Origin of the sequence: Modestobacter altitudinis, from assembly GCF_005930475.1 — a bacterium.
Classification (GTDB): domain Bacteria; phylum Actinomycetota; class Actinomycetes; order Mycobacteriales; family Geodermatophilaceae; genus Modestobacter; species Modestobacter altitudinis.
The window spans coordinates 1-43,941 of the sequence record NZ_SJEW01000040.1; the positions used below are offsets into that span (position 1 = coordinate 1).

Annotated in this window: 40 protein-coding genes, 1 tRNA gene and 1 pseudogene; 25 read left to right on the forward strand and 17 right to left on the reverse strand. The window is 73.8% G+C overall.

Annotation, left to right across the window (positions count from 1 at the left end; genetic code table 11):
- Nucleotides 1-77 precede the first annotated feature (77 nt).
- On the reverse strand, nucleotides 78-623 hold the full coding sequence (locus FHL79_RS15145) for a YbaK/EbsC family protein (protein ID WP_138759419.1): 546 nt from the start codon (nucleotides 621-623) through the stop codon (nucleotides 78-80).
- Nucleotides 624-741: 118 nt separating this feature from the next.
- Here FHL79_RS15145 and FHL79_RS15150 point away from each other — a divergent pair, with 118 nt between their 5' ends.
- The 3 genes from FHL79_RS15150 to FHL79_RS15160 are packed head-to-tail and all read left to right on the forward strand — an operon-like array spanning nucleotide 742 to nucleotide 2,461.
- Nucleotides 742-1,101 carry a VOC family protein gene (locus FHL79_RS15150; protein WP_138759420.1) on the forward strand — a complete coding sequence of 120 codons (360 nt, stop codon included), beginning with the start codon at nucleotides 742-744 and terminating at the stop codon, nucleotides 1,099-1,101.
- Nucleotides 1,098-1,499, forward strand: coding sequence for a PaaI family thioesterase (locus tag FHL79_RS15155; protein ID WP_138759421.1), 402 nt, complete (start codon nucleotides 1,098-1,100; stop codon nucleotides 1,497-1,499). Before FHL79_RS15150 ends, FHL79_RS15155 begins: the two co-directional genes overlap by 4 nt.
- A complete protein-coding gene (locus tag FHL79_RS15160; RefSeq protein ID WP_138759422.1) occupies nucleotides 1,496-2,461 on the forward strand; it encodes an aminoglycoside phosphotransferase family protein in 966 nt (321 codons plus the stop codon). The genes FHL79_RS15155 and FHL79_RS15160 overlap by 4 nt, the downstream gene beginning before the upstream one ends.
- On the opposite strand, the gene FHL79_RS15165 is transcribed toward FHL79_RS15160, so the two are convergent.
- The 4 genes from FHL79_RS15165 to FHL79_RS15180 all read right to left on the reverse strand — a co-directional run bounded on the left by FHL79_RS15165 (nucleotide 2,349) and on the right by FHL79_RS15180 (nucleotide 5,006).
- The gene (locus FHL79_RS15165) at nucleotides 2,349-3,263 is read right to left on the reverse strand and encodes an MSMEG_6728 family protein (protein ID WP_138759423.1); all 915 of its coding nucleotides are present in this window, start codon (nucleotides 3,261-3,263) and stop codon (nucleotides 2,349-2,351) included. The genes FHL79_RS15160 and FHL79_RS15165 overlap by 113 nt on opposite strands.
- A 101-nt stretch (nucleotides 3,264-3,364) precedes the next feature.
- Nucleotides 3,365-3,667 (reverse strand): biopolymer transporter Tol, encoded by a 303-nt coding sequence (locus FHL79_RS15170; protein WP_138759424.1) that lies wholly within the window; start codon nucleotides 3,665-3,667, stop codon nucleotides 3,365-3,367.
- Nucleotides 3,668-3,669: 2 nt separating this feature from the next.
- Nucleotides 3,670-4,515, reverse strand: a complete 846-nt coding sequence (locus tag FHL79_RS15175; RefSeq protein WP_138759425.1) for an NAD-dependent protein deacetylase — start codon at nucleotides 4,513-4,515, stop codon at nucleotides 3,670-3,672.
- A gap of 44 nt (nucleotides 4,516-4,559) precedes the next feature.
- Nucleotides 4,560-5,006: an SRPBCC family protein gene (locus tag FHL79_RS15180; RefSeq protein WP_138759426.1), complete on the reverse strand. Its 447-nt coding sequence runs from the start codon at nucleotides 5,004-5,006 to the stop codon at nucleotides 4,560-4,562.
- 196 nt (nucleotides 5,007-5,202) lie between these two features.
- Here FHL79_RS15180 and FHL79_RS15185 point away from each other — a divergent pair, with 196 nt between their 5' ends.
- From FHL79_RS15185 to FHL79_RS15210, 6 genes are all read left to right on the forward strand, one after another.
- Nucleotides 5,203-5,991, forward strand: coding sequence for a DeoR/GlpR family DNA-binding transcription regulator (locus FHL79_RS15185; RefSeq protein ID WP_138759427.1), 789 nt, complete (start codon nucleotides 5,203-5,205; stop codon nucleotides 5,989-5,991).
- Nucleotides 5,992-6,147: 156 nt separating this feature from the next.
- Complete coding sequence (locus FHL79_RS15190) at nucleotides 6,148-7,257, forward strand: ABC transporter substrate-binding protein (protein WP_138759428.1); 1,110 nt, start codon at nucleotides 6,148-6,150, stop codon at nucleotides 7,255-7,257.
- A gap of 84 nt (nucleotides 7,258-7,341) precedes the next feature.
- Nucleotides 7,342-8,979: a sugar ABC transporter ATP-binding protein gene (locus tag FHL79_RS15195; RefSeq protein WP_246080827.1), complete on the forward strand. Its 1,638-nt coding sequence runs from the start codon at nucleotides 7,342-7,344 to the stop codon at nucleotides 8,977-8,979.
- A complete protein-coding gene (locus FHL79_RS15200) occupies nucleotides 8,972-9,985 on the forward strand; it encodes an ABC transporter permease (protein ID WP_218938481.1) in 1,014 nt (337 codons plus the stop codon). Before FHL79_RS15195 ends, FHL79_RS15200 begins: the two co-directional genes overlap by 8 nt.
- Complete coding sequence (locus FHL79_RS15205; RefSeq protein WP_138759429.1) at nucleotides 9,982-10,983, forward strand: ABC transporter permease; 1,002 nt, start codon at nucleotides 9,982-9,984, stop codon at nucleotides 10,981-10,983. Before FHL79_RS15200 ends, FHL79_RS15205 begins: the two co-directional genes overlap by 4 nt.
- A complete protein-coding gene (locus FHL79_RS15210) occupies nucleotides 10,980-11,876 on the forward strand; it encodes an aldose 1-epimerase family protein (RefSeq protein ID WP_171058176.1) in 897 nt (298 codons plus the stop codon). The genes FHL79_RS15205 and FHL79_RS15210 overlap by 4 nt, the downstream gene beginning before the upstream one ends.
- 4 nt (nucleotides 11,877-11,880) lie before the next feature.
- On the opposite strand, the gene FHL79_RS15215 is transcribed toward FHL79_RS15210, so the two are convergent.
- On the reverse strand, nucleotides 11,881-12,867 hold the full coding sequence (locus FHL79_RS15215) for a LacI family DNA-binding transcriptional regulator (protein WP_138759430.1): 987 nt from the start codon (nucleotides 12,865-12,867) through the stop codon (nucleotides 11,881-11,883).
- A 102-nt stretch (nucleotides 12,868-12,969) separates the two neighbouring features.
- Here FHL79_RS15215 and FHL79_RS15220 point away from each other — a divergent pair, with 102 nt between their 5' ends.
- The gene (locus FHL79_RS15220) at nucleotides 12,970-13,806 is read left to right on the forward strand and encodes a phytanoyl-CoA dioxygenase family protein (RefSeq protein ID WP_138759431.1); all 837 of its coding nucleotides are present in this window, start codon (nucleotides 12,970-12,972) and stop codon (nucleotides 13,804-13,806) included.
- Nucleotides 13,807-13,881: 75 nt separating this feature from the next.
- Here the strand turns inward: FHL79_RS15220 and FHL79_RS15225 are convergent, their stop codons facing one another.
- The 3 genes from FHL79_RS15225 to FHL79_RS15235 form a co-directional block, all read right to left on the reverse strand.
- Nucleotides 13,882-14,616, reverse strand: a complete 735-nt coding sequence (locus tag FHL79_RS15225; protein ID WP_138759432.1) for a response regulator transcription factor — start codon at nucleotides 14,614-14,616, stop codon at nucleotides 13,882-13,884.
- Between the two features lie 140 nt (nucleotides 14,617-14,756).
- Nucleotides 14,757-15,194: a hypothetical protein gene (locus tag FHL79_RS15230; protein ID WP_138759433.1), complete on the reverse strand. Its 438-nt coding sequence runs from the start codon at nucleotides 15,192-15,194 to the stop codon at nucleotides 14,757-14,759.
- 57 nt (nucleotides 15,195-15,251) lie between these two features.
- Nucleotides 15,252-16,634 carry an aminotransferase-like domain-containing protein gene (locus FHL79_RS15235; RefSeq protein WP_171058177.1) on the reverse strand — a complete coding sequence of 461 codons (1,383 nt, stop codon included), beginning with the start codon at nucleotides 16,632-16,634 and terminating at the stop codon, nucleotides 15,252-15,254.
- A gap of 95 nt (nucleotides 16,635-16,729) precedes the next feature.
- Between FHL79_RS15235 and yczE the strand changes: the two genes are divergently transcribed.
- Nucleotides 16,730-17,380: a membrane protein YczE gene (gene yczE / locus FHL79_RS15240; RefSeq protein ID WP_138759435.1), complete on the forward strand. Its 651-nt coding sequence runs from the start codon at nucleotides 16,730-16,732 to the stop codon at nucleotides 17,378-17,380.
- 157 nt (nucleotides 17,381-17,537) lie between these two features.
- On the opposite strand, the gene FHL79_RS15245 is transcribed toward yczE, so the two are convergent.
- Nucleotides 17,538-17,613: transfer RNA gene (locus FHL79_RS15245), tRNA-Arg, on the reverse strand.
- 648 nt (nucleotides 17,614-18,261) lie between these two features.
- Between FHL79_RS15245 and FHL79_RS15250 the strand changes: the two genes are divergently transcribed.
- The 4 genes from FHL79_RS15250 (at nucleotide 18,262) to FHL79_RS15265 (ending at nucleotide 23,836) form a co-directional block, all read left to right on the forward strand.
- Nucleotides 18,262-20,940, forward strand: coding sequence for a hypothetical protein (locus FHL79_RS15250; RefSeq protein WP_138759436.1), 2,679 nt, complete (start codon nucleotides 18,262-18,264; stop codon nucleotides 20,938-20,940).
- 281 nt (nucleotides 20,941-21,221) lie between these two features.
- The gene (locus tag FHL79_RS15255) at nucleotides 21,222-21,542 is read left to right on the forward strand and encodes a GNAT family N-acetyltransferase (RefSeq protein WP_138759437.1); all 321 of its coding nucleotides are present in this window, start codon (nucleotides 21,222-21,224) and stop codon (nucleotides 21,540-21,542) included.
- A gap of 41 nt (nucleotides 21,543-21,583) precedes the next feature.
- Nucleotides 21,584-22,954, forward strand: coding sequence for a cryptochrome/photolyase family protein (locus tag FHL79_RS15260; RefSeq protein ID WP_138759438.1), 1,371 nt, complete (start codon nucleotides 21,584-21,586; stop codon nucleotides 22,952-22,954).
- A 72-nt stretch (nucleotides 22,955-23,026) separates the two neighbouring features.
- The gene (locus FHL79_RS15265) at nucleotides 23,027-23,836 is read left to right on the forward strand and encodes an Fpg/Nei family DNA glycosylase (protein ID WP_138759439.1); all 810 of its coding nucleotides are present in this window, start codon (nucleotides 23,027-23,029) and stop codon (nucleotides 23,834-23,836) included.
- A gap of 45 nt (nucleotides 23,837-23,881) precedes the next feature.
- On the opposite strand, the gene FHL79_RS15270 is transcribed toward FHL79_RS15265, so the two are convergent.
- Entirely contained in the window at nucleotides 23,882-24,190 is a 309-nt protein-coding gene (locus FHL79_RS15270) for a putative quinol monooxygenase (protein ID WP_138759440.1), read from the reverse strand.
- A gap of 82 nt (nucleotides 24,191-24,272) precedes the next feature.
- On the opposite strand from FHL79_RS15270, the gene FHL79_RS15275 reads away from it, so the two are divergent.
- Both FHL79_RS15275 and FHL79_RS15280 read left to right on the forward strand, forming a co-directional pair.
- A complete protein-coding gene (locus tag FHL79_RS15275) occupies nucleotides 24,273-25,658 on the forward strand; it encodes an FAD-dependent oxidoreductase (RefSeq protein WP_246080828.1) in 1,386 nt (461 codons plus the stop codon).
- Nucleotides 25,659-25,731: 73 nt separating this feature from the next.
- Nucleotides 25,732-26,865 (forward strand): aminotransferase-like domain-containing protein, encoded by a 1,134-nt coding sequence (locus FHL79_RS15280; RefSeq protein WP_246080830.1) that lies wholly within the window; start codon nucleotides 25,732-25,734, stop codon nucleotides 26,863-26,865.
- A gap of 175 nt (nucleotides 26,866-27,040) precedes the next feature.
- Here FHL79_RS15280 and ppc read toward each other — a convergent pair whose 3' ends face one another.
- A complete protein-coding gene (ppc, locus tag FHL79_RS15285) occupies nucleotides 27,041-29,812 on the reverse strand; it encodes a phosphoenolpyruvate carboxylase (RefSeq protein ID WP_218938482.1) in 2,772 nt (923 codons plus the stop codon).
- 68 nt (nucleotides 29,813-29,880) lie between these two features.
- On the opposite strand from ppc, the gene FHL79_RS15290 reads away from it, so the two are divergent.
- Entirely contained in the window at nucleotides 29,881-30,801 is a 921-nt protein-coding gene (locus FHL79_RS15290; protein ID WP_138759441.1) for an SMP-30/gluconolactonase/LRE family protein, read from the forward strand.
- 40 nt (nucleotides 30,802-30,841) lie between these two features.
- Here FHL79_RS15290 and FHL79_RS15295 read toward each other — a convergent pair whose 3' ends face one another.
- Together FHL79_RS15295 and FHL79_RS15300 are read right to left on the reverse strand one after the other, a co-directional pair.
- Entirely contained in the window at nucleotides 30,842-32,035 is a 1,194-nt protein-coding gene (locus tag FHL79_RS15295) for an ABC transporter permease (RefSeq protein WP_138759442.1), read from the reverse strand.
- Nucleotides 32,032-32,940 (reverse strand): ABC transporter ATP-binding protein, encoded by a 909-nt coding sequence (locus FHL79_RS15300; RefSeq protein ID WP_138759443.1) that lies wholly within the window; start codon nucleotides 32,938-32,940, stop codon nucleotides 32,032-32,034. The genes FHL79_RS15295 and FHL79_RS15300 overlap by 4 nt, the downstream gene beginning before the upstream one ends.
- Nucleotides 32,941-33,083: 143 nt before the next feature.
- Between FHL79_RS15300 and FHL79_RS15305 the strand changes: the two are divergent.
- A pseudogene (locus FHL79_RS15305) lies at nucleotides 33,084-33,803 on the forward strand (UdgX family uracil-DNA binding protein); the annotation flags it as partial.
- Nucleotides 33,804-33,836: 33 nt separating this feature from the next.
- Here the strand turns inward: FHL79_RS15305 and FHL79_RS15310 are convergent.
- From FHL79_RS15310 to pdxH, 3 genes are read right to left on the reverse strand one after another with little or no spacing between them, the layout of a single operon-like run.
- A complete protein-coding gene (locus tag FHL79_RS15310; RefSeq protein ID WP_138759445.1) occupies nucleotides 33,837-35,018 on the reverse strand; it encodes a glucose-1-phosphate adenylyltransferase family protein in 1,182 nt (393 codons plus the stop codon).
- 42 nt (nucleotides 35,019-35,060) lie between these two features.
- Nucleotides 35,061-36,464 carry an MFS transporter gene (locus FHL79_RS15315; RefSeq protein WP_246080832.1) on the reverse strand — a complete coding sequence of 468 codons (1,404 nt, stop codon included), beginning with the start codon at nucleotides 36,462-36,464 and terminating at the stop codon, nucleotides 35,061-35,063.
- On the reverse strand, nucleotides 36,461-37,108 hold the full coding sequence (gene pdxH / locus FHL79_RS15320) for a pyridoxamine 5'-phosphate oxidase (RefSeq protein ID WP_138759446.1): 648 nt from the start codon (nucleotides 37,106-37,108) through the stop codon (nucleotides 36,461-36,463). Before pdxH ends, FHL79_RS15315 begins: the two co-directional genes overlap by 4 nt.
- Before the next feature lie 154 nt (nucleotides 37,109-37,262).
- Here pdxH and FHL79_RS15325 point away from each other — a divergent pair, with 154 nt between their 5' ends.
- From FHL79_RS15325 to FHL79_RS15350, 6 genes are all read left to right on the forward strand, one after another.
- Complete coding sequence (locus tag FHL79_RS15325; protein ID WP_138759447.1) at nucleotides 37,263-38,393, forward strand: citrate synthase 2; 1,131 nt, start codon at nucleotides 37,263-37,265, stop codon at nucleotides 38,391-38,393.
- Nucleotides 38,394-38,477: 84 nt separating this feature from the next.
- Entirely contained in the window at nucleotides 38,478-39,593 is a 1,116-nt protein-coding gene (gene serC, locus FHL79_RS15330) for a phosphoserine transaminase (RefSeq protein ID WP_138759448.1), read from the forward strand.
- Between the two features lie 175 nt (nucleotides 39,594-39,768).
- Nucleotides 39,769-40,965: an inositol-3-phosphate synthase gene (locus FHL79_RS15335; protein ID WP_246080833.1), complete on the forward strand. Its 1,197-nt coding sequence runs from the start codon at nucleotides 39,769-39,771 to the stop codon at nucleotides 40,963-40,965.
- Nucleotides 40,962-41,867 carry a hypothetical protein gene (locus tag FHL79_RS15340; protein ID WP_138759450.1) on the forward strand — a complete coding sequence of 302 codons (906 nt, stop codon included), beginning with the start codon at nucleotides 40,962-40,964 and terminating at the stop codon, nucleotides 41,865-41,867. Before FHL79_RS15335 ends, FHL79_RS15340 begins: the two co-directional genes overlap by 4 nt.
- Nucleotides 41,868-41,869: 2 nt before the next feature.
- Nucleotides 41,870-42,910 (forward strand): class I SAM-dependent methyltransferase, encoded by a 1,041-nt coding sequence (locus tag FHL79_RS15345; RefSeq protein WP_138759451.1) that lies wholly within the window; start codon nucleotides 41,870-41,872, stop codon nucleotides 42,908-42,910.
- Nucleotides 42,907-43,911: a Gfo/Idh/MocA family protein gene (locus tag FHL79_RS15350; RefSeq protein WP_138759452.1), complete on the forward strand. Its 1,005-nt coding sequence runs from the start codon at nucleotides 42,907-42,909 to the stop codon at nucleotides 43,909-43,911. The genes FHL79_RS15345 and FHL79_RS15350 overlap by 4 nt, the downstream gene beginning before the upstream one ends.
- The last annotated feature ends 30 nt before the right edge of the window (nucleotides 43,912-43,941 follow it).

Consider the following 43,941-nt stretch of genomic DNA (forward strand, 5'->3'; position numbering starts at 1 on the left):
GGCGGGCCTCGTCCGCCGACCCTGGGGACGCGGGCTGCTCGGGACCGGACACGCGACCGAGCGTAGGTGCCGCTCCCTCAGTCGACCGGCTGACCCAGCCCCTCGAGGACCTCGGCACCCGGCAGGGCCGCGAGCACCGCCCCGGACACCGCGAGCTTGCTGCCACGGGTGCCCGAGCCGACCACCAGGAGGTCGGCGGCCGCGACCGCCGGGTCGACGAGCACCGGCCACGAGGCCGGCAGCCCGATCGGGGTGATCCCGCCGTAGGCCATCCCGGTCTCGGCGACCGCGACGTCCTGGGGCGCGAAGGACGCCTTGCGCGCGCCCAGGTGCCGGCGCACCAGCCCGTTGACGTCCGCGCGGGTGGTGGCCAGCACCAGGCAGGCGGCGAGGGTGGTCTCCCCCGCCCGGCGGGCGGCGACCACGACGCAGTTGGCCGAGGCGGTCGCCGGCACGCCGTAGGAGTCGGTGAACGCCGCGGTGTCGGCCGACTCCTCGTCGATCGCGGCGACCCAGGCCGGGCCGGACAGCCCGGGCAGCGCGGCAGCGACCGGCGCGCCGAGGAGGTCCGGGTGGTCGGTGGCGGGCAGCCAGGTCAGCGAGCCGAGCTGTACAGCGGTCATGGGCTGATCCTGCGGCACCGGGCAGCCGGTCCGCTCGGCCGGGCCGGCCGGACTCCCGCGCCCCGGCGGCCGGGTTCTCGCTGGTCGGGGGCCTCCTGGCCGGGAGAGGATGGCGGCCATGATCGGTCAGCTGCACTCCGTGGTCATCGACACCCCCGACCCGCACGCCCTGGCGACCTTCTACGCCGAGCTGCTCGGCATGGACGTCGCGGGCGAGCCCGGCGACGACTGGGTCGTGGCCACCGGCGCCGGCTACCGGATCGCCTTCCAGCAGGCCCCGGACCTGCAGCCCCCGGACTGGCCGGACCCCGACCGCCCGCAGCAGTTCCACCTCGACATCCGGGTCGCCGACGTCGACGTCGCCGAGCCGCAGGTGCTCGAGCTGGGCGCCCGCCGGCTGCCCGGGGGCGGCGGCGACTTCCGGGTCTACGCCGACCCGGTCGGGCACCCGTTCTGCCTCGTCTGGGACGCAGTGTGACCCCGGACCTGACGACCGCCAGCGCGTTCGTCGCGGCGACCGGCCTCGAGCTGACCGAGGTCACCGGCACCCGGGTGGCCGGGTCCATCGACCTCGGGCCGACCCACCACACCCCGTGGGGCGTGGTGCACGGCGGCGTCTACTGCACCGTCGTGGAGTCCGCGGCCAGCATCGGTGCCAGCACCGCGGTGGCCGAGCGCGGCCAGTTCTCGGTCGGGGTGTCCAACCAGACGGACTTCCTCCGGCCGATGACCGCCGGCCGGCTCGACGTGGTCGCCGAGCCGGTCCAGCAGGGGAAGACGCTGCAGCTGTGGCTGGTCACGCTCACCCGCGAGGACGGCAAGCTGGTCGCCCGGGGGCAGGTCCGGCTGCAGAACGTGCCGCTGCCCGGCGCGTGACCGACCGCGTCGCGCGGGCCGTCGCCGCCGCAGCGGCGGTCGCCCGGGCCCAGGGGCTCCCCCGTCCGGACCCGGTCGTGCTGCACGACGGGGTCAACGTGGTGGTGCACCTGCGCCCGGCCCCGGTCGTGGCCCGGGTCGCGACGCTGACCCCGCTGCTGCGGCCGGCGATCGGCGGACCGTTCGGGCGGGAGGTGGCGCTGGCGACGGCGCTCACCGGGGTCGGCGCCGCCGTCGTCCCACCCTCGGACCTGCTGCCGCCCGGCCCGCACGAGCAGGACGGGCTGACCCTCTCGTTCTGGCGCCACCTCGAGGTGCTGCCCGAGCGACCGACCCCGGCGCAGGCTGGTGCGGCGTTCGGGGAGCTGCACGCCGCGCTGGCCGACCTGCCACCGCTGTGGACGGGCTCACCGCTGGACACCCCGCTGGAGGACCTGGCGGAGTTCGCCGTGCAGGGTCGCGAGCTCGGCGCGGACCCGGCACTGGTCGACCGGACGGCCGAGCTGGTCGCCCGGCTGCGGCCGCTGCTGACCGGGCCGGAGACGACGCTGCACGGCGACACCCACCCGGGGAACCTGCTCCGCACGCCGGCGGGCTGGGTGTGGGCCGACCTGGAGGACACCAGCCGGGGTCCGCTGGGCTGGGACCTGGCCTGCCTGCGCCGGACCAGCAGGCTGGACGGGCGGGCCGCCCTCGACGCGCTGCCGGGCGCACCGACCGATGCCGACCTCGCGCCGTTCGGCTGGCTCCGCGCGCTGCACGCCGCGGCCTGGTGGCACGTGCACGCCGTCCGGGTGCCGGCCGACCTCGCTGCCGCCCGGGACCAGCTGAGGACGGCGGTCGAGGAGGTCAGCGCAGGGCTGCGGGCACCGCCGCCGGGTCGAGGACGACCCGGAACAGCGCGCGGGGGTCCTGCAGCGTCGCCGGTGGCCGGGCCGCCGACCGGGGCACCACGTGGCTGAACCGGGCCGGTCGACGGTGCGGCAGCAGCTCCCGGCCGGCGAAGGAGTAGTCCCCCACCACCTCGCCGAGCAGCAGGCCGGCGCCGCGCTCGACCGGCAGTCCGACCAGGTCACCGGGCGCCATCTCGTCCAGGAAGGCCGACAGCTGCCGCAGGTCCTTGCTGGGACGTTTGTCGGCGAGCTCCTTGGCCAGCGCCCGCAGCTGCGCCGGTGACAACCCGGTGGCGTCGACGTCGATGCCGGCCTGGGTGCCCAGCCCGACGATGCCGGTGGCCAGGGCGGCGCCCAGCTCGGTGTGCGCCCGGGGGCGCACCACCCACACCGGCACGCCGGAGGGCAGGGAGGCCGGCGGGACGTCGTCGGCGCCCGGCCACTTGTAGGGCAGGTCGTCGGGGTCGCCGGGGAAGTGCGACCGGTAGGCGTCCGGGTCCTTGGCCAGCAGGTTGGAGCGGTGCGAGAGGTGCAGCTCCTCGTCCCCGACCCAGCTCGGCAGCAGGCCGGCGGCCGCCGCCTCGGCCTGGGTCATCGTCGCCGCATCCGGCGCGAACTCGGCGATGAGCGTCTCGGTGCTGTCGGCGAAGCCGCGCTCCCGCCAGACCCGCACCATCGCCAGCGAGTAGACGACGAGGCCCGCGGTGTGCCCGCGCCACATCGTCACCACGGGGTGGTTGGCCCAGCCGTAGTCGGGCAGCTCGAGCGCGCGCAGCACCTGCAGGCACTCCACGCGCTGCTTGCCGAGCCGGGGGTTGTCCAGGAGCCGGGCGGACTCGGTGAAGTCGGCGACCGGGAGGAACGTCTGCATCGCGGTCCATCTTGGTCGAACGTCGACGAAGTCGCCCGATCAGCGGCCTTCCTGCAGGGGCCCACCACGAGCTTGCGAGGGGTGGGGGGCAGGGAGGTCCTTCACCACTGGTCCAGCTCGCGCAGTGCCGCCTCCCACTGGGTCCGCCGCTCGTCGTCGTCCTGGTCCCACCAGGCCGGGCCGCGCTCGCCGAGGCCGGTCTTGGCCAGCTGCACCCGCGCCCGGGCGGCGGCCACCGCGTCGTCGTCCCCGCGGGAGGTCCGCACCGCGGAGCGGGCCACCCCGAGGTGGTGCAGCAGCCGGCTGCGGACGTCCGCGGGCAGGGCAGGGTCCGCCGTCCGCCAGCGCCGTCCGTCGACGACGATCCAGCGGCCGTCGTCGGTGTGCTCGACCTCGCGGGCCACGGTCAGGCGACCCGGCGGGCCAGCTCCGGGAGCACCGCGCCCAGCGGTGCGTCCACCTTGAGGTCGGCCTTGGCGTCACCGCGGGTGGGGCCGGAGTTGACGATGGCCACCGGGATGCCGCGCTTGGCGGCGTGGATGACGAACCGGTAGCCGCTCATCACGGTCAACGACGAGCCCAGCACCAGCAGCGACCGGGCGGAGTCGACCAGCCCGAAGCAGTGGTCGACGCGGTCCCGCGGGACGGTCTCGCCGAAGAAGACGACGTCGGGCTTGAGCGGCCCGCCGCCGCAGGCCAGGCAGTCGACCATCACGAACCCGTCGAGGGCCTCCTCCGGCAGTTCCACGTCCCCGTCCGGGTTCACCTCCTCGGTGACCTCCGGCCGGAACCCCGGGTTCGCCGCCCGCAGCCGGACGTCGAGCGCGGCCCGGTCGGCGACGTCCCCGCAGCCCAGGCAGACCGTGCGGTCCAGCCCGCCGTGCAGCTCGACGACGTCCCGCGCGCCCGCGGCCTGGTGCAGCCCGTCGACGTTCTGGGTGATCACCTCGCCCACCGCCCCGGCCGCCTGCAGCGCCGCGACCGCCCGGTGGCCGGCGTTCGGGCGGGCGTCGCCGATCTGCCGCCAGCCGACGAAGCTGCGCGCCCAGTACCGGTGCCGGCCGCGCGGGTCGCGGGTGAAGGTCTGCCAGGTCATCGGGGTGTGCCGGCGCAGCGACCCGGTCGCGCCCCGGTAGTCGGGGATGCCGGAGTCGGTGGACAGGCCGGCGCCGGAGAGGACCAGTGCACCGCCGTCGGCGAGCAGGTCAGCGAGCGCGGGGACGCCCTCCAGGGCCACGGGTGCTGCGGTCACCGGCCCATCGTCCTTGCCCGGCGACCGATGCGCCCGTGCCCGGCTCAGCCGGTGGTGACCGCCTGCTCGAGCCGCTCCAGGAACGCCTCGTGGATGCGGGCCAGGCCCTTGGGCGCGAAGGTGCGCTCGAAGAACCCGCCGATGCCCCCGGCCCCGTTCCACGTCGTTCGCGCCCGCACCGTGCTGACCCCGGCGTCGGCCGGGGAGACGGTCCAGGTGGTGACCATGCTGGAGTTCGCGTCGCTCTCCACCAGCGCACCGTCGGGGCCGGCGGTGACGACGACGTCCTGCTCGCGGACCCGCTTGGCGGTGGCCTGCAGCCGCCAGTGCACCCGGGTGCCGGCGCCCCGCCCGCCGGCGTCGACCCGGTACTCGCTGTACTGCTCGGGCAGCGCGGCGGGGCGGGTGGTGACGTAGTCGGCGAGCGCGGCGCGGACCACGTCCGCGGGTGCTCGTACGACGCGTTCGGCGGTGGCGACGACCTGGCCCATGCCCGTCATCCTGCCCGGCCCCGCGCGCGTCTCACCAGCAGCTGCACACCCCGCTCAGGTGATCACCGCCACCGGGGGGGCGTCAGCCACTACTGTCGCCGCGGGACGCCGCCGGCAGGAGGCCGGATGCCTGCGGCGAGCGCGGTGCCCGACCACGTTCCGGCGAGACGCCACATCCAACGACGGAGGCGGCCGGTTGCTCGCGCGACAACGACAGGAACGGATCCTCGAGGCGGTCCGGGCGCACGGCGGTGCCCGGGTCTCCGACCTCGTGAGCCTGCTCAACGTCTCGGAGATGACGGTGCGGCGGGACATCGCCACCCTCGCCGGCCGGGGGCTGGTCGCCCGGGTGCACGGTGGCGCCACCGCCCTGGACGGCCGGAGCGCCGACGAGCCCGGCTTCCTGGCCAAGTCGGCCATGGCGCTGCGCGAGAAGGCGGCCATCGCCCAGGTCGCTGCAGGCCTGGTCGAACCCGGCGACTCGGTGGCGCTCTCCGCCGGGACCACCACCTACGCCGTCGCCGAGGCCCTGCTCGGGGTGGCCGACCTGACCGTGGTCACGAACTCGCTGCCGGTGGCACGGCTGCTGCACGAGAGCGCCCGCCGCGACCTCACCGTGGTGCTCACCGGCGGGGTGCCGACGCCCTCGGACGCCCTCGTCGGGCCGGTCGCCGTCGGCGCCCTGCGCGGCCTGCACGTGGACTGGCTCTTCCTCGGCGTCCACGGCATCGACGAGCACGCCGGCCTGACCACCCCCAACCTCGTGGAGAGCGACACCGACCGGGCGCTGGTGGCCGCCGCGCGCCAGGTGGTGGTCGTCGCCGACTCCTCCAAGTGGCGGATCGTCGGGCTGAGCAGCATCGCCACGCTCAGCGAGGTGGACGTGCTGGTGATGGACTCCGGCCTGCCCGAGGCAGCACGCCGGGAACTGGCCGCCCGGGTGGGCCGGCTGGCGATCGCGGAGGTGCCGGGCGCGCCCGGGTGACCAGCACGACCGGCGGCGTGTGGAGTGGGGACCCCGGCACCGTCACCAGACCGTGATGTGACCCTTGCTTGCGCGACTGTGTCCGTTCCTGTTCGATCTGGTCCGGCGGGAGGTCCGGCCCGCACCAGGCAACGAGGCCTCACAGGGAGCGCACACATGACACGCACGATCGCCCACCGACGGACCGCACTGCGGCCGTCCCGCATCCTCGTCGCCGGCGCCACCGCGGCCCTCGTGCTCAGCGGCTGCGCCAACAGCGGCGACAGCGACGACAGCTCGGCCGGGTCGGCGTCCACCGGCTCCGGGGCCGCGCAGCAGACCGTCGAGAACACCACGGCCTCCGGCGAGGGCTGCACCCTGGAGAGCTACGGCATGCAGAAGGTGGACCTCAAGGGCGCCATCGTCGGGTTCTCCCAGTCCGAGCCGGACACCGCGGCCTTCCGCGCCGCCGAGACCCAGTCGATCAAGGACGAGGCGGCGAAGGTGGGCGTCAAGCAGCTGCTGGTCACCAACGCCAACGCCCAGCTGACCAAGCAGATCTCCGACATCCAGGACATGCTCAACCAGGGTGCTCAGGTGCTCATCGTCGCGCCGGTCAACTCCGACGGGCTCGACCCGGCCCTGGCCGCGGCCAAGGCCAAGGGCGTCCCGGTGCTGACCATCGACCGCAAGGTCACCAACGCCTCCTGCTCGGACTACCTGGCCTTCATCGGCTCGGACTTCGAGGACCAGGGCAAGCGCGCTGCCGACGCCATGAACGAGGCCACCGACGGCAAGGCCAACGTCGCGGTGCTGCTGGGCTCCTCCGGCAACAACGTCACCGACCTGCGGACCTCCGGGTTCGAGGACCAGGTGAAGGCGGAGTACCCGGACATCAAGATCGTCGCCTCGCAGACCGGTGACTTCGACCGGTCCAAGGGCCAGTCGGTGGCCGAGCAGCTGCTCCAGTCCAACCCCGAGATCGACGCCATCTACGCCGAGAACGACGAGATGGGGCTCGGCGCCATGCAGGCCGTCCTGAGCGCCGGCAAGCAGCCCGGCACCGACGTCAAGATCGTGTCGATCGACGGCACGCGCAACGCCGTGCAGGCCATCGTGGACGGGCAGTACAACGCGGTCATCGAGTCCAACCCGCGGTTCGGTCCGCTGGCCTTCTCGACGCTGACCGACTTCATGAACGGGGAGGCCATCCCCGAGGACATCATCATCGCCGACGACGAGTACACCCCCGAGAACGCCGAGTCCGAGCTGGCCAACGCGTTCTGAGTCGTCGCTGACTGCTCATCCCACCGGCGCCCCCGGCCCCTCCCGGGCCGGGGGCGCCTCCGCACAACTCGACGAGGAGTCGTGGTGGCCGAGCCGACCGCTGCCCACAGCCGTGCACCCGGCCTGACCGAGGACGACGCCGGGCCGCTGCTCACCGTCCGGGGCGTGGAGAAGTCCTTCAGCGGCGTCCACGCCCTGCGTGGGGTCGACCTCACCCTCGCGCGTGGGTCGATCCACGCCCTGGTGGGCGAGAACGGGGCCGGGAAGTCGACCCTGATCAAGGTCCTCACCGGCGTGCACGCCGCCGACGCCGGCGAGGTGCGCTTCCGCGGGCAGCCGGTGGCCTTCACCCGCCCTGCCGACGCGCAGGACGCCGGGATCTCCACGGTCTACCAGGAGATCAACCTGGTCCCACTGCTGACCGTGGCGCAGAACATCTACCTGGGCCGGGAGCCGCGTCGGCGCGGCCTGGTGGACACCCGCGGGCTGAACAGGCAGGCCGCCGAGCTGGTCCAGCGCCTGGGCATCGAGGTGGACGTCCGGGCGAAGCTCGGCTCGCTGGGCCTCGGCGTCCAGCAGATGGTCGCCCTGGCCCGCGCCGTCTCGATCGACGCGCGCGTGGTGATCATGGACGAGCCGACGTCCTCGCTGGAGGTCCGCGAGGTCGAGACGCTGTTCGGCGTCGCCCGCACGCTGGCCGCCTCCGGTGTCGGCCTGCTCTTCGTCTCGCACCGCATGGAAGAGCTCTGGACGCTCTGCGACACGGTCACCGTCCTGCGTGACGGCCGCGTCGTGCACACCGGCCCGATGGCGGCGCTGGACCGGGTTGGCCTGGTCTCGCTGATGCTCGGCCGGGAGGCCAGCGACGTCCGCGCCGGTGGCACCACCGACTTCGGCGACTCGCACGCGCACGGCACCGCCCCGCTCCTCTCCGTCTCGGGGGTCCAGGTGCCCAACCGGCTGCGCGGCGTCGCCCTGACCGCCCGGCCGGGTGAGGTGGTCGGCCTCGGCGGCCTGCTGGGCTCCGGGCGCAGCGAGACGCTGAAGGCGATCTACGGCGACCTGCACACCACCGCGGCCGACGTCGAGATCGACGGCCGGCGGGTGAGGACGGGGTCGGTCAGCCGCTCGCTGGAGGCCGGCATCGCGCTGCTCTCGGAGGACCGCAAGGCAGAGGGGATCATCCCGGACCTGTCGGTGCGGGACAACATCGCGCTCGCGGTCATGCCCCGGCTGTCCCGGCTCGGGATCATCTCCGACTCGAAGGTCGACGCCCTGGTCGAGGTGTTCATGCGACGCCTGCAGATCAAGGCCTCCAGCCCCCGGCAGAAGGTCCGCGAGCTGTCCGGCGGCAACCAGCAGAAGGTGCTCATCGCCCGCTGGCTGGCCACCGAGCCCAAGGTCTTCCTCCTCGACGAGCCCACCCGCGGCATCGACGTGGGTGCCAAGCGCGAGGTGCAGGGCCTCATCGACGAGCTCGCCGAGCAGGGGCTGGCCGTCGTGCTGGTGTCCAGCGAGATGGACGAGCTGGTCGAGGGGAGCGACCGGATCGTCGTCCTGCACGACGGCGAGGTCTCCGGGGAGCTGACCGGCGACCAGCTGACCTCCGCGCACCTGCTCACCGCCCTCGCCGGGGGCACCCCCTCGGACACCAGCACCTCGCACCCCAGCACCTCGGACACCGGCACCGCCGCCGGCGCAGGAAGGAGCGACCGTGGCTGAGCACACGGCGACCGCGATCGAGTCGGCGGCCCCGCCGCCGGCGGAGGAGACCCCGGACCGCAGGCGCGGTCCGGACGGCGCGTGGTTCCGGCGCAACGGCGTCTACGTGGGCCTGGTCGTGCTGGTCCTGGTCAACCTGGTCATCACCCCGCACTTCGCCAGCACCGGGTCGCTGCGGCTGCAGCTGGTGCAGGTCGCCCCGATCATCGTGGTGAGCCTGGGCATGGCGATGGTCATCGGCACCGGCGGCATCGACCTCTCGGTCGGCGCCGTGATGGCGCTGACCGCCGCGGTCATCCCGCTCTACATCGGCTACGGCACCCTGGGCGCCATCGGGGCCGGCCTGCTCGCCGGCGTGCTCGCCGGCGCGCTGTCCGGCTCGGTGATCGCCCGGGTGGGCGTCCAGCCGATCATCGCCACGCTGGCGGTCATGGTCGGCGGCCGCGGCCTGGCCAACATCATGGGCGGCCAGATCAAGAGCATCCGCGACCCCGGGTTCCGCGAGCTGGGCAGCGGCAAGCTGCTCGGCATCCCCTGGGTCGTCCTGATAGCGATCGTCGTCATCGTCGCGGTGGCGCTGCTGATGACCCGCACCACGTACGGCCGCCAGCTGGTCGCGATCGGCGGCAACGCACGCGCCGCGGCGCTGGCCGGTCTCCCGGTCAAGCGGGTGCTCACCACCGTCTACGTGGTCTCCGCGCTGCTGGCCGCCCTCGCCGGCGTGCTGCTGGTGGCCCGCAACCAGGCCAGCGACCCGACGCGGCTGGGCCAGCTGGTCGAGCTCACCGCGATCACCGCGGTCGTCGTCGGCGGCACCCCGCTGACCGGCGGCCAGGTGCGCGTGTTCGGCACGGTCGCCGGCGCCCTGCTGATGCAGCTGATCACCTTCACCCTGGTCGCCCACAACATCACCGACTCCGTGGCCCAGATGGTCCAGGCGGTCATCGTCGTCCTGGCCGTCTACGCCACCGTCGGCACCCGGATGCGGCGGAGGTCGCGCGCATGAGCACCGTCGAGACGACGCCCCAGGCCGTCGGGACGTCGGCCGCCACCCGCCGGCTGCAGGTCGTGCAGCGCATCCAGCAGCAGGGCGCGCTGGTGGTCCTGGTGCTGCTGAGCGTCATCGCCAGCGTCCAGTTCGACTCCTTCGCCACCGGGCCGAACATCCGGTCGATCGCGCTGCAGGCCTCGTTCCTGGCGGTCATCGCACTGGGGATGACCTTCGTCATCTTCACCGGGGGCATCGACCTGTCGGTCGGGTCGGTGTTCGCCCTCGGCGGGGTGCTGGCGGCGTGGGCCTCGCAGTACGGCACGCTCCCCGCGCTGCTGGTGCCGCTGGCCGTCTGCGGGGCGATCGGCCTGGTCCAGGGTCTGATCATCGCGCACGCCAAGCTGGCGCCGTTCATCGTGACGCTGGCCGGCCTGCTCTTCGCCCGCGGGCTGCTGCTGTTCATCAGCGACGAGGGCGCGACGGTCTACAAGGTCCCGGCGGACAGCGGCTTCCGCGAGTTCGCCCAGGGCAGCTTCCTGGGCATCGGGTTCCCGATCTGGCTCGTGGTGGTCTTCTACGCGCTGGGCGCCCTGATCCTGCACCGCACGTCCTACGGGCCCACGGTGCTGGCCATCGGTGGCCAGGAGGACGCCGCCGAGCTGATGGGCCTGCCGGTGGCCCGTACCAAGGTGATCACCTACACCGCGAGCGGGCTGCTGGCCGGGTTCGCCGGCGTGCTCATCGCCTCCTACACCTCCTCCGGGGTGCCGATCATCGGCGTGGGCACCGAGCTGCAGGCGATCTCCGCAGTCGTGCTGGGCGGCACCCTGCTCGCCGGTGGCGCCGGCACCGTGCTGGGCACCCTGATCGGGGTCCTGCTGCTGCAGGTCATCGCCAACGTGATCAACCAGGTGGGGTCGCTGAACTCCAACTGGCAGGACCTGGTCAGCGGCGCGATCCTGCTCGCCGTCGTCGTCCTGCAGCGGTACCTGGCCGGCCGGGCCAGACGGTGACGGCGGACAGCTCGACCCGCTGGACCATCCGCTCGGGCGGCCACGAGGCCGTGATCGGCCGCCGGGGCGCCGGCCTGTGCGCCTACACCGTCGACGGTGTGGACGTCGCCGACCCGCTCGGTGAGCAGGAGGTGCCGGAGGCCTACCAGGGGCTGGTGCTCGCGCCCTGGCCCAACCGCGTGCCCGACGGGCGCTGGAGATGGGCGGGCCAGGAGCTGCAGCTGCCGGTCAACGAGGTCCCCACCGGCTGCGCGCTGCACGGCCTGGTGGCCTGGACGGCGTGGAGCCCGCGCAGCGTCACCGAGGACGCCGTCGAGCTGGGGGTCACGGTCGAGCCCCAGCCCGGCTACCCCTTCGCCCTCGACCTGACCGTCCGCTGGTCGGTGGCCGCCGACGGGCTGCACTGCCGGATCGGCGTCGAGAACACCGGCTGGACGGCGGCACCGTTCGGGGTGGCCGTGCACCCCTACGTCGTCCTGCCCGGCTGCACCGTCGACGACCTGGACCTGACCCTGCCCGCGGCCTCCTGGCTGGAGACCGACGAGCGGTTGCGGCCGGTCGCCCTGCGGCCGGTGACCGAGGGCGGGCACGACCTCCGGAACGGCGCACCCCTGCGCGGGCGCCGGCTGGACACCGCGTTCACCGACGTCTCGGGCACCTCGGTGCAGGTCGCCGGCGGTGGGCGCGCGCTGGAGGTCTGGGCGGACGAGGCCTTCGGCTGGTGGCAGGTCTACACCTCGGACTACTTCCCGGCCGACTCCCCGCGGCACCGCCGCGGGCTGGCCGTGGAGGCGATGACCTGCGGGCCCGACGCCTTCAACACCGGCCAGGACCTGCTCGTCCTGGAGCCGGGCGAGCGGTGGGGCGCCGAGTGGGGGGTCCGCCCGGCCTGAGCGGTCAGCTGCTCTCGCGCACCACGAGCCGGTGCTGAGCGGTGATCACCTGGGCCGGGCTCTCGTCGCCGGCCAGCCGGTCCCGCAGCGACCCCAGCGCCAGCCGGGCGATGCCGTCCTTGTCCGGGGCCACCGTGGTCAACCGCGGGACGGCGAACCGGCCGTCCTCGACGTCGTCGAAGCCGACCAGGGCGACGTCCTCGGGCACCCGCAGGCCGGCGTCCACGACGGCGCGCAGCGCGCCGAGGGCCAGCTCGTCGCTGAAGCAGAACGCCGCGTCCGGTGCCGGGTCGGCGCGCAGCAGCTCGGTCATCGCCCGGTGGCCCTCGGCCCGGTGCAGCGAGGAGACCGGCGCCTCCAGCCCCGGCAGCCCGGCAGCCGCGATCGCCTGCCGGTAGCCGAGCTCCCGCTGGCGGGCCGTCTCGCTGGCCGGCGCGGACGACGCCCCGACCGCGGCGATCCGGCGCCGGCCGCGCTGCACCAGGTGGGTGACGGCCGCGGCGGCCGCGGCGACGTTGTCGATGACGACGTGGTCCACCGGCGGCGTCCCGGCGTGCTCCCCGAGCAGCACGATCGGGGTGGCGTCGGGGCGCTCGGCGAGCTCCTCGGCGGTCACCGACCAGGGGCTGAAGATGACCCCGTCGACCAGCTGGCTGCGCTCGCCGCGCAGCAACCGGCGCTCCCGCTCGCCGTCGCCGTCGGTCTGGTCGATCAGCACGGTCCAGCCGTCGGCCTCGGCGATCCGGACGGTGCGCGCGGCCAGCTCGGAGAAGTAGGGCGAGTCGATCTCCGGCACGACCAGCGACAGCAGCCCGGTCCGGCCGCTGCGCAGGGTGCGGGCGGCCACGTTGGGCCGGTAGCCCAGCGCGGCGATGCTCGCCTGCACGCGGGCCCGGGTGTCGGGAGCCACGTAGCGGAAGTCGTTCACCACGTTGGAGACGGTCCGGACCGAGACGCCCGCGTGGGCGGCGACGTCGCGCAGACGCACCATGCCGGGGCTCCTCCCCTGGGTTCCGAACTCACCTCAGGGTATCTCTTGCAACGTGGCATGCCACGTTGCAAGATGACGGTAGCCACTGAGAGGGAGAACACGATGACGACCACGTCCCCGGCCGCCACGGACACCGACGTCCAGGCCAAGCGCGACACGATCTACACCGACGGCATCGTCGGCGTCCCCGGCGCCTTCCCGACCGAGTGGGCCGACCGGCTGCGCGAGGACATCGAGGTCGCCTTCGCCGAGGCGCGCTCCCGTGAGGGCGGCGCCGTCGGCCGTGGCCCCAACCGCTGGTACGTCGAGGTGCACCCCGAGCAGATCCGCGGCTTCTTGGAGCTGGTCACCCACCCGACCGTCACCGGCGTCTGCGCGGCCGTCCTCGGCCCGGACTACGAGATCGTCGAGATCGGCTTCGACATCCCCTTCCCCGGCGCGATGAACCAGCCCTGGCACCGCGACTTCCCGTCCCCGGAGATCACCCGCGAGCAGAAGGTCATCAACTCGCTGGCCATCAACGCCACCGCGGTCGACACCGAGCCGGACATGGGCCCCTTCGAGATCGCCCCCGGCACGCAGTTCGACGACGACCCGTCGTTCAAGCACGGCATGTTCCCGGAGAAGGACTGGTACCCCCGGTTCGAGGAGCGCTCGGTGCGCAAGTTCCCGAAGCGTGGCGACATCTCGATCCGTTCGGCGCTGACCATCCACCGCGGCACGAAGAGCGAGTCGGACAAGGCCCGCCCGGTGCTGGTGCTCGGTGTCGACGCCCCCGGCGCCGGCAACGGCGACAAGCACGACATGGCCGTGACCAAGGCGTTCTGGGAGACGCTGCCCGAGTCGGTGCGCGCCCACCTGAAGTGCCCGGTGGTCGACGAGCTCACCCCGATCACCCAGAAGCACAACATCGAGGGTCTGGTGATGGGTGAGGCCTGATCCACCGGCCCCGCACGCGCGACAGGCGCCGTCCCCCTCGTCGGGGGGCGGCGCCTGTCGCGTGCAGAGGAGCGGTCAGACCTCGGCGGGGGCGTCGGTGACGACCGGGGTCGCGGTGGTCAGGGCGTGGGCGCCGCAGGTGCAGGTGCCACCGTTGCGGGCGGACAGGACCAGGGAGACCGCGTGGGCGCGGTCGCGGGCACCCAGCTTGCGCAGGATCGCCTTGACGTGGGACTTCACGGTGTCCTCGGAGATGAACAGCGCCTTGCCGATCGCCCGGTTGGACTGGCCCTGGAGCAGCTCGTCGAGCACGTCGGACTCCCGGCGGGTCAGCGGCACCTCCGGGGTCAGCTCGCGGGACACCGGCACCTCCCCGGCCTCACCGCGGCGGATCTGCGGGTCGACCACGGTCCGCCCGGCCCGGGCGGCCAGCACCGCCCAGCCCAGCAGCGTCGGGGAGGTGTTCATCAGCAGGTAGCCGCGCACCCCGGCGGCCAGCGCCTCGTTGACCACGGCCGGGTCCTCGGCGGTGCCGATCGCCACGATCGCGATCTGGGGATAGCGGCGGCGCAGGTCCCGGCAGGCGTTCAGCGTCGCCGCCCGGCCGGTGCCCAGCTCCACGATCACCGCGTCGGGGCGGGCGGTCTCGGCCAGGGTCAGCGCCCGCCGCGGCTCACCGGGGGTGCCCACCGCCTGCAGACCGGCGGTCTCGTTGACCATGCCGATCAGGCCACGGCGCAGGACCGGGGCGTCGGCGAGGATGAGGACGCGGGTCACGCCGCGGGTGGTGCCGGCCATCGGGGTGGACACGTTGCTTGCTCCGCTCACAGTGGGTGATCGACTGACAACCAGTAGATCGACCGGGTGAACGGGTTGCTTGAACACTTTCCTGGTCCAACCTCGACGAGCTCGGCCGGCGTCCTCACGCACCGTGGCCGGCGGGACCTCGGTCAGCGCATCTGGTCGCGGCGGAACCGGGCCGGCCGCCGCACCGTGTCCTGGCCGGCCCAGGCCGTGCGGCCCCAGGTCACCTGCTCCGGCGAGGGCAGCGGCAGCGGGTCGCCGGAGGAGGTGACGTCCAGCCTGCTCAGCGCGCCGCCCTCGACGAAGAGCAGCACGTTGCCGACGGGCCGCCCGTCCGGGCCGACGACGGTCCCCTCGACCGGTGCGGCGCCACCGGAGGACGTGGTCGGCACGTCGCTGGGCACCTGCAGGTCGAGGGTGCCGCACCCGCAGCTGCAGCCCGGGGTCGCCGTCGCCCGGTCGACCTGGGCCCGCAGCTCGGCCGCGCCGGGGAAGTCGTGGGCGAGCAGGGCGTGCAGCAGCGCCCGCGCGTCCGCGGACAGCGGGGCGGGGTCCTCGCGCGGCCGGGTGTTCGAGGCGGTCATGCGACCAGTGTCGCCTGCGTCCCGGCAGGGGACGACGGGCCCCCGGGGCTGGCCGGCTCAGGCCGTCCAGCGGGCCGGGATGCGGCGGGTGTCGGCGCCGGCCACCGTGCGCTCCTGCGCCGCGGCCAGCAGCAGAGCCACCTCGTCGGCCCGGTCCGGTGGCACCGAGAGCGGCAGCCGCAACCTCCGGTCGGCGGTGCCGTCGACGGTGAACCGGGGTCCCGGTGTCACCCGCAGGCCCAGGTCGAGGGCGTGCGCGGCCAGCCGGGTGGAGCTGTACCCGGGCAGCCGCGCCCAGAGCACGGCGCCCGCCTGCGGCCGGACCACGCGCCAGTCGGGGAGCCGCTCCGCCAACGCGGTCAGCAGCGCGTCCCGGCTGGCCCGCAGCCAGGCGACCCGGTCGGCGAGCACCTCGTCGGCGACCGCCAGCAGCCGGGCCGCCACCAGCTGCTCGAGCACCGGGCTGCTGAGGTCGATGGTGCCGCGCACCTGCGCGAGCCGGGCCAGCAGCGGGGGGTCGGCGCGGACCCAGCCCACCCGCAGCCCGGACCAGTAGGCCTTGCTCATCGAGCCCAGGGTCACCACCCGGCGGTCGAGCGCGGCCATCGGGGTCCGCGGCCCGCCGTCGAGCACCAGCTCGGTGAAGGTCTCGTCGGCGACGACCACCGGGGCGTCGAGCGCGGCCAGCAGCGCGCGGCGCTGGGCGTCGTCGGCGAGCAGGCCCGTGGGGTTCTGCCCGTCGGGGGTGAGCAGTGCGATCTCGGCCGCGGCGACCGGCAGCTCCCAGCCGTCGGCGCTCACCGGCAGCGCCACCGGCCGCAGGTGGTTGGCCGCGACGGCGTCCAGCGCCGCCGGGTAGGTGGGCTGCTCCACGAGCGCCCGCTGCCCCGGCCGGGTGACGGTGCGCAGCAGCAGGTCCCAGCCGGCGAGCGCGCCGTTGGTGACCAGCACCTGCTCGGGCGCGGTACCCAGCCCGCGGCGGGTCAGGTGTACGGCGACCGCGGTGCGCAGCGCGGGCAGTCCGAAGGGGTGCAGCCCGTACCCGGCCAGCAGCGGGCGCAGGTCGGCGGTGGCCCCGGCGACGGCGTCCAGCAGCTGGGCCGGCGCGGGCGCCGCGGCGACGGTCAGGTCCTCGACGACGGCCGGCTCCCCCGGGTCGGCGTCCGGGCGCACCGGCGCGGACGACGGCAGGAGGACCCGGCTGCCGGCACCGGCGGCGCTGTGCAGGTACCCCTCGGCGCGGAGCACGTCGTACGCCGCGGTGACCGTGGTGCGGCTGCGCCCCAGCGCGGCGGCGAGCTGCCGTTCGGACGGGAGGCGGGAGCCGACCACCAGCCGGCCGTCCAGGGCGAGGCCGCGCACGCCCGCGGCCACGCCCGCGTATGCCGGGCCTCCGACCAGCCAGGGCGACAGCAGCTCGGCGAGACGGTCGGTGCGCACTGGGTCATCCTGCGCGACTTGGCCTGGTCGCGACAGGGCCAAGACGTCGGACTTGGCCCTGTCGCCGGGACGGCGGTCACTGCCAGCGTGGGCGCATGCGCCTGATCGAACCCGTGCCCGCCGACCGCCGTCCCGCCCGGTTCGGGCTGCTGCTCGCCGGGCTGGTCGCGTACGGGATCAGCGTCGGGCTGATGCTGCGGGCCGAGCTCGGGCTGATGCCGTGGAGCGTGCTGGGCCAGGGCTTGTCGGAGAGCTTCGGCCTGGGGGTCGGCACGTGGTCGATCATCACGGGGGTCGTCGTCCTGCTGCTGTGGATCCCACTGCGCCGCCGCCCCGGCTTCGGCACGCTGGGCAACGTCGTGCTGGTCGGGCTGACCATCAACGCCACGCTGGCCGTGCTGCCCGAGGTGCGCACCGTCGGCGTCCAGGTGCCGCTGCTGCTGGCCGGCATCGTGCTCAACGGGGTGGCCACCGGCGCCTACATCGGTGCCGGGCTGGGCGCGGGCCCGCGGGACGGGCTCACCACCGGCATCGCCGCGCGGGGGCACTCGCTTCGGGTGGTCCGCACGTCCATCGAGGTGGCCGTGCTCGGGATCGGCTGGCTGCTCGGGGGCACGGTCGGCGTCGGCACCGTGCTCTACGCCGTGACCATCGGGCCGATCATGCACCGCACCGTCCCCGCGCTGCGGTTGCGGACGCGGCCCGCCACCCGCGACGTCGGGCAGGCGACACCCGCGCGGCCATGAGCCGCCCTGGCTTGAGATTCGAATCGGCGAGTCGGTGGATCGACCGGCACTCGGTCCGCCTGCCGCCGCTCGGCGAGTGCGACGCCTCGTGCCCGGGGCAGGCAACACGGCGGGACCGCAGGTCCACGCCGGCTCGACCGAGCCGTCAGCCGTTTGCTGGTGCCCCCGGCAGGATTCGAACCTGCGGCACACGGTTTAGGAAACCGATGCTCTATCCCCTGAGCTACGGGGGCTGACGGTGCCGATGTCCCCCACGCACCGCCGCCTGGGCGGCACCCATCCTGGCACGAGGAACCGGCTCGACGACCGCCCAGGTCCGATCGCCCCTCTCGCTGCGGACGGGGACGCGTCATCGGTCGGTCACCGCCGCTGCGCACCTTCTAGTCCAGGTCGATGAGTCGACAAGGCGATCAACGAAAGGGCAACCGCCGAAGCAGCCGGCTCGGCCGACGCCCGCTCGCCGGCGCACCGCCGTTCGCACGTCGTTCGACGCCTGGTCGGCGCCGCAGGCCTTTGGAGCGCTGCACCGGCTCCGGCGGAATGCAGACGGCCCCGTTCAGCAGCGGGCGGCGGCAACCGGCCAGCAGCTCGCCACCAGCCCTACGAGAAGCACGGACGTCCCTGAAGCCTGTCGGACGCAGACCTGGGCATCGCCCAATCAATCGAATCTGCCGTCCTTGTCAGCTTCTGGGGCGCTTCCGGACAGGTCTGGTGGCAAGTTGAGGGGTGCGTGTGACAAGTGGGACAGAAACGCACAAGCAGACTTGAGCTAGAGCTGATTCTTGACCCAAGACTGCCGATAACTTGGGCGTCGCCCCCGGGATCGAAGCAACGGGGCCCCGGACCCCTTCCGACTCCACTTCACGAACAGGACCCCACCCGTGACTTGCACCGCGATCGACCAGGCCCGCCCCTCCCGGTGGCGTGGCCTCACCGTCTCGACCACCGCCGCCGCGATCCTGATCGGCTCCATCGCTGCCGGCGCCCCGGCCATGGCCGCCTCCCAGACCGCCGAGATCGGTGGCACCGTCCAGGTCGGCAGCACCGTCACCGCCATCGCCTCGGGCTGGACCAACGCCAACTACGAGTGGCTCGAGACGCTCCCCGACAAGAGCGTCAACGTGGTCACCGACGGTGACACCGACGACAAGACCTTCACGATCCCGGCACAGCTCCGGCTCGACGATGCCCAGCTGAGCGTCCGGGTTTCCGAGAAGGCTGACACGTCCGTCGTTCCCGTGGAGAGCGCTAAGCAGACCGTCGCAGCCGGCAAGATTGCGGCCAGCTCCCCGACGATCTCAAACATCACTGACGCTAAGAACGTCACCGACCCGACCAGCGCCGCGCCGAAGGTCGGCGACACCCTGAAGGTCGCCTCGTCGGTGAGCAAGCCAGCCACTGCCAATGCCCCGACCTACGAGTGGTACGCCGGGACTTCGAATGTCAGCATCGGCAGCGGGTCGACCTACACCCTCACCGGCGCCGAGGCCGGCAAGACCGTGTACGCCATGGCCACCACCACGGCGCCCGGCTACAACAATGATGTCTCGCCGAGCGCGGCCACCAAGACCGTCGCCAACGGCACCTTTACCTGGACGAGCCTGACCCTCTCCAACACCAACGTTGGTGAAAACTTGACGGCAACGGCCGTGGTGACGCCCACGCTGACCACCCCGCCCGCGATCAACTACAAGTTCGCTACCGGCAGCACGGTCCTGCAGGACGGTCCCAGCAAGTCGTACACCCTCAAGGACAGCGACGCCGGCAACTCGATCACGGTTACGGCCACGGCCGCAGCCACCGGGTACACCGACGCGTCCCAGACTGCCACCGTCGCCAAGGTCGGCAACGGCAGCTTCGTTGTTGGGGCTCCGCTCATCGACGGCACCGCCACCGTCGGCCAGACCCTCACTGCGTCGCCGAATGCTTCGGACCCGAGCACCCTCGGCTTCACCTACCAGTGGGCGACCGTCGATGCGACCACCGGCGTGAGCACCAACATCAGCGGCGCGAACGGCGCGAAGTACACGCTGGTCGGGGCGGACGCCGGCAAGAAGATCACCGTCACCATCTTCGGCTCGAAGAAGGGCTTCAACAGCGCCAGCGCAACCGCAGTCGCGCCGACGTCCGTCGTTGCCCAGGGCTCGCTCGTCAGCTCTGCGCCGGCGATCACCGGCACGGCGGTTGTCGGCAAGACGCTGACCGCCACCCCTGGCACGACCACCCCGGTCCAGGACAGCTACACCTACCAGTGGTACGCCGGCAACGCCGCCATCACCGGCGCCACCGGGTCGACCTTCGTCCCGACCGCCGACCAGGTGGGCAAGAAGCTCACCGTCGACGTGACCGCCGTCAAGACGGGCTACGCCTCTCGGACGCAGCCCAGCGCAGAGACCCTGCCGGTGTCCGCGAGCGACATGACCAGCGGGGTGCCGACCATCTCCGGCACTGCCAAGCTCGGCGAAACCCTGACGGCGACCGCCGGCAAGGCCAACGTGGAGGGGACGATCCCCTCCTACCAGTGGTCAACGGTGTCCACTGATGGCAAGACCCTCGTCCCGATTGCCCACGACGCCAACGAGAGCACCTTCAAGCTCACCGCTCTCGAGGTCGGCAAGAGCGTCGCTGTGACCGTCACCGCGATCAAGGCGGGCTACAACGACGACACCCAGACCAGCAAGAAGACCGCCGTGGTGCTCGCGGGTGACCTGGCCGCCGACAAGATCGGTGCGCCGGCGTGGGCAACATCCCCGAAGGTGAACGGCGCGGCTCCTGCCGTGAACCCGGACCCGTCCACGGCCACGAAGGAGTGGGACTCGGGCACCACGTTCACCTACGCATGGGCTCTCAATGGCGTCACCGTCCAGGGGCAGACCGGTCCTTCGTACTCGTGGACAGACGGTTCCGCTTCCTACTCGGCGCTCAAGCCCTCGGACGCGGGCAAGAAGCTCAGCGTCACCGTGACTGGCACCAACGCTGCGGGCTACGCCGGCAAGGTCGTCCTCGAGAAGACGGTCGCTTTCGCTTCCTTCACCAACCTGGACACGCCGACCATCAGCGGCGCGGCGGGCGTCGGGAACACCCTGCGGGCGGACGCCGGCGACTCGTACGGTGAGAAGCTCAGCTACCAGTGGTACCGCGGTACCAAGGCGATCGACAAGGCCACGAAGTCGTACTACAAGGTGGCCAAGGCCGACATGGGCCAGCAGCTGTCGGTCCGGGTCACCCACTCGGCCACCGGCTACGTCACCAAGACCGTCGGCAGCGCCAAGACCGCGGCGGTGGCCACGGCCTTCAGCTCGGCCAAGGCGGCGAAGATTTACGGCACCACCACGGTCGGTAGCACGCTGACCGCGAAGGTGTACTCGTGGAGCCCGAAGGGCGCGACGTTCGGCTACCAGTGGGAGCGTGACGGCGTCGCCATCACCGGTGCCACCGGTCTCAGCTACCAGCTGGTCGACGAGGACGTGAACTCGGAGATCACCTTCACGCTGACCGGCAAGAAGCACGGCTACGCCACCACCGCCGTGACCAGCAACCCCCGCACGATCGCCGAGTAAGGAGAAGGCACTGGACGACCAGCACTGACGCAGCACCCCCAGCGGGCGCGGCGGGCCGACAGGCCCGCCGCGCCCGTCGGCGTTGGGCAGCCACCCCGGTCCTGCTGACGTTCGTCGGAGCAGGGGACCCCTCGACGTTCCTGGCCACTCCCGGGGGACGCGGGAACATCCCCGTGGGTGAACTCGTCGGAAGAGATAGGGGCGCTGTCGTGCCGCAACGGTTACCTTGACTGAGCACGAGCCCCGGCAACGGCGCCGGCGGCGCGGGAGGTGGAGATCTGATGGAGATCACGGTGGTCGACGTCCCCGAACGGGGTCGCTTCGAGATCCGGGACGGCGAGCAGTGCGTCGGACTGGCCAGCTACCACGTGGACGGCGGTGTGATGACCCTGCCGCACACCGAGGTCGACCCGTCGCGGGGCGGCCGTGGCTTGGGCACCGAGCTGGTCCGCGGCGTGCTGACCGCGGCCCGCGAGCGCCACCTGCACGTGCTCCCCTACTGCTCCTTCATCCGCAAGTACCTCCTCGACCACCCGGAGGAGCTCGACCTCGTCGCCGAGGCCGACCGCCCGACGTTCGGGCTGGCGACCGCCAACAGCTGATCCACCCAGCGGGTTGGGCACGACCTTCTTAGGCTCTACCGGTGCCCACTGCGCTGCTCTGGTTCCGCCGCGACCTGCGCCTCAGCGACCACCCGGCCCTGCTGGCCGCGGTCGACGCGGCCGGCCCGGACGGCACCGTCGTCCCGCTGTTCGTGTTCGACGACCGGCTCTACGGCCCCTCGGGCGACCCGCGCCGCCGCTTCCTGCTCAATTGCCTGACCGAGCTCGACGCGGACACCGGTGGCGCTCTCGTCCGGCGCACCGGGAACCCGGCCGACGTCGTCCCGGCGCTGGTCGCCGAGCTGGGCGCGGTCAGCGTGCACGTCACCGCCGACGCCGGCCCTTACGGGCGCGAGCGCGACGAGGCGGTCGAGCGGGCGCTGGGCGAGGTCCCCCTCGTCCGCACCGGCTCGCCCTACGCGGTCGCGCCCGGCCGGGTCACCAAGCGCGACGGCACCCCGTTCCAGGTCTTCACGCCCTTCTCCCGCGCCTGGCGGGAGCACGGCTGGCACTCCCCCGCCGCCCGGCCCGACCGCGTCCCGTGGCAGACCGGGGTGCGCTCGGACCCGGCGCCCGAGCCACCGGACCTCGGCGGCGTCGCGCTGCCCCCGGCCGGCGAGTCCGCCGCGCTGGAGGCCTGGCACCGGTTCCGCGACGAACGGCTGCTCGGCTACGACGAGGGCCGCAACCTCCCGGGCACCAACGGCACCAGCCGGCTGTCGGCCTACCTGAAGTACGGCTGCATCCACCCCCGCACGCTGCTGGCCGACCTCGCGGCCGAGGAGGGGCAGGCGTCGGTCCGCCGCTACACCGACGAGCTGGCCTGGCGGGACTTCTACGCCGACGTGCTGTGGCACCGGCCCGACTCGGCCCGGCAGTACCTCAAGCCCGAGCTGCAGGGCATGGGCTACGACTCCGGCCCGCACGCCGAGGAGCTGGTGCACGCCTGGGAGACCGGCCGCACCGGCTTCCCGATCGTCGACGCCGGGATGCGTCAGATGCTCGGCGAGGCCTATGTGCACAACCGGGTGCGGATGATCGTCGCGTCGTTCCTGGTCAAGGACCTGCACCAGGAGTGGACCCTGGGCGGCCGGTACTTCATGCAGCACCTGGTCGACGGCGACCTGGCCAGCAACCAGCACGGCTGGCAGTGGGTCGCCGGCACCGGCACCGACGCCTCGCCCTACTACCGGGTGTTCAACCCGATCACCCAGGGCAAGAAGTTCGACCCCGACGGCACGTACGTCAAGCGCTGGGTGCCCGAGCTGCGCGACGTGGACCCGGCGTACGTGCACGAGCCGTGGACGGCGCCCGGCGGTCTGCCGGCCGGTTACCCGGAGCGCATCGTCGACCACGCGCACGAGCGCGAGGTGAGCCTGGACCGGTACAACCGGGTCCGCGCGAACGGATGAGGATCACGTCCTCCATCGTGGCAGACCGCGTCCGCGCAGGTCACGCTGGTGTCATGACGCAGCGAGGCGCCCGTGCCTGAGGGCCACACCCTGTTCCGGCTGGCCCGGGAGCAACAGCTCGCCTTCGCCGGCCGCGAGGTGCACGTCAGCAGCCCGCAGGGGCGGTTCGCCGCGCAGGCTGAGCTGCTGGACGGCCGGGTGCTCGACGACGTGACCTCCTACGGCAAGCACCTGTTCGCCACCTTCGGCCCGGACGTCGTGCACGTGCACCTGGGCCTCTACGGCTCGTACACCTCCGGCACCGGGCTGCCGCCGGTGCCCCGCGGGGCGCTGCGGATGCGCTGGGAGGGGCCCGGCGAGGACGGTGAGGGGGTGTGGACCGACCTGCGCGGCGCCACCGCCTGCGACCTGATCACCGACGGCGAGGTGCAGTTCATCCTCGACCGGCTGGGCCCGGACCCGCTGCGCCGCCGGTCGGACCCGGCGAAGGCGTTCGCCCGCATCTCCCGCAGCCGGGTGGCGATCGGCGCGCTGCTGATGGACCAGGCCGTGCTCGCCGGGGTCGGCAACGTCTACCGCGCCGAGATCCTGTTCCGGCAGCGGATGAGCCCCTTCCGCCCCGGCCGGGAGGTCGACGCCGAGGAGTGGTCGCGGATGTGGGCCGACCTGGTGGTCCTGATGCGGGCCGGGGTCAAGGCGGGCCGGATCGTCACCACCGAACGCGCCGACCGGGAGCGCCGGCGCGGCCCGGCGCTGCGGGAGGACGCGCACTACGTCTACCGGCGCACCGGGCTGCCCTGCCGGATCTGCGGTACCGAGGTGCGCACCGAGGTCATGGTCGGCCGCAACCTGTTCTGGTGCCCCACCTGCCAGGTGGTGTAGCGGAGTCCCAGCGCTCGGCTGGTGATGCGCTGGGACTCCGCTCACTCACACGGCGCCCTTGGCCTCGTCGCCGGCTGGGACCGCGGTGAGCAGCCGGATGCCGATCGGCTCGGTGAGGTCCTCCTTGACGCTCTCCGAGAGCTGGTTGAACGTCTCGCCCGCGCCGTGGGCCTTGACGTCGTCCTGGGTGGCCCAGCGCTCGATCATCACGAAGCCGTAGCCGTCCTCGTGCAGGGCGTAGAGCTCACAACCGGGCTCCTCGTGCACCTTCGGGATGGCGGCGGTGAACGCCTCCCGGACGGCGTCGGCGCGGCCGGGCTTGGGCGAGATGGTGGCGACGATCAGGATGGACAACAGGGTCTCCTCACAGAGCGGTTCGGCCGGGCAGGTACGGCTCACCCTGGCGCCTACCCGCGCTGGGGACGACGATGCGGGCGTGGCCGAACCCGCAGGGACCGGACGGCGCCCGCTGCGGGTGGCCGTCGTGGGAGCCGGGCCGGCGGGCATCTACGCCGCCGAGGCCCTCGCCGGCCAGGACGACGTCCCGGTGGCCGTGGACCTCGTCGACCGGCTGCCCACGCCGTTCGGGCTGGTCCGGCACGGGATCGCCCCGGACCACGTGAAGATGCGGGCGCTGCGCGAGACGCTGCACCACACGCTGGACCACGACCGGGTCCGGTTCGTCGGCAACGTGGAGATCGGCACCGACCTGCCGCTGGACGAGCTGCGCCGGCACGTCGACGCGGTCGTCTACACCTACGGCGCGGCCGGTGACCGGCGGTTGGGCGTCCCCGGTGAGGAGCTGCCCGGCAGCCTGGCCGCCACCGACGTCGTCGCCTGGTACTGCGGGCACCCCGATGCCGACCGGGCGCGGGTGGAGGAGGCCGTGGCGCGGGCCCGCGACGTCGTCGTCGTCGGGGTCGGGAACGTGGCGCTCGACGTCGCCCGGGTGCTGGCCCGCTCCCCCGCCGAGCTGGACCCCACCGAGATGCCGCAGCACGTGCTGGACACGCTGGCGGCCGCTCCGGTGGAACGGGTGACGGTGCTCGGCCGGCGCGGACCGGCGCAGGCCACCTTCACCACCCAGGAGCTGCGCGAGCTGGGGCACCTGGCGCGGGCGACGGTGCTGGTCCACCCCCGCGACCTGGCCGACCCGGGCAACGACGCCCTGGCCGCCGCGGACCGGCACGTGGCCCGCAACCTGGCCGCACTGCAGGGCTTCACCGAGAACCGGCCGGTGGTCGGGTGGACGACCGTGCGGCTGCAGTTCCACGCCCGGCCGGTCCGGCTGCTGGGCACCGACCGGGTCACCGGGGTGGAGGTGGAGCGGACGACGGTGGACGAGGACGGCCGCGCGGTCGGCACCGGGGAGACGACCACGATCCCCGCCGACCTGGTGGTGCGCTCGGTCGGCTACCGCGGGCACCCGCTTCCCGGGCTGCCGCTGGACGGGGGCACGGTGCCGCACCGGGCCGGCCGGGTGCTGCGCGACGGCGTGCCCAGCCCCGGGGAGTACGTGGCCGGCTGGATCAAGCGCGGACCGACCGGCGTCGTGGGCACCAACAAGCACGACGCCCGGGAGACCGTCGCCTCGCTGCTGGACGACGCCGCGTCGCGCGTCCTCGTGCCCCGTGGCGACGACGACTGGGTCGACACCCTGCTGGCCCGGGGCGGGCGGCCGGTGCTGCTCGCCGACTGGCGGGCCATCGACGCCGCCGAGATCGCCCTCGGCGCCGTGCACGGTCGCGCCCGGACGACCCTGCACGACCGGGAGCAGCTGTTGGCCGCCGTCCGCGCCGCCGCCGCGGCCGCGGAGGGGTGAGGGCGCTGCCCCCGCTCGAGGCACTCGGCCCTGGGCCGGGCCGTCCGGGCCGCGGTACGGCAGACTCGGCGGTGTGAGCAGCACCCCGGTACAGACCTCACCGGCCACCACGATGATCTCCTTCGCGCGCGGCGCCCCGTCGACCGACATCGTCGACGTCGAGGGCCTCAAGCAGGCCGCCGTCGCGGCGTTCGACAGCGACCCGGCGGGGATGACCGGTTACGGGACGGCGGTCGGCTACGTGCCGCTGCGGAGGTGGATCGCCGAGAAGCACGGCGTCCCCGTCGAGCACGTCCTGGTCACCAACGGCTCGATGCAGGCCGACGCCTTCCTGTTCGACGAGCTGGCGACCCCCGGTGCCGCCGTCATCACCGAGCGCCCGACCTACGACCGCACCCTCCTGGGGCTGCGCAACCGGGGGGCCGACGTGCACTTGGTGACGCTGGAGGAGGACGGGATCGCCGTCGAGGAGGTGGCTGCCCTGCTCGAGGGCGGGCTGCGCCCGGCGCTGGCCCACGTCATCCCCAACTTCCAGAACCCGGCCGGCTACACGCTCTCGCTGGCCAAGCGGGAGCGGCTGCTGGAGCTCGCCCGCCAGTACGACCTCGTGCTGTTCGAGGACGACCCGTACGTCGACATCCGGTTCAGCGGCGAGCCGCTGCCCCGGATGCTGGAGCTCGACGGCGGCGCCGCGAGCGAGCACGTGGTCTACGCCTCGTCGTTCTCCAAGACGGTCTGCCCCGGCATCCGGGTCGGTTACCTCGTCGGGCCGCCGGCGCTGATCAAGAAGATCCAGGTGCGCGCCACCAACACCTACATCGCACCGAACATGGTCGCCCAGGGCACGGTGTACGCCTACCTGCAGGGTGACCGCTTCCCGGCGGCCCTGGAACGGGTGAAGTCGGCGCTGGCCGAGCGGGTCGGGCTGCTGGACGACGCGCTGCGGGCGCACCTGCCGCAGGCGACCTTCCGCCGTCCCGAGGGTGGCTACTTCCTCTGGGTGTCGCTGCCCGAGGGCGAGGGCCACGACGTCGCCCGGATCACCACCGAGGCGGCCGCCCGCGGGGTGGCGATCGTCCCGGGCACCGACTTCCTGCTGGAGGGCGGCGAGAACTCCTTCCGGCTCGCCTACTCCGCGGTGCAGCCCGGGGACGTCGACGAGGGCGTGCGCCGGCTGGCCGAGGCCATCGAGGCCGCCCGCCCGTAGCAGCTCCGCCGTCCCCCGGGGATCAGGTCAGCTGATCATCGTTGCTCCTGGCTCACCGCACGAGGTGAGCCAGGAGTACGCGAGGTGAGCTGAGCTGATCCCGGGAGGAGCAGCGCGGGTGCACCTGCCGACGATCGTGCTCTGCTGCCTGTCAGGCAGCAGAGCACGATCGTCCTCACCCCGAGTTGCGGAGAGCGGTGGCGACGCCGTTGACGGACAGCTGGATGCAGCGGCGGACCAGCTCGTCGTCGTCCCCGCCGCGGCGACGGCGCAGCATCTCCACCTGCAGGTGGTGCAGCGGCTCCAGGTAGGGGAACCGGTTGCGGATCGACCGGGCCAGTGCCGGGTTGTCGGCCAGCAGGTGGTCGTCACCGGTGATCGCCAGCAGCATCCGCACCGACCGCTCGTGCTCGGCGGTGATCTGGCTGAACACCCGGTCCCGCAGCTCGACATCGGACACCAGCGAGGCGTAGCGCGCGGCGAGCTCCAGGTCGGTCTTTGCCAGCACCATGCCCATGTTGGACAGCACCGTGCGGAGGAACGGCCAGCGCCGGTGCAGGTCCTGCAGCTGGGCGAGCCGGTCGGGGTCCCCGTCCACCCACGACTCGAGCGCCGTCCCGGTGCCGTACCAGCCGGGCAGCATGATCCGGGCCTGCGACCAGCTGAACACCCACGGGATGGCCCGCAGGTCGGTGATCTTGTCCCCCGCCTTGCGGGACGGCGGCCGGCTGCCGATGTTGAGCTCCGCCAGCTCCTGGATCGGGGTGGCGGCCCGGAACCACTCGACGAAGCCGGGCGTCTCGTGCACCAGCGCGCCGTAGGCGGCCCGGGCGCGGGCGGCCAGGTCGTCGACGAGCGCGTAGGTCTCCTCGGCGTCCTCCCCCAGCCCCTCGATGTCCAGCAGCGTCGACTCCAGGGTGGCGGCGACGAGCGCCTCGAGGTTGCGCCGGGCCAGGTGCGGCGAGGCGTACTTGGCGGCGATCACCTCGCCCTGCTCGGTGATCCGCAGCGAGCCGGCGACCGAACCCGGGGGTTGCGCGCGGATGGCCTCGTAGCTCGGCCCGCCGCCACGGCCGACCGTGCCGCCCCGGCCGTGGAACAGCCGCAGCCGCACGCCGCCGGCCCGGGCGACCTCGACCAACGCCAGCTCGGCGCGGTAGAGGGCCCAGTTGGCGGCCAGGTAGCCGCCGTCCTTGTTGCTGTCGGAGTACCCGAGCATGACCTCCTGGGCATCGCCGCGGCCGGCTACCAGCGCCCGGTAGACCGGGTGGTCGAGCATCGCGGCGAGGGTGGCGCCGGCCGACTGGAGGTCCTCTATCGTCTCGAACAGCGGGGAGATGCCCAGCGGGCTGGTCGGCCGGCCCTCGGCGTCCAGCTGCAGCAGCCCGACCTCCTTGAGCAGGACGGCGACCTCCAGCACGTCGCTGACCGACTCGCACATGCTGATCACGTAGTTCGGGATGGCCTCGGGCCCGAGCAGCGCGACCTGCTCGGCGGCGGCGACCAGCAGGTCGAGCTCACCGCGGGCCAGCTCGGACAGCTCGGCGTCCGGGCGCACCAGCGGGCGGCGCAGCTGCAGCTCGCCGGTGAGCAGCGCGACCCGGCCGGCCTCGTCGAGTGCCAGGTAGTCCGCGCAGACCCCCGCCCAGGCCAGCAGCTCGGCCAGCACCTCCTCATGGACCGACGAGTTCTGCCGCATGTCCAGCCCGCACAGGTGGAAGCCGAAGACCTCCACCGCCTCGCGCAGCCGGGCCAGCCGGTCGTCGGCCAGGGCGCCGGCGCCGTGCCCGCGCAGTGACCGGTCGACCGTCTCCAGGTCCGCGATCAGCTCGCCCGGGGTGTCGTACGCCGGGAGGACGGTGTCCGGCGCGGGGCCGGGGACCTCGCCGATCACCCGCAGGGCGGTGGCCGCCAGCCGCCGGTAGATCCCGCGCAGCGCCTGCCGGTAGGGCTCGTCGGCGCGGAACGGGGAGTCGTCGGACGCCGCCCGGGCCAGCGCGTACAGCTCGTCGGTCGGCGTGACCAACCGGTCGGACATGGACAGCTCGTCGGCCAGGCAGACCAGCTCGGCCAGGTGGTGCCGCAACGCCGTCGCTGCCTGGTGCGTGGTGGCCCGCCGGACGGCGTCGGCGGTGACGAAGGGGTTGCCGTCGCGGTCGCCGCCGATCCAGGAGCCCGGCCGCAGCATCGGCGTGGCCAGCAGCCCGGCGTCCGGCCAGCGCTGCTGCAGTGCCCGCCGCAGCTCGGCGTTGATCTCCGGGACCACCTGGAAGAGAGAGAGGTCGTAGTAGCGCAGCGCCTCGTCGATCTCGTCGGCCAGCCGCAGCCGGCTCAGCCGCAGCAGCGCCGTCTGCCAGAGGGTGAGCACCTCCCGCCACAGGTGCGCCGACCAGGCGGGGTCGTCGGCGTCCCGGCGCTGCAGCAGGTCGCTGATCTGCTGCTGCACCTGGGAGATGGTCTTGCGCCGCACCTCGGTGGGGTGGGCGGTGACGACCGGCACCACCAGGGCTCCGGTCAGCTCGCGGGCGACGACGGCGGGGTCCAGCTCGGCGGCGTCGAGCAGCCGGAGGGACGCCGCCAGGCTGCCCACCTGCGCCGGGGAGCCCTCCCGACGGTGGTGCCGGCGGCGACGCTCGTGGTGCACGTCCTCGGCGATGTTGGCCAGCAACGAGAAGTGGCTGAACGCGCGGATGACGTGGTTGGCCGCCCGGGGGTCCAGGCCGGCCAGCCGCTCGGCCAGCTCGCCGCGGTCCACCTCCGACCGGCGGATGCGGAACGCCTCGACCCGGGTGGACTCGACCAGGGCGAGGACGTCGGCGCCGGCCTGCTCCTCGATCACCTCACCCAGCACCCGGCCGAGCAACCGGATGTCCTCCCGCAACGGGATCTCGGAGGCGCGGTCGTCAGGTGCGCGCAGGTCGGCTGGGTCGACGGTGGCTTCGGACACCGGCGCAGTATCCGGGGTGCATGTGACGGGCTGGTGTCACGGGTCGGTCGAACGGGGAGGATGTCGGCGTGATCCGACTCGACGCGTCCCCCGCCAGCGCCGCCCCGGCCGAGCACGGGGAGGGCCCGGTCTGGGACGACGCCGCGCAGGAACTGGTCTGGGTGGACATCACCGCGGGGCAGGTCCGGCGGGGCCGGGTGCAGGGTGACGACGTCGTCGACGTGGCCGGGCACCGGGGCGGTGACACGGTGGGCTTCGTCGTCCCGGCGGCGGCCGGCGGCTGGCTGCTGGGCGCCGGAGCCGGGATCAGCCGGCTGACCGCCGACGGGCAGGCCGCCGTGCTGATCGAGCTGACCGGTGAGGGCCTGTCCGAGGAAGCGGGGGGCACCCGGATGAACGACGGTGCCTGCGACCGGGCCGGCCGGTTCTTCGGCGGCACGATGGCCTTCGACGAGCGCCCCGGCGCCGGCACGCTGTACCGGCTGGACCTGGACGGGACGGTGAGCACGGTCCTGGACGGGCTCACCGTGTCCAACGGGCTGGGCTGGTCACCGGACGACGCGACGGTCTACCTGTCGGACTCGGGCGCGAAGGCGGTGTGGGCCCACCCCTACGACCTCGCCTCGGGCACGTTCGGCGAGCGGCGGGTGCTGCTGGACTTCCACGACGACCCGGACGGTGTGGCCGACGGGCTGACCGTGGACGACGAGGGCTGCCTCTGGACGGCGCTGTGGGGCGGCGGCCAGGTGCGGCGGTACTCCCCCGACGGTGAGCTGCTCGCGGTGGTCGACGTCCCCGGCGTGGAGAACACGACCAGCTGCGCGTTCGCCGGTGACCTGCTGGTGATCAGCACCTCGGTGCACGGGCTGGACGACAACGCCCGCGCCGCCCAACCCGACGCCGGCCGGCTGTTCACCGTCCGGGCGGGCGTGAGCGGCCCCCCGGCGAACCCCTATCGCGGCCCGCTCGGCGCCCTCGCCCAGCGCTGAACCCGAGGGGCCATGTTGGCCAACATGGCCCCTCGGGCCGTCAGGCGCGCTCGGCGCGCATGGCGTCGCGCAGCTTGACCTTGCCGCCGGTGCGCAGCAGCGCGCCGGCGTAGATCCGGCCGCCCACCCGGACGATCGCGGCGATCGCGACCAGCATGAGCACGACGGCGAGCACGACCTCCCACCACTCCGCTCCCCCGGCGGCCTGCCGCACGGGCATGACCAGCGGCGAGAGCCCCGGGATGAACGAGGTGACCGTGGACAGCGTGCCGGTCGGCTCCTGCGCGGCCTGGATCGAGATCACGAAGCCGACGACGAGCAGCACGGACGCCGGGGTGATCACGCTGGCCAGGTCCTCCTGCCGGCTGACCAGCGACGCCGCGGCGGCGAACACCGAGGCGTAGAAGGCGTAGCCGAGCACGAACCAGGCGACCACCGTGAGGACCGTGCCGATGAGCCGGCCGGGCAGCTCGACGACGTCGAAGGCCAGCGCCCCGGCGACGCCGACGACCGCGATGACCAGCATCTGGGCCAGCCCGAGCAGCCCGAGGCCGAGGATCTTCCCGGCGAGCAGCTGCCAGGGGCGCATGGTGGCCAGCAGCAGCTCCACCACCCGGCTGGACTTCTCCTCGACCACGCCCTGGGCGACGAACTGGCCGAACAGGATCAGCAGGCTGTACAGCACGACCACCCCGACCAGGGCCACGACCGCGGCCTCGAGGTCGGCGTCGGCGTCCGGGTCGAGCGCGACGACGTCCACCCGCGGCGGGCTCTGCAGCTGCACGCCCGCGTCGGCCAGCTGCTGGTCCACCGCCATGCCCTGCACGGCGCCCTGCGCGATGGTCTCGGCGGAGCCGCCGCTCTTCTCCACGAGCAGCTCCGGCTGGGCAGCCGACGGGCTGAGCAGCGCGGCGTCGACGTCGCCGTCCTGGACCGCGCGGCGCGCGGCGGCCTCGTCGTCGTAGTCGACGACCGAGACGTCGGTGTCCAGCGCCTCCCCCTGCGCCGTCAGGGCGTCGGTGACGGCCGCGCTCCCACCGACCACCCCGAGCTTCGTGGACTCGCCGCCGCTGTTGACGGCCACCTGGAAGACGAGCATCCCCAGGATGAGCAGGATCAGGACGCCGGAGCCGATCAGGAACCCCTTGTCCCGGATCCGGGTGGAGATCTCCCGGCCGGCGACCAGGCGGACCAGCTGGGCCGGCGTGTGCGGCCGGATCTCGGTGGTGGTCATGCCGCCACCTCCCGGGTGTCGGTGACGGCGCCGCGGAACAGCTCGACCAGGGTGGGCTCGCGCCAGGCGAAGTGGGTGACCCGCCCGGTGGACAGCGCCGCCGCCAGCACCTGCTGGTCGTCGGTGCCCGGACCAAGCTCCAGCACGACGTCCGCGCGCTGCTCGGAGACGACCCGCACCCCCGGCACCGCGGCCGCCCACCCGGGTGGCGCGTCCGGCGCGACCACCCGCAGCTGCCGGCCGGCTGCTCCCGACCGCAGCTCCCCGACCGTGCCGCTGGCGACGATCTTGCCCCGGGCGAGGATCCCGACCGCGTCGCACAACCGCTCGACGAGGTCCAGCTGGTGGCTGGAGAAGACCACCGGGACGCCGCGCCGGCACTGCTCGAGCAGCGCCTCGGCGAGCGAGTCCACGCCGACCGGGTCCAGGCCGGAGAACGGCTCGTCGAGGATCAGCACGTCGGGCTCGCTGACCAGGGCGGCGGCGAGCTGGACCCGCTGCTGGTTGCCCAGCGACAGCTTCTCCACCCGGTCGCCGCGGCGCTCGCCCAGCCCGAGGCGCTCGGCCCAGGTCTCGGCGGCGCGGGCGGCCGGTGCAGCGTCCAGGCCGTGCAGCCGGGCGAAGTACGTGAGCTGCTCGCCGACCTTCATCTTCGGGTACAGCCCGCGCTCTTCGGGCATGTAGCCGATCCGGCGGCGGACCGCCTCGTCGACCGGGCGGCCGAGCCAGCGGACCTCGCCGGCGTCGGCCCGGGCCAGGCCCATGGCGATCCGCATGGTCGTGGTCTTGCCCGCGCCGTTGGACCCGCAGAAGCCGAACATCTGCCCCGGGGCGACGGTGAAGCTCACCCCCTCCAGCACCTGGTTGTCGCCGTAGGCCTTGTAGAGCCCGTCGAACTCGAGCACAGCCCCTCCGCGGGTCGTCGCCTGCCTGCCGCCGTCACTTTCCATGTCGGAAAGACTGGCGTATCACTTTCCGCCTCGTCAAGTGACCGGTCGGGTGTGTCTGCGGGTCGAGACCGACCGTATCGGCGTCCCGGGCTGCGGCCCAGCCCCCCGTCAGGTGTCATCGACCCATGAGCACCGAGAACCACCCGGCCCAGCCGCCCTCCGGAGTCGGCCTGGCCGGGTTGCGCGAGGCCGCGGCCGGCTGCCGGGCCTGCGAGCTGTGGGAGCCGGCCACCCAGACCGTCTTCGGCGAGGGCCCGGAGACCGCCCGGATCGTCTTCGTCGGCGAGCAGCCCGGCGACCAGGAGGACCGCAAGGGCGAGCCGTTCGTCGGCCCGGCCGGCCGGCTGCTGGACAAGGCCCTGGCCGAGTCCGGCATCGACCGCCGGGACGCCTACATCACCAACGCCGTGAAGCACTTCCGGTTCACGCCCACGCCCAAGCGGCGGATCCACCAGTCCCCGGGTGCTGAGCACCTGACGGCCTGCCGGCCGTGGCTGGAGGCGGAGTTCGCCGTCCTCCAGCCGGAGGTCGTGGTCTGCCTCGGCGCGGTCGCGGCGAAGGCGCTGATCTCGCCGTCGTTCCGGATCACCAAGGACCGCGGCCAGCTGCTGCCCTGGACACCACCCGGCCGGCACGCCCTGCCGCTGACCGAGCCGGACGCCGACGGCGACGAGCCCGAGGAGGAGGTGCCGGCCCAGACCTGGATGCTGGCGACCGCGCACCCCTCTGCCGTCCTGCGCACCCCCGACGAGGCCCGCGCCGCCGCCTACGACGCCCTGGTCGCCGACCTCAGGGTCGTCGCCGCCGCCCTCGCCTGAGAGGGGCCATGTCGGCCGACATGGCCCCCGGGGTCAGCTGCGCTCCGGCTCGGGGAGACGTGCGCCGGCGGCGAGCTCGGCACCCGCCTCGACCTCCGCCTCCCGGCCGACGAGGGTGATGTCACCCTCGCCGCCGACGGTGGCCCGCTCCCCCACCACGACGTTGTCGTCCAGGACCGCCCGGGTGACCGTCGCGCCCCTCCGCACCCGGACGCCGGGCAGCAGCACCGAGTCCAGGACCGTCGCGCCCTCCTCGACGACCACGCCAGGCGACAGCACGGACCCCCGGACGTTGCCCGAGACGCGGGTCCCGCCGGAGAGCAGGCTGTTCTCGATCTGCCCGTCGTCGAGCACCCGGGCGGCGCTGTGCCGGCCGCCGCGGGTGTGCACCGGCCAGCCCGGCTCGTCCAGGTCGATCGGCGGCTCCGCGGACAGGAAGTCGCGGTGGGCCTGCCAGTAGGACTCCACCGTGCCGACGTCGCGCCAGTAGCCGTTCAGCGGGTAGGCCCGGGCGAGGCCGTCCTTGGTCTGCGCAGGCAGCAGGTGGGTGCCAAGGTCCTCCAGGCCGTCCTCGCCGACCTGGTCCCGGAGCGCCTGCAGCCGGTCGAGCGTCTCCGTCGGGGAGAACACGAAGACCTCGTTGGTGGCCGTCGTCGTCGCCGGCTCATCGGGCTTGTAGGCGTAGTCGGTGACCGTCCCGTCGTCGCCGACCTGCACGATGCCGTAGCGCGCGGCGTCGTCCGCCTCGACCTCGGTGGTCACCATCGTCACCTCGGCGCCCGAACCCAGGTGGGCGTCGACGACGTCGCGGTAGTCGAGCTTGTAGACCGCGTCGGAGCTGACCACGACCAGCGCGTCCGGGTCGAACTGCCGGATGAGCTCCGACTGCCGCCACAGCCCGTCGGCGGTGCCCTCGGTCCAGCCGCCGCGCTCACTGCCCTGGAACGGCGCCATCATCATCAGCCCGCCGGTGGTGCGGTCCAGGTCCCAGGGGCGGCCGTTGGCCAGGTGCTCGTTGACCGACTGGGGCTGGTACTGCACCGACACCCACACGTCGGCGATGCCGGAGTGCTCGCAGTTGGACAGCGGGAAGTCGATGAGCCGGTAGACGCCGGCGAACGGGACCGCGGGCTTGGCCCGGGTCTCGGTGAGCAGTTCCAGACGGCTGCCCTTGCCACCGGCGAGCACCAACACGAGGACCTTCGGGAGAGCCATGCCGTCCCGCTACCCGATGGCCCCGGGTGCAAGCGCCAACGATCAGCTCCCGGCCATCCTCCGGCGGGCGGACGCGGCGAGCTCCTCGGCCCGCGAGGCGCGGAACAGCCAGAACGACGGCACCAGGACGGCGACCAGCAGCATCGCCGCGACGATCACCACACCGCCGGACACCATCGCCGCGCTGACGCCGAACGAGCTGGCCAGCACGCCGGCGCGCAGGTCGCCCAACCGGGGGCCGCCGGCCACCACGACGATGAACACACCCTGCATCCGGCCGCGCATCTCGTCCGGCGCGGCGCTCTGCAGCATCGACGTCCGCAGCACCGCGCTGACCATGTCACCGGCACCGGCGACGGCCAGGCAGAGCACCGCCAGCCACAGCGTCGAGGCCAGCCCGAACCCGATGATCGCCACGCCCCAGACCGCGATGGCGGCCAGCACCACAGCGCCCTGCCGGTCGACCCGGCTCACCCAGCCCGACGTCAGCCCCATCAGCAGCGAGCCGATCGAGACCCCGGCGAACAGCCAGCCCAGGCTGTTGGCGTCCCCGCCGTAGGTGGTCACCGACAGCTCCGGGAACACCGCCTGCGGCCAGGCGAAGAGCATCGCGATGATGTCGACGACGAAGGTCATCAGCAGCACCGGCTGGGTGCGCAGGAAGGCGAAGCCCTCGCCGACCCCGCGCACGGCCGCGCCGAGCCGGAGCGGCCCCGCGGCGACCCCGCCGGGCGGCAGCGGCGGCAGGCCCCGCAGCAGCAGGACCGCGGCGAGGAACCCCAGCGCGTCGATCGTGTAGAGGACCGACAGGTCGCCGACGCCGATCAGCAGCCCGGCCAGCAGCGGTCCGACGATCACCCCGGCCTGCCGGACGGTCATCGCCAGGGCGTTCGCGGCCGCCACGCCGTCCGGCCCGACCAGCGCCGGGATCACCGCGCTGCGGGCCGGCTGGTTCACCGCGGCGAACGCCGACACCGCCGCCGCCAGCACCCACAGCACCGCCACGGAGCCCTCGCCCGGCAGCAGCGCCTGCACGGCGAGCAGCGCGCTGGTGACCGCGGCACCGACCGAGGTGACCAGCATCAGCGTGCGCCGGTCCATGGCGTCCGCGATCGCCCCGCCGAGCAGGCCGAACACGACCAGTGGGACCAGCGCGACGACCGAGGTGAGGCCGACCATCAGCGAGGAGCCGGTCAGCTCGTACACCTGGTACGGGACGGCAACCAGCGTCATCTGCTGGCCGAGCATGGTGACCGTGACGCCGCCGAAGACCCGCCGGTAGGCGCGGTTGCGCAGCGGCGAGGTGTCGATCGCCCAGCTCCTGCGCCGGCCGGTCGGCTGCGGTTCCTCGACCGGCCCGCCGCCCTCCAGCGGGTCGACCGGGGTCAGGTCCTGAGGGCCATGTCGGCCGACATGGCCCTCCCCTGGTCCGTCGGGGTCCTTCATGGGGCCAGGCGCTGCACGACCCAACCGCCGCCTTCCTCGTCGTCGCGGACGAACACCAGCCGGTCGTGCAGGCGGTCGGAACCGCCCTGCCAGAACTCCACCCGCTCGGGGAGCACCCGGTACCCGCCCCAGTTCACCGGCCGGGGCAGCTGCCCGGGCGGGGTCTGCGCGTCCAGGTCGGTCACCCGGGTGCGCAGCAGGTCGCGGGACTCGACCACCGTCGACTGGATCGAGGCGGCAGCGGCCAGCTGCGAGCCCCGCGGGCGGGGGTCCCAGAGCAGGTCGGAGGCGGTCTCCCCGATGCGCTCCACCGAGCCGGTCACCCGCACCTGGCGCTGCTGGGCATGCCAGGGGAACACCAGTGCCGCCCGCGGGTTCACCGCCAGCTGCGCGCCCTTGGCCGAGGCGTAGTTGGTGCCGAAGACGAACCCGTCGACGTCGTAGCCCTTCATCAGCACGACGCGGGCGTCCGGGGCGCCGTCGGCGTCGGCGGTGGCCACCACCATCGCGTTGGGCTCGGGGAGGTCGGCGGCGACGGCGTCGGCGAACCACCGGTCGAACTGCTCGAGCCAGGTGGGGGCGAGACCGTCCTCCCCGAAGGCGCCGTCGTCGTAGTCCCTGCGCATGCGGATCAGGTCGGGCACCACCTCATGCTGTCACCGCTGCGCCGGGCGCCGCCGGGTGACCGTGGACACCTGGGCCGCCCGGGTTCACCAGCGCGCCCGGGACGGCCTAGGTTGGGCCTCGTCGTGCGCTGGTCCAGCGCCGTCCCGACCCGCGCGCAGAGGAGCATGCGAGATGGCTGACGACTTCGTCCCCGGACTCGAAGGCGTCGTCGCCTTCGAGACCACCATCGCGGAGCCGGACAAGGACGGCGGCGCGCTGCGCTACCGCGGCGTCGACATCGAGGACCTCGTCGGCAAGGTCACCTTCGGCAACGTGTGGGCCCTGCTGGTGGACGGCAGGTTCGGTCCTGGCCTGCCCCCGGCCGAGCCGTTCCCCATCCCGGTGCACACCGGTGACGTGCGGGTCGACGTGCAGGCGGCGCTGGCGATGCTCACCCCGATCTGGGGCTACCGCCCGCTGCTGGACGTCTCCGCCGAGGAGGCCCGCGACGAGCTGGCCCGCGCGGCGGTGATGGCGCTGTCCTACGTCGCGCAGTCCGCGCGCGGGATCGGCGTCCCGGCCGTGCCGCAGAAGCGGATCGACGAGGCCGGCACCATCGTCGAGCGGTTCATGGTCCGCTGGCGCGGCGAGCCCGACCCCCGCCACGTCGCCGCCGTGGACGCCTACTGGACCTCGGCCGCCGAGCACGGCATGAACGCCTCGACGTTCACCGCCCGGGTCATCGCCTCCACCGGTGCCGACGTCGCCGCCGCGCTCTCCGGCGCGATCGGCGCCATGTCGGGCCCGCTGCACGGCGGTGCGCCGTCCCGGGTGCTGCACATGCTGGACGGCGTCGAGGAGTCCGGCGACGCGACGAGGTACGTCAAGGACCTGCTGGACCGGGGCGACCGGCTGATGGGCTTCGGCCACCGCGTCTACCGCGCCGAGGACCCCCGCGCGCGGGTGCTCCGCCGCGCCGCCGAGGAGCTCGGCGCCCCCCGGTTCGAGGCCGCCCGCGCGCTGGAGCAGGCCGCGCTGCAGGAGCTGCGCGAGCGCCGTCCGGACCGTCCGATCGAGACCAACGTCGAGTTCTGGGCTGCGATCGTGCTGGACTTCGCCGAGGTGCCCAGCCACATGTTCACCTCGATGTTCAGCTGCGCCCGCACCGCCGGCTGGTGCGCGCACATCCTCGAGCAGAAGAACACCGGGCGGCTGGTGCGCCCGTCGGCGCGGTACGTCGGACCCGACCCGCGCAAGCCCGAGGACGTCGAGGGCTGGGACACCATCACCACCAAGGCCGTCACCGAGGCCACCCCCGCCTGATGAAGGACCCCGCTGCCCCCCACCCCTCGCAGGCTCGGGGCGGGCCCCTGCAGCGGGGCCGTTGAACTGAGAGGCATGCCGTACATGAGCATCACGATCCCCGCCGACCTGCTGCCGAAGGACGGGCGCTTCGGGTGCGGCCCGTCGAAGGTGCGCCCCGAGGCCCTGCAGGCGCTGGCCACCGACGGGGCGGCGCTGATGGGCACCTCGCACCGACAGGCGCCGGTCAAGGGCCTGGTCAGGCGGGTACGCGAGGGGCTGACCCAGCTCTTCGACCTGCCCGACGGCTACCAGGTGGTGCTGGGCAACGGCGGGACGACGGCGTTCTGGGACGCCGCGACGATCGGGCTGGTCCGCCGGCAGAGCGCGCACGGCAGCTACGGCGAGTTCTCCGCGAAGTTCGCCTCCGGCGTGGCCGACGCGCCCTTCCTGCAGCCGCCGCTGGTGACCCGGGCCGAGCCGGGCTCGCTGGCGCTGCCGCCGGCGCACCTGGGCGTCGACGTGTACGCCTGGGCGCACAACGAGACCTCGACGGGTGTCATGGCGCCGATCCTCCGCCCGGCCGAGGCCGACGACGACGCGCTGGTCCTCGTCGACGCGACCTCCGGCGCCGGTGGCCTGCCGGTCGACGTCGCGCAGACCGACGTCTACTACTTCGCCCCGCAGAAGTCCTTCGCCAGCGACGGCGGCCTGTGGATCGCCCTGATGTCACCCGCGGCGCTGGCGCGGGTCGCCGAGATCAAGGCCTCCGACCGCTGGATCCCGGGGTTCCTCGACCTCTCGATCGCCGTGGACAACAGCAGCAAGGACCAGACGTACAACACCCCCGCCGTCGCCACGCTGTTCCTGCTGGCCGACCAGATCGACTGGATGCTCGGCCTGGGCGGGCTCTCCGGCGCCGTCGCCCGCAGCCGCGAGTCCTCCAGCCGGCTCTACGACTGGGCGGAGAAGACCGAGTACACCCAGCCCTTCGTCGACCGGGTGGACGAGCGGTCCCACGTCGTCGGCACCATCGACTTCGACGAGTCCGTCGACGCCGCGCTCATCGCCACGACGCTGCGCGCGCACGGCGTCGTGGACACCGAGCCGTACCGCAAGCTGGGCCGCAACCAGCTGCGGGTCGGCATGTTCCCGGCCGTCGACCCCGACGACGTGAGCGCGCTGACCGCCTGCATCGAGTCCGTGGTCACCCAGCTCTGAGCGGGAAGTAGCGGGATCAGTGAATCGCGCACCACCTTTCTGGTCGCGGGATCAGCTGGTTCGTGTGAGGGTCGTCGCAGGCCCGGGAGCACGACCCGGGCACTGAGCTCGAGGAGCACCTGTGTCGCACCCACCACGTCGCGTAGGAACGGCCATCGTCGGGCTCGGGGGCGCCGTGGCGACCACCGCCGTCGCCGGGCTGGAGCTCCTGCGGCTCGGCGCCGTCGGCGCCGACGGTCTCCCCCTCGCCGGGCTGACCCTCGGGAACGCGTCCCTGGAGGAGGCCACCGGCCTCGTCGGCTACGACGAGCTGGTCATCGGCGGCTGGGACCTGGATGGTTCGGACCTCTACAAGGCCGCCGAGCAGCACGCCGTGCTCGACGCCCGCCAGCTGTCGCAGGCCGAGCCGCTGCTGTCGACCATCACCCCCTGGCCCGCTGCCGGCGACGCCGACTTCTGCCGCAACGTCACCGGCGGCAACGTGGTGCTCGCCGAGGGCCGCCGGGCCCAGGTGGACGCCGTCCGCGCCGACCTGCGTCGGTTCCGCGAGGAGCAGCAGCTCGACGGGCTGGTGCTGCTCAACCTGGCCTCGACCGAGCGCTGGCCGGACCCGGCAGCGGCCTGCCTGCAGACGCCCGAGGCGTTCGAGGCCGGCCTGGACGCCGACGACCGGGCGATCACCCCGTCGATGGTCTACGCCTACGCGGCGATCACCGAGGGCGTCGGCTACGCCAACTTCACGCCCTCCCTGTCGGCCGACGTCCCGGCGCTGGTGCAGCTCGCCGAGCAACGCGGCGTGCCGATCGCGGGCAAGGACGGCAAGACCGGCCAGACGATGATGAAGACGGTGCTCGCGCCGGCCTTCCGCAGCCGCGCGCTCACCGTCGAGGGCTGGTACTCCACCAACATCCTCGGCAACCGGGACGGGCTCGCGCTCGACGACCCGGCCTCGCTGGAGAGCAAGCTGCAGACCAAGGCGAAGGTGCTCGACTCGATCCTCGGCTACCCCGTCGAGGACCACGTCGTCCGGATCGACTACTACCGCCCCCGCGGTGACCAGAAGGAGGCCTGGGACGCCATCGACCTGGTCGGCTTCCTCGGCCAGCGCATGCAGATCAAGGTCGACTTCCAGTGCCGGGACTCGATCCTGGCCGCACCGCTCGCCGTCGAGATCGTCCGGCTGGTCGACCTCGCCCAGCAGCGCGGGGAGGGTGGCGTGCAGCGGCACCTGGGCTGGTTCTTCAAGGCCCCCATCACCGCCGACGGCAGCACCCCCGAGCACGCCCTGCACCGCCAGGAGACGGAGCTGCTGGACTGGCTGGCCGACGGCGTGGCACCGGCCGGGGGCGACGCCCAGCCCGGCTCGCGGTGACGGCGACGACCGACCTGTCCACCCTCGGGGCGCTGCGGCCCCTGCTCGCCGAGATCGGGGACGCCAAGCGCGTCCGCACGGCCGCAGCGCCCGGCTCGCTCGCCGAGCGGGCGTTCGCCCGCGCGTGGGCCCGGCTGCTCGAAGGCGAGGACGCCGAGACGGTGGCGCTGTCGGAGACCGCGGCGGCGGTGGCCCGGGCGCGACTGGCCGGGATCGACGCCGCGGTGCTCGCAGCGGCCGGGATGACCGAGGACGAGGCGCAGGCGGTGCTTCGGCGCGCCTTCGACGAGGTCGCCGGGGCGATCGACGTCGACCTGGCCGGCCGGCTGCGGGCGGCGCTGCCCGAGCTGCGGCCGGCCGGGCCCCCGCCGTCCCTGGCGGTGGCGCTCAACGCCCAGCCGCGGGCCGGGGCCACCAGCCCCGGCAAGCCGCGGGTGATCGTCGAGCCGCCGGAGAGCCACGGCGACCACTGCTTCACCGTGGCCGTCTACGGCTGCCTGCTGGCCCCCGCGCTGGGCGCCGACCCGGTGCCGCCGTTCCTCGTCGGGATGGCGCACCACCTGCACAACGTGGTGCTGCCCGACGCCGGGTTCGCCGGCGAGGTGCTGCTGGGCGGCGCGCTGGACCGGGTGCTCGGGACGCTCGAGGAGCGGGAGCTGGCCCTGCTGCCCGCGGAGCTGGCGGCCCGGCTGCGGCAGGTGCTGGCGCTGCGGGCCGACGCCGTGGCGCCGGAGTCGCAGGCCTTCCACGCCGCCGACGTCCTGGACCGGGTGCTGCAGGTGCACCACCACGCGCGCGCTGCCGCCTTCACCGCGGCGCAGGCGCTGGACGACCTGGAGCTGGTGCACGCAGGCCCGGTTCAGTCCTTCCACCTCGACGTCCTCGCCGCGGCTGGCCTGTGAGCGTGCAGGCGACGCTGTCGGGCGTGACGGCGGCCGGCGTGCCGGTCGTCGACGGCATCCCGTTCGCCCGCACCGGGCGGGAGGAGCTGCAGGGCCGGGTCGCCGACCTGCTGGCCGACGGCGAGGTCGACCGCGCCCGGGTGGCGCTGTTCGCCGACGCCGACGACTGGTGGACCGAGCCCGCGCCACCGGCCGAGCAGCTGGCGCAGGTGCCGGCGGCGCGGACGCTGCGCGAGGCGATGGACACCCTCGGCATGGGCCGGGTCGGTGACTACTTCGCCCACCGCTGGTCCGACCCCACGCACCTGGCCGGCCTGGCGCTGCTGGGCCGGCACTGGCCCGGGGACGCACCCGTCGTCGACGTGGCCTGCGGCATCGGCACCCAGCTGCGCGAGCTCGCCCGCCGCGGCGTCGCCGACCTGGTCGGCCTGGACGTCGTCTGGTCCAAGCTCTGGCTGGCCCGGCGCTTCGTCTGCCCGACCGCCCGGTACGTGTGCGCCGACGTGACGACCGCACCGGACCTGCAGGTGACCGGGCCGGCGTACGTCACCTGCCACGACGCCTTCTACTTCTTCCGCGACAAGCCCGCGGCCGCCGCGGCGATGACCCGGCTGGCCGGCCTCGAGGGCACCGTCGTCGTGGGGCACGCGCACGTGGCCGACCCGCACGGCGCGCCGCTGCCGCCGCAGGACTACGCCCGGCTGCTGCACGCGACGGTGCTCTACGACGACGAGGAACTGACCCGCTCGCTGCTCGAGCGGCGCCCGCCCCGGCCCGCGCCGGCCGAGGAGCTCGTCGGCAGCGAGGCGATCGCCCTGGTGGCCGGCGACCTGCGCGGCCCGGCCCCGGTGGACCTGGGCGAGCCGCTCGAGCCGCTGCGGCCCAACCCGCTCTACACCGACGGCAGGTTGCACTGGCCCAGCGAGCGGTACGCCGCCGAGTACGGCCCCCGGTCGGCGCACCTGCCGGACCGCTGGCCGGACCCGCTGCCGGCCGACGCGGCCCGCCGGCGGCTGCTGGTCGACCTGCCGGAGCAGTGGTGAGCGGCGTCGGGTGGGGGATCGCCGGCTGCGGCTGGGTGGCCCGCGACCACGCCCTCCCCGGCCTGCTGCAGGTCCCCGGTGCCCGGCTGGTGGCCCTGCACGACCGCGACCCCGGCGCGCTGGCGCGGATGCGCGCCGAGGTGCCGGCCGGCACCGACCTGGCGGCGTTCCTGGCCACCCCCGGTCTGGACGCGGTCTACGTCGCGGTGCCCAACTCCGCCCACCGGCAGGTGGTCGAGGCGGCCGCCGCCGCGGGCGTCGCGGTGCTGTGCGAGAAGCCGCTGGCCGCCGACGTCGCCGACGCCGAGGCCGCCGTCGCCGCGGCCACCCGCGCCGGCGTCCTGCTCGGCACGGCCTTCGACCAGCGCTGGCACCCCGCCCACGTCCGGCTGCGCGAGCTGGTGCCCGAGCTGGGCACGGTCACCGCCGTCCGGATCGCCTACTGCTGCTGGCTGCCGGCCGACTGGTCACCCGACGGCGGCCCGCACGACAACTGGCGGGTCGACCGGTCACGGGCCGGCGGCGGCGCCGCGATCGACCTGGCGCCGCACGGGCTGGACCTGGCCGGCGTCCTGCTCGGCGACGACGTCGTCGAGCTCACCGCCCTCCTGCAGTCCCGGGTACAGGACTACCCGGTGGACGACGGCGCGCTGCTGGCCGGCCGCACCGCCGGCGGCGTGCTGGTGGACCTGCACGTGTCCTACAACTGCCCCGACGCCCTCCCCCGCCGCCGGCTGGAGGTGGTCGGCACCCGGGGCATGGCCGTCGCCGTGGACACGATGGGCCAGACCGCCGGCGGGTCGCTGACGCTGTACCGCCCCGAGCCGGTCGACGTCCCGTTCGCCGGCACCGACCCGTTCACCGCCCAGTTCGCCGGCTTCGGCGCCGCCGTCGCCGGCGAGGCGCCCTGGCCGTACCCGGCCGACCGCGACCTCGCCCTGCACCGCCTGCTCGTGCAGGCCCTCGACACCGCCACCGACCGCACCGGAGTCGCCTCGTGAGCACCGCGCCGTCCGCCCACCCCACCACCC

Coding starts and splice junctions, on each gene's coding strand:
- FHL79_RS15145 (WP_138759419.1), bottom strand. CDS start 623: ATGACCGCTGTACAGCTCGGCTCGCTGACCTGGCTGCCCGCCACCGAC.
- FHL79_RS15150 (WP_138759420.1), top strand. CDS start 742: ATGATCGGTCAGCTGCACTCCGTGGTCATCGACACCCCCGACCCGCAC.
- FHL79_RS15165 (WP_138759423.1), bottom strand. CDS start 3,263: ATGCAGACGTTCCTCCCGGTCGCCGACTTCACCGAGTCCGCCCGGCTC.
- FHL79_RS15180 (WP_138759426.1), bottom strand. CDS start 5,006: ATGGGCCAGGTCGTCGCCACCGCCGAACGCGTCGTACGAGCACCCGCG.
- FHL79_RS15190 (WP_138759428.1), top strand. CDS start 6,148: ATGACACGCACGATCGCCCACCGACGGACCGCACTGCGGCCGTCCCGC.
- FHL79_RS15205 (WP_138759429.1), top strand. CDS start 9,982: ATGAGCACCGTCGAGACGACGCCCCAGGCCGTCGGGACGTCGGCCGCC.
- FHL79_RS15215 (WP_138759430.1), bottom strand. CDS start 12,867: ATGGTGCGTCTGCGCGACGTCGCCGCCCACGCGGGCGTCTCGGTCCGG.
- FHL79_RS15220 (WP_138759431.1), top strand. CDS start 12,970: ATGACGACCACGTCCCCGGCCGCCACGGACACCGACGTCCAGGCCAAG.
- FHL79_RS15230 (WP_138759433.1), bottom strand. CDS start 15,194: ATGACCGCCTCGAACACCCGGCCGCGCGAGGACCCCGCCCCGCTGTCC.
- yczE (WP_138759435.1), top strand. CDS start 16,730: ATGCGCCTGATCGAACCCGTGCCCGCCGACCGCCGTCCCGCCCGGTTC.
- FHL79_RS15255 (WP_138759437.1), top strand. CDS start 21,222: ATGGAGATCACGGTGGTCGACGTCCCCGAACGGGGTCGCTTCGAGATC.
- FHL79_RS15295 (WP_138759442.1), bottom strand. CDS start 32,035: ATGACCACCACCGAGATCCGGCCGCACACGCCGGCCCAGCTGGTCCGC.
- FHL79_RS15310 (WP_138759445.1), bottom strand. CDS start 35,018: ATGGCTCTCCCGAAGGTCCTCGTGTTGGTGCTCGCCGGTGGCAAGGGC.
- FHL79_RS15315 (WP_246080832.1), bottom strand. CDS start 36,464: ATGAAGGACCCCGACGGACCAGGGGAGGGCCATGTCGGCCGACATGGC.
- FHL79_RS15325 (WP_138759447.1), top strand. CDS start 37,263: ATGGCTGACGACTTCGTCCCCGGACTCGAAGGCGTCGTCGCCTTCGAG.
- serC (WP_138759448.1), top strand. CDS start 38,478: ATGAGCATCACGATCCCCGCCGACCTGCTGCCGAAGGACGGGCGCTTC.